The sequence below is a fragment of the Lysobacter spongiicola DSM 21749 genome, from assembly GCF_900167055.1.
Classification (GTDB): Bacteria; Pseudomonadota; Gammaproteobacteria; order Xanthomonadales; family Xanthomonadaceae; genus Novilysobacter; species Novilysobacter spongiicola.
In genome coordinates this window covers 625504-682021 of record NZ_FUXP01000001.1, presented here as the reverse complement: position 1 = coordinate 682021, position 56518 = coordinate 625504, and the positions used below count along the sequence as shown (strand labels likewise).

The 56518-nt window shown below is 68.2% G+C and carries 52 protein-coding genes, 2 tRNA genes and 1 pseudogene (1 of these 55 cut by a window edge); 21 read left to right on the top strand and 34 right to left on the bottom strand.

Going from position 1 to position 56518, the window contains the following annotated elements; all coding sequences use genetic code 11:
* Positions 1-111: 111 nt before the first annotated feature.
* From B5D37_RS03205 to rnk, 3 genes are all read right to left on the bottom strand, one after another.
* A complete protein-coding gene (locus tag B5D37_RS03205) occupies positions 112-513 on the bottom strand; it encodes a hypothetical protein (RefSeq protein WP_078757222.1) in 402 nt (133 codons plus the stop codon).
* A 257-nt stretch (positions 514-770) separates the two neighbouring features.
* Positions 771-3014: a DNA topoisomerase IV subunit A gene (gene parC, locus B5D37_RS03200; protein WP_078757221.1), complete on the bottom strand. Its 2244-nt coding sequence runs from the start codon at positions 3012-3014 to the stop codon at positions 771-773.
* Between the two features lie 48 nt (positions 3015-3062).
* A complete protein-coding gene (gene rnk, locus B5D37_RS03195) occupies positions 3063-3476 on the bottom strand; it encodes a nucleoside diphosphate kinase regulator (protein ID WP_078757220.1) in 414 nt (137 codons plus the stop codon).
* Positions 3477-3684: 208 nt separating this feature from the next.
* On the opposite strand from rnk, the gene B5D37_RS03190 reads away from it, so the two are divergent.
* Positions 3685-3771, top strand: a tRNA-Leu gene (locus B5D37_RS03190).
* A 74-nt stretch (positions 3772-3845) separates the two neighbouring features.
* Here the strand turns inward: B5D37_RS03190 and B5D37_RS03185 are convergent.
* Complete coding sequence (locus B5D37_RS03185) at positions 3846-4049, bottom strand: hypothetical protein (RefSeq protein ID WP_078757467.1); 204 nt, start codon at positions 4047-4049, stop codon at positions 3846-3848.
* 152 nt (positions 4050-4201) lie between these two features.
* Here B5D37_RS03185 and rnr point away from each other — a divergent pair, with 152 nt between their 5' ends.
* The 4 genes from rnr (at position 4202) to B5D37_RS03165 (ending at position 8778) form a co-directional block, all read left to right on the top strand.
* Positions 4202-6640: a ribonuclease R gene (gene rnr, locus B5D37_RS03180; RefSeq protein ID WP_078757219.1), complete on the top strand. Its 2439-nt coding sequence runs from the start codon at positions 4202-4204 to the stop codon at positions 6638-6640.
* A gap of 246 nt (positions 6641-6886) precedes the next feature.
* Entirely contained in the window at positions 6887-7642 is a 756-nt protein-coding gene (gene rlmB / locus B5D37_RS03175) for a 23S rRNA (guanosine(2251)-2'-O)-methyltransferase RlmB (RefSeq protein ID WP_078757218.1), read from the top strand.
* A complete protein-coding gene (locus B5D37_RS03170; protein ID WP_234987681.1) occupies positions 7639-7908 on the top strand; it encodes a CBU_0592 family membrane protein in 270 nt (89 codons plus the stop codon). The genes rlmB and B5D37_RS03170 overlap by 4 nt, the downstream gene beginning before the upstream one ends.
* Positions 7909-7956: 48 nt before the next feature.
* Positions 7957-8778 (top strand): OBAP family protein, encoded by an 822-nt coding sequence (locus B5D37_RS03165; RefSeq protein ID WP_078757465.1) that lies wholly within the window; start codon positions 7957-7959, stop codon positions 8776-8778.
* Positions 8779-8788: 10 nt separating this feature from the next.
* Here the strand turns inward: B5D37_RS03165 and rnt are convergent, their stop codons facing one another.
* The 23 genes from rnt to B5D37_RS03050 all read right to left on the bottom strand — a co-directional run bounded on the left by rnt (position 8789) and on the right by B5D37_RS03050 (position 32598).
* On the bottom strand, positions 8789-9463 hold the full coding sequence (gene rnt, locus B5D37_RS03160) for a ribonuclease T (RefSeq protein ID WP_078757217.1): 675 nt from the start codon (positions 9461-9463) through the stop codon (positions 8789-8791).
* Between the two features lie 185 nt (positions 9464-9648).
* A complete protein-coding gene (locus B5D37_RS03155) occupies positions 9649-10488 on the bottom strand; it encodes an HvfC family RiPP maturation protein (RefSeq protein WP_078757216.1) in 840 nt (279 codons plus the stop codon).
* Positions 10457-11314 (bottom strand): HvfB family MNIO-type RiPP peptide maturase, encoded by an 858-nt coding sequence (locus B5D37_RS03150; RefSeq protein WP_078757215.1) that lies wholly within the window; start codon positions 11312-11314, stop codon positions 10457-10459. Before B5D37_RS03150 ends, B5D37_RS03155 begins: the two co-directional genes overlap by 32 nt.
* Positions 11315-11340: 26 nt before the next feature.
* On the bottom strand, positions 11341-11745 hold the full coding sequence (locus B5D37_RS03145; protein ID WP_078757214.1) for an HvfA family oxazolone/thioamide-modified RiPP metallophore: 405 nt from the start codon (positions 11743-11745) through the stop codon (positions 11341-11343).
* A 243-nt stretch (positions 11746-11988) separates the two neighbouring features.
* Entirely contained in the window at positions 11989-12696 is a 708-nt protein-coding gene (gene phoU, locus B5D37_RS03140; RefSeq protein WP_078757213.1) for a phosphate signaling complex protein PhoU, read from the bottom strand.
* A gap of 10 nt (positions 12697-12706) precedes the next feature.
* Complete coding sequence (gene pstB, locus B5D37_RS03135; RefSeq protein WP_078757212.1) at positions 12707-13510, bottom strand: phosphate ABC transporter ATP-binding protein PstB; 804 nt, start codon at positions 13508-13510, stop codon at positions 12707-12709.
* A gap of 58 nt (positions 13511-13568) precedes the next feature.
* On the bottom strand, positions 13569-14456 hold the full coding sequence (pstA, locus tag B5D37_RS03130) for a phosphate ABC transporter permease PstA (RefSeq protein ID WP_078757211.1): 888 nt from the start codon (positions 14454-14456) through the stop codon (positions 13569-13571).
* Positions 14456-15415 carry a phosphate ABC transporter permease subunit PstC gene (gene pstC, locus B5D37_RS03125; protein ID WP_078757464.1) on the bottom strand — a complete coding sequence of 320 codons (960 nt, stop codon included), beginning with the start codon at positions 15413-15415 and terminating at the stop codon, positions 14456-14458. Before pstC ends, pstA begins: the two co-directional genes overlap by 1 nt.
* Before the next feature lie 73 nt (positions 15416-15488).
* Positions 15489-16604, bottom strand: coding sequence for a phosphate ABC transporter substrate-binding protein PstS (pstS, locus tag B5D37_RS03120; protein ID WP_078757210.1), 1116 nt, complete (start codon positions 16602-16604; stop codon positions 15489-15491).
* A 232-nt stretch (positions 16605-16836) separates the two neighbouring features.
* Entirely contained in the window at positions 16837-17976 is a 1140-nt protein-coding gene (locus tag B5D37_RS03115; RefSeq protein WP_078757209.1) for an OprO/OprP family phosphate-selective porin, read from the bottom strand.
* Between the two features lie 105 nt (positions 17977-18081).
* Positions 18082-18597, bottom strand: coding sequence for a type II secretion system protein GspM (gene gspM / locus B5D37_RS03110; protein WP_078757208.1), 516 nt, complete (start codon positions 18595-18597; stop codon positions 18082-18084).
* Positions 18594-19706, bottom strand: a complete 1113-nt coding sequence (gspL, locus tag B5D37_RS03105) for a type II secretion system protein GspL (RefSeq protein WP_078757207.1) — start codon at positions 19704-19706, stop codon at positions 18594-18596. Before gspL ends, gspM begins: the two co-directional genes overlap by 4 nt.
* A complete protein-coding gene (gene gspK, locus B5D37_RS03100) occupies positions 19703-20719 on the bottom strand; it encodes a type II secretion system minor pseudopilin GspK (protein WP_078757206.1) in 1017 nt (338 codons plus the stop codon). Before gspK ends, gspL begins: the two co-directional genes overlap by 4 nt.
* The gene (gene gspJ, locus B5D37_RS03095; protein WP_078757205.1) at positions 20689-21300 is read right to left on the bottom strand and encodes a type II secretion system minor pseudopilin GspJ; all 612 of its coding nucleotides are present in this window, start codon (positions 21298-21300) and stop codon (positions 20689-20691) included. The genes gspK and gspJ overlap by 31 nt, the downstream gene beginning before the upstream one ends.
* Positions 21297-21689 carry a type II secretion system minor pseudopilin GspI gene (gene gspI / locus B5D37_RS03090; protein WP_078757204.1) on the bottom strand — a complete coding sequence of 131 codons (393 nt, stop codon included), beginning with the start codon at positions 21687-21689 and terminating at the stop codon, positions 21297-21299. Before gspI ends, gspJ begins: the two co-directional genes overlap by 4 nt.
* A complete protein-coding gene (locus B5D37_RS03085; RefSeq protein ID WP_078757203.1) occupies positions 21676-22152 on the bottom strand; it encodes a GspH/FimT family pseudopilin in 477 nt (158 codons plus the stop codon). Before B5D37_RS03085 ends, gspI begins: the two co-directional genes overlap by 14 nt.
* Positions 22153-22161: 9 nt before the next feature.
* Positions 22162-22608 (bottom strand): type II secretion system major pseudopilin GspG, encoded by a 447-nt coding sequence (gene gspG / locus B5D37_RS03080; protein ID WP_078757202.1) that lies wholly within the window; start codon positions 22606-22608, stop codon positions 22162-22164.
* 10 nt (positions 22609-22618) lie between these two features.
* Positions 22619-23827 carry a type II secretion system inner membrane protein GspF gene (gene gspF, locus B5D37_RS03075; RefSeq protein WP_078757201.1) on the bottom strand — a complete coding sequence of 403 codons (1209 nt, stop codon included), beginning with the start codon at positions 23825-23827 and terminating at the stop codon, positions 22619-22621.
* On the bottom strand, positions 23814-25349 hold the full coding sequence (gene gspE / locus B5D37_RS03070) for a type II secretion system ATPase GspE (protein ID WP_078757200.1): 1536 nt from the start codon (positions 25347-25349) through the stop codon (positions 23814-23816). The genes gspF and gspE overlap by 14 nt, the downstream gene beginning before the upstream one ends.
* Positions 25346-27334 (bottom strand): type II secretion system secretin GspD, encoded by a 1989-nt coding sequence (gene gspD / locus B5D37_RS03065; protein WP_159447336.1) that lies wholly within the window; start codon positions 27332-27334, stop codon positions 25346-25348. Before gspD ends, gspE begins: the two co-directional genes overlap by 4 nt.
* A gap of 32 nt (positions 27335-27366) precedes the next feature.
* Positions 27367-28122, bottom strand: coding sequence for a type II secretion system protein N (locus B5D37_RS03060; RefSeq protein WP_078757198.1), 756 nt, complete (start codon positions 28120-28122; stop codon positions 27367-27369).
* Between the two features lie 179 nt (positions 28123-28301).
* Positions 28302-31010 (bottom strand): TonB-dependent receptor domain-containing protein, encoded by a 2709-nt coding sequence (locus tag B5D37_RS03055; RefSeq protein WP_078757197.1) that lies wholly within the window; start codon positions 31008-31010, stop codon positions 28302-28304.
* Positions 31011-31149: 139 nt separating this feature from the next.
* On the bottom strand, positions 31150-32598 hold the full coding sequence (locus B5D37_RS03050; protein WP_078757196.1) for a hypothetical protein: 1449 nt from the start codon (positions 32596-32598) through the stop codon (positions 31150-31152).
* Positions 32599-32798: 200 nt separating this feature from the next.
* On the opposite strand from B5D37_RS03050, the gene B5D37_RS03045 reads away from it, so the two are divergent.
* A complete protein-coding gene (locus B5D37_RS03045; RefSeq protein ID WP_078757195.1) occupies positions 32799-33647 on the top strand; it encodes a 2OG-Fe(II) oxygenase in 849 nt (282 codons plus the stop codon).
* A gap of 27 nt (positions 33648-33674) precedes the next feature.
* On the opposite strand, the gene nth is transcribed toward B5D37_RS03045, so the two are convergent.
* Entirely contained in the window at positions 33675-34379 is a 705-nt protein-coding gene (gene nth, locus B5D37_RS03040; protein WP_078757194.1) for an endonuclease III, read from the bottom strand.
* A 409-nt stretch (positions 34380-34788) separates the two neighbouring features.
* Positions 34789-35586, bottom strand: a complete 798-nt coding sequence (locus B5D37_RS03030) for an enoyl-CoA hydratase/isomerase family protein (RefSeq protein WP_078757193.1) — start codon at positions 35584-35586, stop codon at positions 34789-34791.
* 206 nt (positions 35587-35792) lie between these two features.
* Here B5D37_RS03030 and B5D37_RS03025 point away from each other — a divergent pair, with 206 nt between their 5' ends.
* The 3 genes and pseudogenes from B5D37_RS03025 to B5D37_RS03015 all read left to right on the top strand — a co-directional run bounded on the left by B5D37_RS03025 (position 35793) and on the right by B5D37_RS03015 (position 38269).
* The gene (locus B5D37_RS03025) at positions 35793-36476 is read left to right on the top strand and encodes an FKBP-type peptidyl-prolyl cis-trans isomerase N-terminal domain-containing protein (protein WP_078757192.1); all 684 of its coding nucleotides are present in this window, start codon (positions 35793-35795) and stop codon (positions 36474-36476) included.
* A 109-nt stretch (positions 36477-36585) separates the two neighbouring features.
* A pseudogene (locus tag B5D37_RS03020) lies at positions 36586-37406 on the top strand (CoA pyrophosphatase).
* Complete coding sequence (locus B5D37_RS03015; protein WP_078757191.1) at positions 37403-38269, top strand: sulfurtransferase; 867 nt, start codon at positions 37403-37405, stop codon at positions 38267-38269. Before B5D37_RS03020 ends, B5D37_RS03015 begins: the two are co-directional and overlap by 4 nt.
* Before the next feature lie 8 nt (positions 38270-38277).
* On the opposite strand, the gene B5D37_RS03010 is transcribed toward B5D37_RS03015, so the two are convergent.
* The gene (locus B5D37_RS03010; protein WP_078757190.1) at positions 38278-39036 is read right to left on the bottom strand and encodes an enoyl-CoA hydratase/isomerase family protein; all 759 of its coding nucleotides are present in this window, start codon (positions 39034-39036) and stop codon (positions 38278-38280) included.
* Complete coding sequence (locus B5D37_RS03005; RefSeq protein ID WP_159447326.1) at positions 39033-40598, bottom strand: DUF4139 domain-containing protein; 1566 nt, start codon at positions 40596-40598, stop codon at positions 39033-39035. Before B5D37_RS03005 ends, B5D37_RS03010 begins: the two co-directional genes overlap by 4 nt.
* A 72-nt stretch (positions 40599-40670) precedes the next feature.
* On the opposite strand from B5D37_RS03005, the gene B5D37_RS03000 reads away from it, so the two are divergent.
* Positions 40671-41084: a copper chaperone PCu(A)C gene (locus tag B5D37_RS03000; RefSeq protein WP_200809186.1), complete on the top strand. Its 414-nt coding sequence runs from the start codon at positions 40671-40673 to the stop codon at positions 41082-41084.
* On the opposite strand, the gene B5D37_RS02995 is transcribed toward B5D37_RS03000, so the two are convergent.
* Together B5D37_RS02995 and uvrA are read right to left on the bottom strand one after the other, a co-directional pair.
* Positions 41085-41465, bottom strand: a complete 381-nt coding sequence (locus B5D37_RS02995; protein WP_234987705.1) for an acyl-CoA thioesterase — start codon at positions 41463-41465, stop codon at positions 41085-41087.
* Between the two features lie 164 nt (positions 41466-41629).
* Positions 41630-44560, bottom strand: coding sequence for an excinuclease ABC subunit UvrA (gene uvrA / locus B5D37_RS02990; RefSeq protein WP_078757188.1), 2931 nt, complete (start codon positions 44558-44560; stop codon positions 41630-41632).
* Positions 44561-44764: 204 nt separating this feature from the next.
* On the opposite strand from uvrA, the gene rplU reads away from it, so the two are divergent.
* From rplU to cgtA, 3 genes are all read left to right on the top strand, one after another.
* Positions 44765-45085, top strand: coding sequence for a 50S ribosomal protein L21 (gene rplU, locus B5D37_RS02985; RefSeq protein WP_078757187.1), 321 nt, complete (start codon positions 44765-44767; stop codon positions 45083-45085).
* Positions 45086-45097: 12 nt separating this feature from the next.
* Positions 45098-45355, top strand: a complete 258-nt coding sequence (gene rpmA / locus B5D37_RS02980; protein ID WP_078757186.1) for a 50S ribosomal protein L27 — start codon at positions 45098-45100, stop codon at positions 45353-45355.
* A 100-nt stretch (positions 45356-45455) separates the two neighbouring features.
* Positions 45456-46538, top strand: coding sequence for an Obg family GTPase CgtA (cgtA, locus tag B5D37_RS02975; RefSeq protein WP_078757185.1), 1083 nt, complete (start codon positions 45456-45458; stop codon positions 46536-46538).
* Between the two features lie 355 nt (positions 46539-46893).
* Here the strand turns inward: cgtA and rpsT are convergent, their stop codons facing one another.
* On the bottom strand, positions 46894-47166 hold the full coding sequence (gene rpsT, locus B5D37_RS02970) for a 30S ribosomal protein S20 (protein ID WP_078757184.1): 273 nt from the start codon (positions 47164-47166) through the stop codon (positions 46894-46896).
* 215 nt (positions 47167-47381) lie between these two features.
* On the opposite strand from rpsT, the gene murJ reads away from it, so the two are divergent.
* The 8 genes from murJ to radA form a co-directional block, all read left to right on the top strand.
* The gene (gene murJ / locus B5D37_RS02965; protein WP_078757460.1) at positions 47382-48923 is read left to right on the top strand and encodes a murein biosynthesis integral membrane protein MurJ; all 1542 of its coding nucleotides are present in this window, start codon (positions 47382-47384) and stop codon (positions 48921-48923) included.
* A 22-nt stretch (positions 48924-48945) separates the two neighbouring features.
* A complete protein-coding gene (locus tag B5D37_RS02960; RefSeq protein WP_078757183.1) occupies positions 48946-49911 on the top strand; it encodes a bifunctional riboflavin kinase/FAD synthetase in 966 nt (321 codons plus the stop codon).
* A gap of 65 nt (positions 49912-49976) precedes the next feature.
* Positions 49977-52805, top strand: coding sequence for an isoleucine--tRNA ligase (ileS, locus tag B5D37_RS02955; RefSeq protein ID WP_234987704.1), 2829 nt, complete (start codon positions 49977-49979; stop codon positions 52803-52805).
* A 71-nt stretch (positions 52806-52876) separates the two neighbouring features.
* Complete coding sequence (lspA, locus tag B5D37_RS02950; protein WP_078757181.1) at positions 52877-53389, top strand: signal peptidase II; 513 nt, start codon at positions 52877-52879, stop codon at positions 53387-53389.
* 10 nt (positions 53390-53399) lie between these two features.
* A complete protein-coding gene (gene ispH, locus B5D37_RS02945) occupies positions 53400-54350 on the top strand; it encodes a 4-hydroxy-3-methylbut-2-enyl diphosphate reductase (RefSeq protein ID WP_078757180.1) in 951 nt (316 codons plus the stop codon).
* A gap of 52 nt (positions 54351-54402) precedes the next feature.
* Positions 54403-54478: transfer RNA gene (locus B5D37_RS02940), tRNA-Thr, on the top strand.
* 114 nt (positions 54479-54592) lie between these two features.
* Positions 54593-55870 (top strand): nucleotide sugar dehydrogenase, encoded by a 1278-nt coding sequence (locus B5D37_RS02935; RefSeq protein WP_078757179.1) that lies wholly within the window; start codon positions 54593-54595, stop codon positions 55868-55870.
* Between the two features lie 258 nt (positions 55871-56128).
* Positions 56129-56518 carry the 5' portion of a DNA repair protein RadA gene (radA, locus tag B5D37_RS02930; protein WP_078757178.1) on the top strand. 1029 nt of this gene lie beyond the right edge of the window, so 390 of the gene's 1419 nt are visible here — the first part of the coding sequence; the start codon lies at positions 56129-56131; the stop codon falls past the right edge of the window.

Genomic DNA, 56518 nt, shown 5'->3' with positions numbered 1-56518 from the left:
AATCAGAAATCCGGCGAGCATGCAGCCGGCTGCTGTCGACTTACCAATCCACATGCCAATGCCTTCCTCCGGCTGCGTGGGGTTCCCGAAGAACCGAAGCGCCCAATTGGGTCATGCGTGCCTCGATCGCATCCAGCTGTTGCCTGCTGCCGATCGGCCAGCTGATGTCCCGTGCGGTATTGGACAGATGGTTGGGAATACCAGTGCACCGCGCTGCCGCGCCTGCTGGATCAGAAATTCGAAGGCATCAACAGTCTGCAGCTCGGTCGCGGTCCGGTTCTGCAGGTACCACGCGTCCATTTCTCGGATGTGCTGCGTAGGTCGATAGGTGCGGAGGAACTCCAGCCGGTTCGCGCGGATGCGTTGCGCCATGAGCTCCGCCTGTCGCCGGATCGTCCGGGCCCGTCCGGTTATCCGGATCCCGGCACGCGGGAATTCATGCTGGATGATCAGGATGAGTTGGTCGATGTTGACCGGGCGCGGTGGCGCGGCTGCGTTGGCAAATACCTGCATGTCCCCTCCTTGGGTCGCGATAAAGGCCATCCTTCCTGGTGGCCCTGGCGTACAGCGGCGGGCTTCTCGCCGCCGAGCGGAAAATACCATGTGGGGTTGGGGCCGGATAGCGGGAGCGTGGCCAACCACGCTGTAGGAGCGACGTCAGTCGCGACTCGCCGACGTCGCATTTCCGCGGTCGCGACTGACGTCGCTCCTACAAGGGGACGGGTCGCGGCTGAAGCCGCTCCTACAGGGGCGGCTTTCGGGGGCGGAGGCTATTCGACTGCGAGGCCTTCGACCTTCTGCCAGCCGCGGGGCAGCAGGCCGCCCCGGGTGGCGCGGGTGCCGACGTAGCCGTCCAGGTCCTTGCACGACAGCGTCATGGTGCGGGCGCCGGAGTGCACCTGCAGGTTGCCGCCTTCGGGCACCACCGCCACTGCGACCACCCGTTCGGTGCCGAGCTTGGCCTTGGGAATGTCGATCAGCTTGTTCCCCTTGCCCTTGTCGAGCTCCGGGAGCTCGGCGACGGGGAAGGCCAGCAGGTGGCCGGCGCTGGTGGCGACCACCACGCGGTCCTGCGCGGTGTCGGTCACTGGCGCCGGTTGCAGTACCTTCGCATTCGGTGTCAGCGACAGCATCGCCTTGCCGGCCTTCTGGCGGCTGGTGAGGTTTTCGAAGCGCGTCACGAAGCCATAGCCATGCGAGCTGGCAAGCACGAAGCGGGCATCGTTGTCGCCGCTTGCCAGCGCCTGGAACGAGGCGCCGGCGGCGGGTGAGAAGCGACCCGTCAGCGGCTCTCCGTTGCCACGCGCCGAGGGCAGGCTGTGCACCACCGTCGAGTAGGCGCGGCCGGTGGAGTCCAGGAAAGCCACCTGCTGGTTGCTGCGCGAGCGCGTCGCCGCCAGCAGTTCATCGCCCTCCCGATAGTTCAGTCCGGCCGCATCGACGTCGTGTCCCTTGGCCGCGCGTACCCAGCCCTTCTGGCTGACCACGACGGTCATGGGTTCGCTGGGGGCGAGGTCGGTCTCGGACAGCGCTTGGGCCGCGCCGCGGACGACCAGTGGCGAGCGGCGGGCATCGCCGAACTTCTTCGCATCCGCCAGCAGTTCGTCCTTCACCAGCTTCTTCATCTTCGCCTTGCTGGCCAGCGTGGCGGTGATGCGGTCGCGCTCCTTGGCGAGCTCGTCCTGCTCGCCGCGGATCTTCATCTCCTCGAGCCGGGCCAGCTGGCGCAGCTTGGTGTCGAGAATGTAGTCGGCCTGTTCCTGGCTGAGGTCGAAGCGCTTGATCAGTACCGGGCGCGGCTCGTCCTCGCTGCGGATGATGCGGATCACCTCGTCCAGGTTGAGGAAGGCGACCAGCAGGCCTTCCAACAGGTGCAGGCGGCGTTCGACCTTGTCCAGACGGTGGGTGAGGCGGCGGGTGACCGTGTCGGTGCGGAACCGCAGCCATTCGGCGAGGAAGGCCTTGAGCCCCTTCAGCTGCGGCCGGCCGTCGAGCCCGATCACGTTGAAGTTGACCCGGTAGCTCTTCTCCAGGTCGGTGGTCGCGAACAGGTGGCCCATCAACTGGTCGATGTCGACCCGGTTGCTGCGCGGCACCAGCACGATGCGCGTCGGGTTGGCGTGGTCGGACTCGTCGCGCAGGTCTTCCAGCCACGGCAGCTTCTTGGCCCGCATCTGGGTCGCGATCTGCTCGATCACCTTCCCCGGTGAGGCTTGGTGCGGCAGCGCGGTGACCACGATGTTCTGGTGCTCGCGCTCGTAGATGGCCCGGGTGCGCACGCTGCCGTGGCCGGTCTCGTACATCTGCAGCAGGTCGGCGCGCGGCGTGATGATCTCCGCCTCGGTCGGGTAGTCCGGGCCCAGCACGTGCTCGCACAGGTCGGCGGTGGTGGCGTCGGGGTCGTCGAGCAGGCGGATGCAGGCGCTGACCACCTCATTGAGGTTGTGCGGCGGTACGTCCGTGGCCATGCCGACTGCGATGCCGGTGGTGCCGTTGAGCAGCAGGTGCGGCAGGCGCGCCGGCATCCACGAGGGCTCCTCCAGGGTGCCATCGAAATTCGGATCCCAGTCGACCGTGCCGTGCGCCAGCTCACCCAGCAGCACCTCGGCGATCGGCGTGAGCCTGGATTCGGTGTAGCGCATCGCCGCGAACGACTTGGGATCGTCCGAGGAGCCGAAGTTGCCCTGGCCTTCCACCAGCGGGTAGCGGTACGAGAAGGGCTGCGCCATCAGCACCATCGCCTCGTAGCAGGCGCTGTCGCCGTGCGGGTGGAACTTGCCGATCACGTCGCCGATGGTGCGCGCGGACTTCTTGGGCTTTGCCGTGGCGTTGAGCCCCAGCTCGCTCATCGAATAGATGATGCGGCGCTGCACCGGCTTGAGGCCGTCACCGATGAAGGGCAGGGCGCGGTCGAGCACGACATACATCGAATAGTCGAGGTAGGCGCGTTCGGCGTATTCGCGCAGCGGGATCTGCTCGAAGCCGTGGAAGGTCTGTCGTACGGGGTCGGTCATCGTGTTGCCGGTGCTGGTGCGTGTGGAAGAACGGCGTTCGGTGCGTGCCTAGCGGTGCAGCTCGCCGGAGGCCTCGGGCTGGTAGCGGATCGAGAGCACCTTCAGCTGCAGGGTGCGGCCCGGCATCGGCCACTGGATGGTGTCGCCCACCCGCAGGCCCAGCAGTGCGCTGCCGACCGGTGCGAGGATGGAGACGCGGTCGCTCTGGCCGTTGGCGTCGCGCGGGTACACCAGCGTCATCTCGTGCTCTTCCCCGGAAGCTTCGTCGAGGAAACGGGCGGTCGAATTCATGGTGATGACGTCGTCGGGCACGTCGCCGGGCTCGACGACATCGGCGCGGTCGAGTTCGCGGCGCAGGGCGCTGGTGTCGATGCCGGCGGCGATGGGCTGCTCCAGCAGGGATTCGATGCGCTCGCAGTCGAGACGCGAGATGGTCACCGATGGGGACTTGTCGTGGTTCATGGAAAGGCTCCGGGCAGGAAACGCATGTAGTGTGGGGGAACCAGCGGCCGCCCCATGGCAATGCGGGCGGCGCACGGCGTGCGTCGCCCGCAGGGACCGGTGGTATCCCGGCAAGTTAGCCCTGAAACCCGGGGGCTTCAACTGGTATTGACAAGCCTGTCGCCGCATCGCAACATACGCGGCCCGCACAGCAGATGCCGTGCGGTTTGCCCGGGTGGCGGAATTGGTAGACGCACTAGCTTCAGGTGCTAGCGGGGGCAACTCCGTGGAGGTTCGAGTCCTCTCCCGGGCACCAAACACGGTCTGACGACTACCGCGTCGGACATACAAAAAACCCCGCTTCGGCGGGGTTTTTTGTTGGGCTCGCCGTTACTCCGGCTTCTTGGCCGGAATGAACGGCGACACCGGGTCGGACGCCGGGAAAGTCTCTTCCAGCGCCTCGGTCTGGTTCTCGTCCTGGTGTTCCTTGCGCTCGCGACGCTCCTTGTCATCTGTGCGCTCGTTCGACGGAGCGTTCGAGGCGTGGCTCTGGTTCTGGGTGTTTTCGGGCGTGTTGTTCTGTGGCGTGGCCATGTGTACCTCGGTCTGTTGCGCGATTGCCGCGGAAGGCGGCATGGATCAGGTTTGCGAAGGGTGTGCTAACGGCCCGTGATGCTGGCGTAGTCACCGGCGGGTCGGCCCCCGCAGCCACGGGCCGTTGACGACCGGGGTGTACCATCGCGCCGATGAACAAGACCCCCAACAAGCGCGGCGGAGCCCGCAAGTCGTCCGGCAAGGCCGGTTCCCCAGGCAAGTCCGGTGCTCCCGGAAAGGGCGCCAAGCCAGGTGGCGGCAAACCAGGTGGCAAGAAGAAGCCTGGCTGGATGCCGGATCCGCCGCCGCGCGGCGCCCGCAAGCCGCCGCTGGCGCCCATCCACGGTGATGTCTCCAAGGGCGACCCCTACGCCGAGCGCGAGGCCGCCCGATATGAGCAGCCGATCGCCAGCAGGGAGATGATCCTGCAGTTGCTGGTGACCTCCGATGGCCCGCTGGATGGGGAGGCGCTGGCGGAGAAGCTGGAGCTGACCGAGCCGGAGCGCTTCGACGCCTTGACCGCCCGGTTGCGCGCCATGGTGCGCGACGGCCAGCTGCTGCAGAACCGCAAGGGCGGCTACGTGCCGGCCCAGCAGGTAGACCTGGTCGCCGGCAGCGTGATTGCGAATCCCGACGGTTTCGGCTTCCTGCGTCCCGATGCGGGGGGCGGCGACGACCTGTTCCTGCCGCCCTTCGAGATGCGCAAGGTGATGCACGGCGATCGCGTGCTCGCCAGTGTCACTGGCGTGGACCGCAGGGGCAGAAAGGAAGGCGCGATCGTCGAGGTGCTCGAGCGCCGCCTCAACCGCCTGATCGGCCGCTACATCCTCGAGGACGGCGTCAGCTACGTGGAGCCCGACGACCGTCGGATCCAGCGCAACGTGCTGATCCCGCCGGAAATGCGTGGCGAGGCCCAGGCCGGGCAGCTGGTGGTGTGCGAGCTCACGCGTGCCCCCGATCCGCGCCGGCCCGCCATGGGCAGGATCCTGACGGTGCTCGGCGAGCGATTGACTGCGTCGCTGGCCGTGCAGGCGGCCATCCACGGGCACGACATCCCCCACGAGTTCCCGCAGCAGGTGCTCGACCAGGCCGCCGCGGTGCCGTTGGAGGTGCCGGAAGAAGATGCGCGCCAGCGGGTCGACATCCGCGACCTGCCGCTGGTCACCATTGATGGCGAGGATGCCAAGGACTTCGACGACGCGGTGTGGTGCGAGCCCAACCGCGAGGGCTTCCGGCTGGTGGTCGCCATCGCCGACGTTTCCCACTACGTGCGCCCGTCCGCGCCGCTGGACGAGGAGGCGCAGAAGCGCGCGACCTCGGTGTACTTCCCCGGCTTCGTGGTGCCGATGCTGCCGGAGACGCTGTCCAACGGTATCTGTTCGCTGAAGCCGAAGGTCGACCGGCTGTGCTTCGTCTGCGACATGCAGATCGACCGCAAGGGCGAGGTGAGCCGCTCGAAGTTCTACGAGGCGGTCATGCATTCGCACGCGCGCCTGACCTATACCCAGGTCTGGAACGCGGTGGGCGACGGCGTCGAGGACGAGGCCCGCGAGGAAGCGCTGGGCAAGATCGGCTCGTTGCTGCCGCAGATCGAGCGCCTGCACGATCTCTACAACGTGCTCGCGCGGGCGCGGGCCAAGCGCGGCGCCATCGAATTCGAATCCAGCGAAGTGCGTTTCGTGCTCGGCCCCAAGGGTGAGGTCACCCAGGCCGGCATGATCGTGCGCAACGACGCGCACAAGTTGATCGAGGAATGCATGATCGCCGCCAACGTGGAGGCGGCGAAGTTCCTGCTGCAGGCCGAGGTACCGGCGCCGTACCGGGTGCACGACCGCCCGCCGGAGCAGAAATACGCCGACCTGCTGGAGTTCCTGAAGGAGTTCAAGCTGCGCATGCCGCCTTGGGCGCAGGTGCATCCACGTGACTACACCCAACTGCTGCGCAGCATCCGCGAGCGCAGCGACTCCACCCTGATCGAGTCGGTGATGCTGCGCAGCCAGAGCCTGGCGGTATACCAGCCGGAGAACCTGGGCCACTTCGGCTTGGCGCTGGAGGCGTATGCGCACTTCACCTCGCCGATCCGACGCTACGCCGACCTGCTGGTGCACCGCGCCATCAAGCACGCGCTGAGCGGCGCGCGGCCGGAGAAGTTCAAGTACTCGCCCAGTGACATGGCGCAGCTGTCGTTGCAGTGCTCCGAACGTGCCCGCCGTGCCGAGGAGGCCGAGCGCGAGGTCGACGAGCGCTACCGCGCGGCATGGATGGAGCAGCACGTCGGTGGCGAGTTCGATGGCGTCATCAGCGGCGTCACCAGCTTCGGCCTGTTCATCGAGCTGGACGATTCCAAGGTCAACGGCCTGGTCCACGTGACCCAGCTGCCGAACGACTTCTACCACTTCGATCCGATTCGCAAGACCCTGACCGGAGAGCGCACTGGCCGCGAGTTCCGCCTCGGCGACCGGGTCAGCATCATCGTGATGAAGGCCAGCGTCGAGGAGCGCAAGATCGACTTCAAGCTGGCCGGCGAGGGCGGTGATCGCCCGGCGCAGGCGGAGGCCCGCCCGGCCAGGAAGAAGAAGCAGAAGTACTGAGCCGGCAGGATTGCGGTTCAGCGCAGGGCCCGGCCATCCAGCCGGGCCCTGCTGCTGTCTGCGTGGGTGTGTGTGTAGGAGCGGCTTCAGCCGCGATCTGGAACCGGTGGCCAGCGCCAATTCCCGATCGCGGCTGAAGCCGCTCCTACAAACGGCCATGGGGCGGCGGATCCGTAGGCCGGGACCAGACAGCGGGTCCGGGGGCTGGGGCCTACAATGGGCGGCCCTTCTTCGCGCCCACGTCCCATGAGCCAGAAACAATGGATCGCCGGCATCAATGCCGTCACCGCCGCGATCGAGCATGACCCCCAGAACGTCCGCGAGGTCCTGCTGGAGGCGGGTGCCAAGAACCCGCGGCTGGCCGAGATCGAGAGCCAGGCGCGTCGCATGGACATCGACGTGCGCCGGGTGAACCAGCAGGCGCTGGCCGGTGTGGTGGGCAACCTGCGCCACCAGGGCGTCGTCGCGCGTTATGCCGCGGCCAAGGCCTGGGACGAGGCCGAGCTGAAGGAACTGGTGGAGGCGGCCGACGGGCGCGCCCTCGTATTGCTGCTGGACGGCGTGCAGGACCCCCACAACCTTGGCGCCTGCCTGCGCAGCGCCGCCGCCGCCGGCGCCACCGCGGTGGTGATCCCGAAGGACAAGTCGGTGCAGGTCAACGCGACCGTCCGCAAGACCTCCGCCGGTGCCGCCGACAGCGTGCCGGTGGTGCCGGTGACCAACCTGTCGCGCACCATGCGCGACCTGCAGCAGATGGGCGTGTGGCTGTATGGACTGGCAGGCGACGTCGACGCCTCCCTGTATGCGCTGGACCTGACCGGCAACGTGGGCCTGGTCCTGGGCGGCGAGGGCGATGGGCTGCGCCGCTTGACCCGTGAGAACTGCGACCAGCTGGTTCGCATTCCCATGCCGGGTGGCGAGGGCAGCGCGGTGGAGAGCCTCAACGTCTCCGTCGCCGCCGGCGTCACGCTGTTCGAAGCCGTCCGGCAGAGGGCGTCGTGAACCTTGCCTGGTACGACTGGGTCGGCATCGCCGGCACCATCATGATCCTGGCTGCGTTCTTCCTGCTGCAGGCCGGGCGCCAGAGGGGCGACAGCCTGCCGTACCAGTTGCTGAACCTGTTCGGTGCCGGTGGCGTGCTGGTTTCCCTGCTGGGGCAGTTCAACGTTTCGGTCTTCCTGCTCGAGCTTGCGTGGGTGGCCATCAGCGGCTACGGGATCGTCCGCTCGATCCGGGCACGCCGGCAACCGCGCTTGCCACCGTCCTAACACGCGCGGTCCTACGCTCGACTCCGGCCCATGTCGGAGGACGAGCAGATGCAGAATCGTTACCTGATGGCGCCCGCCCTTGCAGCGGGCTTGCTGGTGGCCTGTACCGGTGGCGACGAAGTCGGGCCCAACGTGGATCCGGCAGGGGCCGACGAAACTGGCACCACCAACCTCCTGGAGGCCGGGGCCGCCGCGCTGCAGGGCAACGGCCCGCTCGGGAAGATGGATGTCTACCTCGTCGGCTTCCATCCGATGAAAGAGGACCCGGAGCACCAGATGGAGGCGCACCACTTCTGCCGGCAGGTCAACGAGGACTTCGCCCAGTGCGCCCTGTTCGACGGCAACTCCGAGGACGCCAACCTCAACGGCATCGAGTACATCATCTCCGCCCGGGTGTTCGAGCAGTTGCCGGTCGAGGAGCGCGCGTACTGGCACCCGCACAACGGCGAGATCCTGTCCGGCCAGCTGGTGGCGCCCAACATCCCGCGTGCGGCCGAGGAAGCGCTGATGCGCAAGAAGATGAACAGCTACGGCAAGACCTGGCATACCTGGTCAACCGGCGGACACCAGGTGGAACCCGACAGCCTGCCGGTCGGGCCGGCCCGGCTCGCATGGTCGTTCAACCGGGACGGCGAAGCGAAACCCGGCCTCGTGGAGGCGCGCGACGAGGCGATGGACATCTCGACCATGGAGCGCCGGCGGGAGCGGCAGATCCTGCGCGACCTGGCAGAACCGCAGGAAGGCGTGGATGCCTTGAAGGGTGCCTTCCCGCGTGAGACGTCGCCGATCGGAGGCGTCGTGGACAAGGCGGCCGCTCCACCGGTTGATCCGGAACCCGGGGCCGAGCCGCTCGAAACCCCCGGCGGCTAGGCGGGCCGCGTCAGACCGGCGTGGTCGCCGCGGCGGAGATGCCGCGCGGCCACATGTTGACGATGCGGCAGAACAGTTCGGCGGTCCGCTCGGTGTCATAGACCGCCGAATGCGCCTCGGCGGCGTTCCACTCGAACCCCGCCGCCTGCACCGCCCGGGCCAGCACCGTTTGGCCATAGGCGACACCCGCGAGCGTCACCGTATCGAAGACGCTGAAGGGGTGGAACGGGTTGCGCTTGTGGCCGACCCGGGCGACGGCGGCGTTGAGGAAGTTCAGGTCGAAGTGCGCGTTGTGCCCGACCAGGATCGCGCGCTGGCAGCCGTGCTTCTTGCAGGCCGCCCGTACCGGTGCGAACACATGGTCCAGCGCCGCACGCTCGTTCTTGGCGAAGCGGAACGGATGGTCCAGCTTGATCCCGGTGATCTCCAGCGATTTCGGATCGATGTCCAGCCCCGCCGCCGGTTCGACATGGGCGTTGGCCGTCTCGCCGGGGACCAGCAGCCCGTCATCGTCCAGCTCGATTGGCAGCACCGCGATCTCGAGCAGGGCATGGCGGTTCCAGTCGAACCCCCCGGTCTCGACGTCGACCACCACCGGCAGGTAGCCGCGGAAACGGGTGGCCAGGGGCGAAACGGGGGTGGAAGCGGGCGTTGACTGTGGTGCAGGGGGCGTGGGGGCATCCATCGCGGGAAGCCTAGCAGACGCACCCCGTCGAAACCTCGTCGCCTCCGTCCCGTACTCGCCGCCTCCGTCCCGTAGGAGCGACGTGAGTCCCGACCCCGGAACCTCATGCACTTGTAGGAGCGGCTTCAGCCGCGATCGGATCGTCGTCCGCTCGCACCCGACATCAATCGCGGCTGAAGCCGCTCCTACAGAACAGCTGGATCCGCGGCAGCGCGGGTGCCGAGGATCACCCCGTCCGCACGCAACCGCTGCAACATCAGGGCGCCTTGCTCCAGGAACGCATCCACGTCCGGTGCAGTGGCCTCGACCGCAAGCGCCCGCAACTGCGCTTCGCCGTCCAGCGTCGGTGCTTCTTCCAGACGCTGCAGCAGCCGGAACGTCAGCGCGCTCAGCTGCTGGAAGTGCACCTTGCCGGCGGCGTCGCGCTGCAGCAGCAGGAAAGTGGGCTCAGTCGGCTCGGCGCCCGGCAGGAAATCCGGACCGAGCCGGTGGACCGGCCACGCGTACGCGAGCGGCCAGGCCAGCGGCGACGGCAGCGGTGCGCCACGCAGAAGGTCGCCATCCGCTTCGTGGCCGTGATCGGCGATGCGGACTTCGCTGATCTGCAGCGCGAGCTCCATCCACTCGTAGTGGGCCAGCTCGGCCAGCCAGGGCGGGTCATCGGCGACGACCCGTGCTTCCAGGTAGTCCACGAATTCCCGCGCGATCCGGGGAAACAGCGGCGTGCGCGCAGGGTGGTCACGATAGAAATCCCGGACCAGCGCCGCCCACTTGTCGCCTGCGGTATCGCCAGCCAGGATGCGCCGGATGACCGGGAAATTGCCCGCGAGCATCGATTCGATGTTCTTGAAGAACAGCTCCCGGTAGATCGCCAGGCGCCGCGCTTCGATACCGGCCGGGGCGGGGTTGCCGACGGGATCCCGGATGTGGGCGGCCAGGGCGCTTTGCGGGTCGGCAGGCGGAAGGCCGGGCGCCTCGGCTGCCCCGCCGCCCTCAGGCCACACGGCGCTGCTCGCCTTGCGCATGTCCCTGTCGGCTTCGGATCGTCCCGACTTCCGCAACCAGCTGGTCGAACGGCGGGAAGTTGAAGTCGCGCTCCAGCAGGGTCGGGCGCGGGCCGAACAGGCGGTAGGCTTCGCCAAGCAGGTCCCATACCGGGTCACTCACCGGCGCGCCGTGGGTGTCGATCTTGAGGTCGGCGGCCTCATCGAAATGGCCGGCCACGTGGATGCAGGCGATACGCTCGCCCGGCATGGACCGCAGGAAGTCGTAGGCGTCGTAGTCGTGGTTGGTGGCGTTCACCACGATGTTGTTGACGTCCAGCAACAGGTCGCAGCCTGCGCGATCGACCACCGCATTGATGAAATCCGCCTCCGTCATCCCGCGCGGTTCCAGGGTGGCGTAGTAGGAGACGTTCTCGACCGCGATGCGGCGGCCCAGCCGGTCCTGGACGTGCCGGATGCGGTCGGACACATGGACCACCGCCGCATCGGTGAACGGCAGCGGCATCAGGTCGTAGAGCTGCCCCTGCTCGTCGCTGCAGGCGCTGAGGTGCTCGCTGTAGACCGGGCACTGGAGGCGGTCCACGAACCCGCGCAACTGGTCGAGGAATTCCTCGTCGAGCGGAGCAGGGCCTCCCAGCGACAGCGAGAGGCCATGGCAGGTGACCGGATAGCGGCTGGCGAGGTCGGCGAAGGCCTCGCCGAGTGCGCCGCCGACACCGATCCAGTTCTCCGGCGCCGCTTCCAGGAAGTCGAACTGCCCGGGCGGGGCGCCCTGCAATTCGCCCAGAAGGCCGCGCCGCAGGCCGAGGCCCACGGCGTCGTCGGCAAGGTGATGCCCGGCTCGCATTGGTGCTGGTCCTCAGCGATGCCTGGTTACATGGAGCCGCACTTGCCCTCGCCACACTTGCCTTCCATGTCGCCCTTGGCTTCCTTCTTGGCGGCATGGCGTGCGTCCATCTCGGCGGTGCTGACAAAGCCGTCGCCATCGGCGTCGTAGCTGCCGAAGCGGCTGCCGTCACCATCGTGCGCTGCGGCGAACTCCGCCGGGGAGAGACGGCCATCGCCGTCGGTGTCGACGCGCTCGACGCCGCACTTGCCCTCGCCACATTTGCCTTCGTGGCCAGCCTTGTCGGTGGCGGCGGCATCGGCGGCGGCATCCTGGGCGCCCAGCATGTAGCCCTGCGACAGAGGCGTGGCCGCAAACGCGGAACCGGCGAGCAGGAGGGAGCCCGCGACGCTCGCGGCCATCAGGGCGGTCTTGTTCGGATTGCTGGACATCGGGTGTCTCCATCGATGCGGCGGGGGCCGCGGGTGGAGGCGATGCTAGCGCGGTTGGTGGCGGACGTCGTTAATGGGCCGGTGGGCGGCCCTGCCGTTGCCCGTCGCGACTCCGTGCAGTTGTCCGCCGCGACTCCGTGCTGTTGTAGGAGCGGCTTCAGCCGCGATCCGGAGCCCGGGCCGGCGGCGTGATATCCGATCGCGGCTGAAGCCGCTCCTACAAAGGCGTGCGAGCGGGGTTCCCTACGGGGCGACGGTGTTGCTTTCGTCGCGCTTCTCCCGCGGGGGCAACTCGTCGTTGCCGCGGACCAGGAACCAGACGTTCTCGGCGATGTTGGTGGCGTGGTCGCCGATGCGCTCGATGTTCTTGGCCATGAACAGCAGGTGCGTGCACGGGGTGATGCTCCGCGCATCCTCCATCATGTAGGTCAGCAGCTCCCGGAACAGGGCGGTGTAGGCCGCGTCCAGATCGGCGTCCCGATCGCGGACGGCCCTGGCCGCGTCGACGTCGTTGTCGCGGTAGGCCACGAGTACGTCGCGCAACTGTTGCACCGCGAGCTTGCCGATCGACTGCAACCCGCTGATCTGCGGCAGCGGCGGTGCCAGGTTCAGCGCCGTGGAGCGCTTGGCGACGTTGGCCGCGTAGTCACCGATACGCTCGATGTCGGAGGCGATCCGGATGGCCGCCAGGATCTCGCGCAGATCGCGCGCCATCGGGCCGCGCAGGGCCAGCTTCATGACGTCGTGGCTGATCTCCTGCTCAAGCGTGTCGATGGCTTCGTCGTTCTCGATGATGCGGGCGGCGGCGTTGTCGTCGCGGCGCTGGACCACGTCGAGCGCGGCTTCCAGTTGCGAGGCGGCCATTTCGCCCATGCGCAGGGTCTCGTCGAGCAGGCGGCGCTGCTCCTCGTCGTAGCTCTTGACGATGTGGTCGTGGGGCTGGTTGTGCATGGTGGTGCTCCTAGCCGAAGCGGCCGGTGATGTAGTCCTCGGTCTGCTGCTTCTCCGGTGCCGAGAAGATCCGGCTGGTCGGGCCGTGCTCGACCAGGTCGCCCAGGTACATGAAGGCGGTGAAGTCCGACACGCGCGCCGCCTGCTGCATGTTGTGGGTCACGATGGCGATGGTGTAGTCGCTCTTGAGTTCGGCGACCAGCTGTTCGATACGGCTGGTGGAGATGGGGTCGAGCGCCGAGGTCGGCTCGTCCAGCAGCAGCACGTCCGGCCGCAGGGCCACTGCGCGGGCGATGCACAGCCGCTGCTGCTGGCCACCCGAGAGGCCGAGTGCGCTCGCCCCGAGCTTGTCCTTGACCTCGTCCCACAGCGCACCCTGGCGCAGCGCCTGCTCGACCCGGTCGGCCATGTCGGCCTTGGATAGCTTCTCGTGGTGGCGGATTCCGTAGGCCACGTTCTCGAAGATCGTCATCGGGAACGGCACCGGCTTCTGGAAGACCATGCCGACCTTGCTTCGCAGCCGGTTCATCGGGTACTTCGGGTCGAGGATGTTCTCGCCGTCCAGCAGCACCTCGCCGGATGCGCGCATCTTCGGGTACAGCGCATAGATCCGGTTGAACACGCGCAGCAGCGTCGACTTGCCGCAGCCCGAAGGTCCGATCAGCGCGGTGACCTGCTTCTCGGGAATTTCCAGATTGATGCCCTTGAGCGCGCGGTACTTGTCGTAATAGAAGTCCAGGTGGCGGGCGGCGAGCTTGGCCGGACCCGGGGCGGTCTCCGCACTGGCGGTCTTGGGCGTGTGGGCGTCGTTCATGGCCGGGTTCCAGGGAGGAGTCGGGCGGGTGGAATCCGCGGGGAAGGCGGTATAGGCGTCAGTCATGGGCCACCCGTTTGCGCGAGATGATGGCGCGGGCGATGAGGCTGGTGAGCAGGACGAACGCGGTCAGCACCAGTGCGCCGGCCCAGGCGATGTCCTGCCAGGACTCGTACGGGCTGCCGGCGAACTGGTACATCACCACGGGTACGCTCGCCATGGGCCCGGTGATGTCGGCGCTCCAGTACTGGTTGCCGAAGGCGGTGAACAGCAGCGGTGCGGTCTCGCCGCTGATCCGCGCCAACGCCAGCAGGATGCCCGTGACGATGCCGGGCATCGCCGAGCGATACATCACCTGCACGATGACCTTCCACTGCGGCACGCCCAGCGAGAGCGCGGCCTCTCGCATCTGCGAAGGCACCAGGCGGAGCATCTCGTCGGTGGTACGCAACACCACCGGCAGCACGATGAACGCCAGCGAGACCGCGCCCGCGATCGCCGAGAAGTTGCCGCCGGCCTGCATCACCAGCAGCGTGTAGACGAACAGGCCGAGCACGATCGACGGCGCCGACAGGAGAATGTCGTTGACGAAGCGCACCACGGTGCCGATGCGGCTGGCGGCACCATATTCGGCCAGCCAGGTGCCGGCGGCGATGCCCAGCGGCGTGCCGATCAGGATCGCCATCAGGCACATCACGGCGCTGCCGAAGAAGGCGTTCCTGAGACCGCCCTCGGCCATCGGCGGCGGGGTGTTCTGCGAGAACAGCGCCCAGTCGATGCCACCCAGCCCGCGGGCGACCAGCGTCCACAGGATCCAGCCCAGGAAAAGCAGCCCGAGCACGGCGGCCAGGCACGACAGCACCAGGGCGACCACGTTGGTGACCCGGCGCCGGCGGTACAGGGAGTCGGCGGTGCGCAGCGCGCGGGTATCGGCGGAGGTGGCCATCAGTTGCCCTCCCGGCGCGACAGGTGGCCCAGCATCAGGCGCGCGATGGCGAGCACGATGAAGGTGACGATGAAGAGCACGAAGCCGAGCAGCAGCAATGCCGAACGATAGGTCTCGGTCGCCTCGCCGAAGTCATTGGCGATCAGCGCGGCGATGGTGGTGCCCGGCTCCAGCAGCGAAGCGGTGAAGCGGGTGGAGTTGCCGATCACGAAGGCGACGGCCATGGTCTCGCCCAGGGCACGGCCGAGGCCAAGGAAGATGCCGCCGATCACCGCCGAGCGGGTGTAGGGCAACACGATGTCCCAACTGACCTCCCAACGGGTCGAGCCCAGCGCGTAGGCCGATTCCTTGAGCCGGGTCGGCACGGTCAGGAACACCTCGCGCATGACAGATGAAATGAAGGGCACGACCATGATCGCCAGCACGATGCCGGCGGTGAGCATGCCGATGCCGATCGGTGGACCCTGGAACAGCGGCCCGATGACCGGCAGCGTGCCAAGGTGCTCGTTCGCCCATGGCGTCACGTAACGGGTCATCACCGGCACCAGCACGAACAGGCCCCACATGCCGTAGATGATGGAAGGAATGCCCGCGAGCAGTTCGATCGCGGTGCCGATGGGGCCGCGCAGCCAGCGCGGCGCGACCTCGGTCAGGAAGAAGGCGATGCCGAAGCTGACCGGTATCGCGATCACCATCGCGATCATCGCGGTCACGACAGTGCCGTAGATCGGGACCAGCGCGCCGTAGCGGTTCTCGACCGGATTCCAGTCGGCGGTGAAGAAGAAGTCGAGCCCGCTGGCTTCGAGCGCGTGGCGCCCGCCCCAGAGCATCGACAGTGCCGCGCCGGCCAGCGCCACCAGGACGAAGACCACGGTGGCGACCAGCGCGTAGCGGAACACCCGGTCGTTCCGGGCGTCCTTCTGGTCACGGGTGCTGGCGGGCAGGACGATGGTGTTCATGCGTTGCGTGGACTCCGTGGACGAGCGCACGCCCACCGGCACCATGCGGGCCGGTGGGCGCTGCGGCCCGGTCCTACTGTTGCGGCGCGCCCTTGAACTCGGCGGCCCAGTAGCTCTCGACCTGGCCCACCAGCTCCGGCGGCAGCGGCACGTAATCCAGCGTCGACGCCTGCTCCTGTCCGTTCTCCAGCGCCCAGGTGAAGAACTCGCGGGTGGCGGCACTGCGCTGCGGATCCTTGGGCTCGGCATACATCAGCGCGAACACGGTCGCGGCGATCGGCCATGCCTGCTCACCGGTCGCATTGGTGATCACCAGGTTGAAGTCCTCCGAACCGGCCCAGTCGGCGGTCGCGGCCGCGGCCTGGAAGGTTTCCGCGCTGGGGGCGACGAAGTTGCCGGCAGCGTTCTCGAGCATCGCGTAGGACATCTGGTTCTGCAGGGCGTACGCGAGTTCCACGTAGCCGATCGAACCTTCGATCTGCTGCACGTAGGAAGCCACGCCTTCGTTACCCTTGCCGCCGACGCCGTCGGGCCACTGGACCGACTTGCCTTCGCCGATCGTGTCGTTCCACTCCGGGCTGACCTTGGCCAGGTAGTTGGTGAAGTTGAAGGTGGTGCCGGAGCCGTCGGAGCGCTGTACCAGGTTGATCTTGCCGGACGGCAGTTCGAGGCCCGGGTTGACCGCGGCAATCGCCGGGTCGTTCCAGGTGGCGACCTTGCCCATGTAGATGTCGGCCAGCAGCGGCCCGGTCAGGCGCAGCTCCCCCGGCTCGATGCCGGGCACGTTCACCACCGGCACCACGCCGCCGATCACCACCGGGAACTGCAGCAGGCCGGCTTCGTCGAGTTCGGCGCTGGTCAGCGGTGCATCGGATGCGCCGAAGTCGACCGTTTCGGCCTTGATCTGGGCGATGCCTCCGCCGGAGCCGATGGACTGGTAGTTCACCTTGGCGCCGGTGGCGGCGTTGTAGTCGGCCGACCAGCGCGAGACCAGCGGATAGAAGAAGGTGGAGCCGGCGCCGGTGATCTGCGCGGCGACCTGGTCACCCGCTGCGGTGCTGCCGCCGGGCGCACTGGTGCCGCCATCGGCGGCCGGAGTGGAGTCGTTGCCGCCGCAGGCCGCCACGGCCAGTGCGATGGCGAGGGAGAGGGCGGCGGTGCGGATGCTGGCCGACGGGTTGGTGTTCATCTGGAACTCCGGACGGTGGATGCCGGCTCACGCCGGCGGGTGCGACCATGAAATGATGTTTTTGTTACCGCGATATGACACTTGCGCGGCTTTTGTTACAGGCGCTCAAAAAAAATGGGCGCGACCTTGGTCGCGCCCTGCAGGTGTCATCAGGAGAGAGAGTTGTTGAAGCCGCAAGGCTCCTGCAGCCATTGAATCGCGGGGACGTTACCGCCGTATGTCGGCTGGCGGGCTACCAGAAGAACTGCAAGCGCGCTTCCACGATGTCCGGATCGTCACTGGCGCCCTGCCGCTCGCTGTCGACCTGCACGTAGTTGACCGCGAGCTTGAAGTTCTTTTGCCAGTACCAGTTCACGCCGGCGGTCAGGGCGTCCATCTGGCCGCCCTCGACGCTGCCGTCGTCCAGGTCGATGGTGTCGTAGCGCAGCCCGAGCTGCCACATGCCGCGGGCGGGGTTTTCCGGCTTGGCCGTGCCCGGCGTGCCGCCTTTGTAGCTCCAGCCCTCGCCGGTGACGTTGTAGATCGCGCTCAGGTAGCCCCCCGTGGCGCTGTAGTCGGCGTTGTCGTGGCGGCTGACGTCCGCGAGCATGTACTCGCCCTGCAGCTTGAATGGCCCGCGGGCCCAGAAGCTCTCGATGCCGGTGGTGGCAATGCGGTCGGTGTCGAGCAGGGTGCCGGTGTCGACCAGCCGGACGCCGGCCAGGTCGGCCTGTGGCCGCGTGCGCAGGCGCAGGGTGTCGGCATCGGTGTCATGGTCGACATAGGAAAGGCCGAAGTGCAGGATGTTGCCGCCGTCGTTGATGGGGGCGAACGTGCCACGCACGCCGTAACCGCTGCCGTGGGCGCCGCCGCTGGTCAGTTCCCGCCCGAAGCTGCTGGCGGTGAGCGTCCAGTCGTCGGCCGTATACGCATAGGCGGCGCCGAGGCGACGCGAGACGGCGAAGGTGTTGGTGGTCATCGCCTTGGAGATGAAGTCGTTGTTCTTGGTCGACGACAGCTCCTCCATGCTGTTGGGCTGCTTGAACTGGCCCACCTGGAGGCTGTGCCCGCCGTCGAACCCGAATCCGACGTTGACGTCGAGCCACTTGTCGCTCTTGGCGTCGTAGCCGACGACCCAGTCGAAGTCGCCCGGACCCTTGCCCTTCAGCACCAGCTGCGCGCGGCGGAGCTCGTGGTCATGGTCGCTGCCGTCGCCGGGATCGCTGTCCAGGTCGAGCAGGTCGCTGTCGTACCAGTTGCTGTCGGCCTGGACGAGGCCTTCAAAGCTGATCTCCGAGCCACCGAAGGTGCCGACGGGTACCGCAGCCTGTGTAGCGGGTGCGACGAAGGCGACCAGCAGGGCCGCTGCAAGACGGTTTGGTTGAATTTTCATGACGATCCGGTGACACCACGGGGGAAGTGGACGCAGGGTAGGGCTGCAATCTTGCAGTAATGTGACAGCCCCTCGTGTACGTGACGTCCATGTGTCACCGGTGTTTCAGGATGTCCCCCTCGCCGCGAACGCGACTTCGACCCGCAGCGCGCCGTTGCGCTTGTCGACCTGCATGGAGACCGGGGCGATGCCGTGGTCGGCATACAGCCGGTCCAGCCAGGCGAACAATTCGGGAGCGCCGACGGCATCGATGCCGATGGACAGCCCACCGGCCTCATCGGTGCGTTGGCGGGTGACCTCCACCCGGGCGCTCGCCGCGGTAGCCAGGATGATGTCCTTGAACCCGTTATCAGCCTGGTCAGCCTGCGGTGCGGGTTGGCCGATTCCCCTTGCCTCGAGCTCCCGAACCGCCGACTGGACCCACGCCAGCCCGGCTGCCGCCCGGTCGTGTCGTGCGCGGGCTTCTTCCGCCCAGGCCTGCAACGGGCGCAGCAGGCCGAGCCACAGCACGAACGCCGCCACTGCGATGCCCATCACCACCAGCATCAGCCGTTCACGTGGTTCCCGGGAAAGCCACCAGTCGCTGGCGCGGAGGCGGATGCCGCTGTCGGTGCTGCTCATGGCGCCGGTCCCAGTTCAAAGGTGTGGTGGAGGCGCCCGTTGACGGTGCGCGAGCCGGTTCCGGTGAACGTCAGTCCCGCACCGGAGAGCTGCTCCCGGACCTGGTCGAGGTCGGCCGCGTCGCGGTGTGCCAGCGTGGCGACCAGTCGGTCGTCGGAGAACGACATGGCCTCGAGTTCGGCATCGTCCAGTTGGGCCACGGCATGCAGCAGGGCGCCGGTGGAGCGGATGAATGCATCGCCCTGGTGGGCTGCGTCCAGCGCCTGGCGCAGGGCCGGAAGCGGGTCGCCGTCCGCCGCCAGCATCGGCAGTGCCCGCGCCGCCTCGGCCTTCGCCTGTTCCTCCAGATCCGACGCGGCCCAGGTATCGCGCAGGATGTGCGCTGCCAGCAGTACCAGTGGCGAGATCGCCAACACCAGCGCCAGGGCCGCCGCGCGTCGCCAGCCGTTCCATCCCCCCGGATGGGCGGGCGCGCGGGCATATTCCTGCTGCAACAGATTGATGGGCGACTCCAGCGCCATGCGAGCCAGCGCTGGCTCCGGGTCCGGAACCAGGTGGCGTTGGCGCTCGCCGATGACATGCATGGCCAGCTCCGGCTCCGCGGTGAGCGCGACGCCGTGGCCGCGGACCCACCACTCGCCGTCCCGTTCGGTGACCGCCAGCGTGTCGGCATCGTCTGGAAGCGGAAGCAGTAACGGCGCCGGTACCACGTCATCCGGCACCAGGCCCATCGCGGTGGCCCGTGCCAGCCATTGCTGCATGGCGCCGTGCTCGACGCAGACCACCAGCCGCTCATTGGTGTCGGGCTCGCCAGGCGCGATCGCGATGTGCTGCGATTCCGCCGCGGCGGCCAGGTGGTCCGCGGCGAGCAGCCGTGCCGCGGCCTGGGCTTGCAGCGGATTGCGGGCGGGGAGGTCGAGCCACAGCACCCGGCACTGCGCGCCCGGCACGGCCAGTACCTGCCGAATATCGGGTCCCGGTGGCGCAACCGGGGAACCGGGGTCGAGGACGTCGCGGCCCAGCAGCCGGCCGCTGGCGTCGGCGCGCAGCCGGACCACGGGCGCGGTCTCGTCGGCCGGGAGCAGGATCAGGTGGAGGGTGGTGATCATTCGGAGAGGGTCCAGCGTCTGGCTACGAGGTGCACCCGGCCTGCGGCGTATTCCAGCAGCGCGCTGGAAACGAACTGCGCGTCGGCGTACTCGATCCGGGTGTCGAGCGAGAAGAAGCGGGGCCGTACATCGATCCGGCCCGTGCCTTCCCGCGGCGGAAGGCCGGCCAGCATCGGCTGCGCCCAGAAGGCGTCGGCGCTGCTCCAGCCGGACGGTGGGCGGGCGCGGATCAGCCGCCGCGCGGAGGCCGCGTCCAGCGCGCTGTCTGTCAGCATCACCAGCAAGGCAGCCTGGTCCTCCCGCAAGGCATTGACGTTGATCCGCGACGGGTCCGCAGTTGGATGCGTGCAGACATAAGGACGCAGGCGCGCATACAGCTCCGCATCGAAACCTTCGATGGAGCGCAGCTCGCTGGGTTCGGCCAGCAAGGCGCCGGCGGTGCGGTAGCCACCCCGGTGCCGGGCGTAGGTTTCATCCTCCGCGCCCTCGGGGCCGGGGGACTGGTCGCTGTCGATCCAGTCGACCAGCGCGTCGACCAGTGCCGCCGAGCGGTGGGCGGGAATGCCCAGTTCCCTGAGCAGGGTGTCGAACTCGCGGGCGCCACGCTCCCGGCGCTGCCAGAGGTCGCCGGCGCCTTCGGCCACGCTGTTGAGGTTGAAGCAGGTGGAGGCGTCGGCCAGCTGCGCCTGGATCAGGCCGTGCTCGATCGGAAACACCATCGGTCGCCCGCTCCACTCGCTTGCCGGCGCGGTGGCGGCCGGGGAGGCCATGAGCTGTTCGATCCTCGTTCTTGCGAGCGTTTCGGCGCCCATCGCATACCACCGCGCCTGCGCCATCGACTGGGCATTGGATGCACGACGCAGGCCGAACCGGATGTCGTCGAGCACGCTCATCACCAGCACTGCCATCACCGCCACCAGCAACAGCACGGTCAGCAGTGCGACTCCGTCCTGCCGGTGCGAGATGTTCGGCCGGTGCCGGTTCAAGGGCCGGCCCCCGGCAGCAGCAACCATTGCTCCACCCGGCCGAGGCCTTCCAGCTCCATCTCCAACCGCACCGCGTCGGGCAGGGCCTCCAAGCCGCCGGCCCAGCCCCGGTTCCATGCGCCCCGGTAGTGGTAGTCGACAGAAGCTGCCCGGATACCGGTCAGCAGCACCTGCGGGGTTCCGGTCATGGCGCCGTCGAGGGCACCGCGGACGGCGCGTTCCAGCTGTCCATCGACCAACCGGTATTCGACGTACTGCATCGATGCCCGCGGCTCTTCATCGGGGTTGGCGAAGCCGCGCCGGACCAGCGCCAGCAGGGGCGCCCCTCCGGAGGGGGTTCCGCCGGTGCTGCCGACGAACGCATCACGGGCCGCCATGCCATCGCGCCCGCGGACCCGCCGCACGGCTGCCTGCGCCAGGTCGGCCTGCAGCAGGGCACGCGCGCGCTGGAACTCGCCGAGGCGGTCCATGCGCGACTGGATCACGCCCTGGTTGTCGACCGCGTAGGCCATCACGCCGACCCCCACCGCCGACAGCAGGACGAAGACCAGCAACGCCACCAGCATCTCGACCAGGGTGAAGCCTGCGGCGCGGCGACGGCGCGTCATGGCGCCGCCTGGAACAGCGTGGCTTCGGCGACAACGCGCTCCTCGCCCTGCGGCATCACCGTCACGTCGATGCGCATGATCGAAGGCATGTCGGTGGCCGCGACCCTGCGGCTCCACCGCCAGGTGCGGTCGCCGACGGTGTCCTCACCGCTCGCGCTGGCGGAGAGTTCCGCAGGCGCCGCCAGCAGCGCTTCGGCGGCACGGTTGTCCGCGACCACGCCTGCGAGCACCTGTTCTTCGACGATCACCGCCGTACGGGTGTTCTCGCCCGCGAGGTTGAGCAGTGCGAGCACCGTGAGCGCGAGCACCGACACGGCGACCAACATCTCGATCAGCGAGAAACCGCCGCTTGGGCGGCACGTCGGCAGTGGCGCGTCAGGGCGCGGCATCGACGCCCACCCCGCCTGCGTCGTCGACCGACACTTCCACCGCGCCATCGTCCCCGCGGAGCTGTATCCGCGCGGCGCGGCCTCCACCGGTCGGGTCGAAGCGGAAGCTGACGCGCGCCTCTCTGGTCGGCAGGGTCGGTACGGTGCCGTCGCCCCAGGCAACAGGCTGGAACGGACCTTCAGGGAGCGGCACCCATTCACCGAGATCCTGTCGCGCAAACGCATAGCCGTCGGCATCGACGCTCACCTGCACGGCGCGGTTGGTCAGCACCGCCTCTTCCTGCGCCCGGACCAGGTGCGCGGCAAAGCCATCGGCGTCCAGCGCGAGTTGCCGCCCGCCGCCCGGCGCGGTCAGCACCACCGCCACCCCGACCAGGCCGAGGATCACCAGCACCACCATCAGTTCGACCAGCGTGAAGCCGGCCGGGCGGGCAAGGCATCGGTGGTGGCGTTGCGGGCGCATCGCGCAGGCTCAGTTCCAGTTGCCGATGTCGGCGTTGTCGCCTTCGCCACCCTCGGCGCCGTCGGCCCCGAGCGAGAAAATGTCGAAGGCGCCGTTACGGCCCGGCTGCCGGTACTGGTAGGGATTGCCCCACGGGTCGGCGGGCAGGCGGCGCACGTAGCCGCCCTTGCGGTAGCGCTCCGGGCGGGCCAGTCCGGCCGGCGCCTGGACAAGTGCATCCAGCCCCTGTTCGGTGCGCGGGTAGACCAGGTTTTCCAGCCGGAAGGTCTCGACCGCCTGCTCGAGCACCGACACGTCGGCTCGGGCCTTTTCGACCATCGCGCGGTCCTGGCTGGGCATGACGTTGATCATCACCACCGTCGCCAGCAGGCCGATGATGACGATGACCACCATCAGCTCGACCAGCGTGAAACCGGCGGCGCGGCGGGGCGTGCGGAATGGGGCACGGGTGCACATCGGGATTACCTCAACCAAGGACGAGGGAGTTGAACTGGAGGATCGGCAGCAGGATGGCCAGCACGATCACCGCCACCACGCCGCCGAGCACGACGATGATCAGCGGCTCGAGCAGGCTCATCGCCACCGACGTGAAGGTGTTGAACTCGCGCTCGAGGTAGTCGGCCGCGCGCTCGAGCATCTGCCCGAGGCGGCCGCTGTTCTCGCCGCTGGTGGTCATGTAGAGCAGGGTGGGCGGGAACACGGTGGCGCGACGCATCGCGCCCGACAGGCTGCCGCCTTCGCGGATGGATGCGACCATGCGGTCGGTGGCCTCGCGCAGCACGCGGTTGTGCACGGTGCGCGCGGTGATCACCAGCCCCTCCATCATCGGCAGTCCGCTGCCGACCATGATCGAAAGCGTGCGAGCCATGCGCGCGGCGTGGACGTCCCGCACCAGCCGGCCCAGCAGCGGCAACTGCAGCACGGTCGCGTCGAAGCGATGCCGGAACGCCGGCCGCCGCAGCAGTCGGGAGAACGCCACCGCGCCGACCGCCGCCAGCACCAGCACCGGCAGGCCCGTCGCGGCCATCAGGTCGGAGATTCCGATCACGACCCGGGTCAGCAGGGGCAGTTCACGACCCATCGAGTCGAACTGCTCGACCACTTTCGGGACCACGAACGCCATCAGCGCGACGACCACGGCCACTGCGGTCAGTGCGAGCGCAGCCGGGTACACCAGCGCGGTGATCAACTTGCCACGTACCTGCTGCTCACGCTCGAGCAGGTCGGCCAGCCGCTCCAGGATGTCCGGCAGCGCTCCGGAGCCTTCGCCGGCGGCGACCATGGCCCGGTACAGCGGCGGAAAGGCAGCCCCCTGCCGCGCCATCGCGTCCGAGAGCCGGAAACCTTCAAGGACGCGGGCATGGGTCGCCATCAGCACCCGCCGCACCGCGCGCTTGTCGGCCTGTGAGCCCACTGTCTGCAGTGCTTCCTCCAGCGTCATCGCCGCCGTCAGCGTCGACAACTGGCGGGTCACCAGAGCGAGGTCCTTGGCGGTGAAGCGGTCCAGGAGCGATCGCCGGCCGGCGTGGGCACCGGTCGTTGCAGCCTCGATGCCTACCGGCACCAGCCCGCGCCGCGCCAAGCGCTCGCGTGCGTCGCGCGCGCTGGGGGCGTCGATCACTCCGCTGCGGGTCTGTCCGCGCGTGTCGAGGGCGGCATAGTCAAACGCGGGCATCGCCTTCGTGCTCCTTCAGCGCGGGTGCCGGTGGTGCGTCCTCCTGGCGGGCCACGCGCAGGGCTTCCTCGGGCGTGGTGTCGCCGGCGGCCACCGCGGCGCGCGCCGATGCGGCCAGCGTGCCGGCGCGCGCGAAAGCGGCGCGGGCCAGGGCGTCCTCGTCGGCGTTCTCGCCGATCAGGCGGCGAAGGGTGTCATCGATCACCACCGCCTCGTAAATGCCCAGCCGGCCGGCGTAGCCGATGTGGTTGCAGCGCGGACATCCCACCGCGCGGTACATCGGCCCGGCGTAGCCGGCGCCCATCACCTGCCGCCCGAGGGCATCGGGTTCGCGCAATGCGCGGCAATGGGGACACAGCCGGCGCACCAGCCGTTGGGCCAGCACCAGCCGCACGGTCGAGGCGAGGAGGAAGGGTTCCATGCCCATGTCGCGCAACCGGGTGATCGCGCCCACCGCGTTGTTGGTGTGCACCGTGGACAGCACGAGGTGGCCGGTGAGGCTGGCCTGCACCGCGATCTGCGCGGTCTCCGGGTCGCGGATCTCGCCGACCATCACCACGTCGGGGTCCTGTCGCAGGATCGCGCGCAGGCCGGCGGCGAAAGTCATGCCGACCTTGGTGTTGACCTGGGTCTGGCCGACGCCGTCGATGGCGTATTCCACCGGGTCCTCGACGGTCAGGATGTTGCGGCTGCCGTCGTTCAACGAGGCCAGCCCGGCATAGAGGGTGGTGGTCTTGCCCGAGCCGGTGGGGCCGGTCACCAGCACGATCCCGTTGGGCACCTGCAGTGCCTTGCCGAACGCCGCGTTGACCGCGGGCGGCATGCCCAGCTGCTCCAGCGTCAGGGTGCCCTGGTCCTTGTCCAGGATGCGCAGCACCACCCGCTCGCCGCCGCGCGCGGGCAGGGTGGAGACGCGTACGTCCAGCGCCTTGGCGCCCATCGCGACCGAGATGCGCCCGTCCTGCGGGACGCGCTTCTCGGCGATGTCGAGCCGGGCCATGACCTTCACGCGCGACACCAGCAGCGGTGCGATGCGGCTTGGCAGGCTGGCCGCCTCGCGCATGACGCCGTCGACCCGCAGGCGCACGCGCAGGGCCGACTCGAACGGCTCGATGTGGATATCGGACGCGCCGGCGCGCGCGCCCTCGGCGATGATGCCGTTGATCAGCCGGATCACCGGGGCGTCGTCCTGGGCTTCGAGCAGGTCGGCTGTCGCCGGCAGGTCTTCGACCAGCGAATCGAGGCTGCCATGGGCGTCGAGCGCGTCGACGGTGCCGGCGCCATCCAGCCCGGCGTCCGCGTAGACCTCCGACAGGGTCCGGTCGAATACCTGCCTCGGCAGCGGCTGCACCTGGAGGGGCCGGCCCAGCACGCGCCGGACTTCCAGCAACGCGGTCGCCGAGGCGCCCTCGCGCAGGCCCACCCGTGCATCGTCGCCGGTGCCGGCAAGCAGCAGCACACCGTGCTGCTTGGCGAAGGCGTAGGGGAGGCGGGTCGCGCCGCGGGTGGCGTCGGTGGTCACGGGGTGCCGCTCCCTGCACCCGGCGCCGCCGGCGCCACCGGCGGTTGCGTGCGCAGGTAGTCGCGCACCAGTACGTCGAGCGCCGCTTCCCGCTGCTTGCCGTCGTCGAGCTGCAGCTGGGCATCGCGCATGTAGTCGTAGCGCGGCGCGGTGATGCGCTGGGCATCCGCCGGTCCACCCACGATGGTCGGTCGGATGAATACCATCAGGTTGGTCTTCTTCCGCGAGCGCGCGCTGGAGCGGAACAGGTTGCCCAGCAGCGGGATGTCGCCCAGCAGCGGCACCTTGTCGACCGAGTTGCGATCGGCCTGGTCGAGCAGACCACCGAGCACGACGATCGCGCCGTTGTCGACCAGCACGCGTGTTTCGACTTCGCGCTTGTTGAGCACCAGCTCGTCGGAATCGGCCGACACCGGCCCGGCGATCGACGACACCTCCTGGCGCAGCTGCAGCGTGATGCCGCCGCCAGCGTTGATCTGCGGGGTGACCTCGAGCTGGATGCCCACGTCCTGCCGCTCGACGGTGCGGAACGGATTGGCATTGTTGTCGCCGAGCACCTCGCCGGAGGTCACCGGCACCTCCTGGCCGACAAGAATGCGGGCCGGCTCGTTGTCGAGGGTCATGATCGACGGCGTCGACAGCAGGTTGGAGCCGGTGTCGCTTTTGGCGGCATTGATCACCAGCCCGAACAGGGTATCGCCCGCGCTGCCGGCGATGCCGGCCAGGCCACCGGTCAGCCCCAGCAGCGATTGCAGGGCCGCACGGCGCGCGGTTTCCGCCAGTTCGCTGTCCTCGTCCAGCAGTGCGCCGGCGGCAAGCTCCGTGATTCCCGGGACACCTTCGCGACGGAACTGCGTGGTCCCGAACGGCACCCCATCGCGATTTGCGGCGGCGATCTGCACGCCCAGCTCCCGGGCGGCGTCATCGGAGATCTCGACCACGATCGCCTCCACCAGCACCTGCTGGCGCCTGACGTCGAGTTGCTTGATCACGTCCACCAGCGTGCGCTGGGTTTCCGGGTCGGCATTGATGATCAGCGCGTTCTGCCCCGGTGCGCGGACAATCGTGGGGCGTTTGCCGGGGGTGGCGGCAATGACCTGCGCCTGTCCGTCGACCGGCACCGCAGTTGCGCCAGCCGTCGTCCCCGCCCCGCCGTCGGAAGGTTGTCCCACCAGTTGCTGCAACACCGGCAGCAGCTGCTCGGCGCTGGCGTGCTGAAGCATCATCACGTGGACGTCGCCGGTGCTCTCGGCACGGCGGTCCAGCTCCAGGATCATCTGCACCACGCGCTGGATCAGCGTCGGGTCGCCGCGCACCACGATCGAGTTGCTACTGGCCACGGGCAGGACCGACAGCGCGGCGTTGCCGCCTTCGCCACCGGTGCCGAACAATCCGTTGACCGTGGCGGCGATCTCGCTGGCCGAGCTGTTGCGCAGCGTGACGGTATCGATGGTGGCGCGGTCGGAGTCGATCGAGGCGATGAGTCCGCGGATGCGGCGCAGGTTGTCGGCGTAGTCCGCCACCAGCAGGCTGTTGCCCTGGGGGGTCGCGATCACGACGCCGCCGCGCCCCACCAGGGGCTTTACCGTTTCGGCCGCGATGCGCGCATCGACCTGGCGCAGCGGGATCACTTCGGTGGCGAACCCGAGTGCGTCGCCGCCTGCGGTCCGTGCCTGCTGCGCCGCGGTGTCGTCGGGTACCACGCGATACGTCGCCGGGCCCGCGGGAACGGCGACCAGGCCGTTCGCCCGCAGGATCGTCAGCAGGACCCCGATCAGGTCCGACTCGCTCAGCGGCGCATCGTTGGAATAGTTGACCGTGCCCTGTACCCGCGGATCGACGATGAAGGTGGTGCCGGTGGCGCGGGCGACATCCTCGATGAAGGCGCGCAGGTCGGCATCGCGCACGTTGAATGCCTGTGGCGGCGTGCTGGCGGCGCCGGTCGCCTGGGCGAGTGCTTCGTGCATGGGCTGCAAGGCCAGCATGACCACGAGCAGCAGGGTGGTGGTGCGACGGATCATTGCGGCGCCTTCAGGGTGGTGGTGCGGGTTTCGCCGTCGCGCCGGTACTGGAGCCGGACCTGTGGCCGGCCTGCGACCTGCTTGCGCAGGTCGGCCAGCGTTCCCGCCTCGATCGGCTCGCCGTCGATGGACAACAGCACGTCGCCCGGTGCCAGACCGGCGTATCGCAGGAGCGGGCTGTCGTCGCGCGGCTTGATGGTGTAGCCGCCCTGCGCGGTCGTGGCGGCGGGTGTCGCCGGAGACGGCGGGGCCGGCACGGCGGCGGGGACGGTCGCCTTGGCGGGGGCGGGCGTGGTGGCGGAACGGTCCGGAAGGTCGAGCCGGTGCCGGGTTCCGCTTGCCACCAGCACCACATGGTCGGCAGCCACCGATTCCAGCACCACGCCCGGTGCGACTTCGCCTCCGGCCCTGGTCGAGGACTGGGTGCCGTCCCTGCCGAGGATCGCGGAGTCGCCAGTGGCGCCGCGGCGGACACCGTAGAGCCGGTAGCCGGCCGCTTCATTGCGGCCTCCGCCCGTCGCCATCGAGTTGCGGAAGAACACATCGGCGGTGGGCAGCGAGGGGGGCGGGGTGGTCGCGGCCGTGGTCACGCCGGTGTCGACCCGGGCCGGGGCGGCCGGCACCAGGAGAATCCATGCGAGCCTGCCTACCTGGAGTGCCAGCAACGCAACTATCACGACCGCAACAGCGGCGGGCAGCCATGTGCGCCATTCCGTGGTGCGGGCGAAGGCGTGCGGATTCGGGATGGGCATGGATCCTGCAATGGCCGGGGCACTGACGTTTCAGGCGTGGGTCACAGGATGAGACGGTTTCGTGACCGTTTGATTTCAGCTGACCGCCGACTGCAACAATCAAAACGGCCCGGCAGGTTTCCCTGCCGGGCCGCGGCATCCGGGCACTTCCCCAAGCCCCGGACAAACCCTCCCGGTCGTCAGAACGAGGCGCTGATCTCGAACGAGTAGCTGGTTCCGAGGTCGTAGCGCATGACGTCGGCACGGCCACCGCCGAACGCCTGGTACTCGCTGTACTCCTCGCCCAGCAGGTTTCGGGCTTCGAAGCCGAGCGTCACGTCCGTGTCCCACAGGCGGAGCCCCTTCTTCAGCACCAGGTCGACCGTGGTTCCCGGGTCCTGCATGTAATCGGGCTGCACCACGACGATGCCATCCGGCGTATAGCCGTTGATGCCACGCGCGTTGATGCGTTCGCTGGCATAGCCCACCAGCAGCGTGGCCTGGCTGCGGGTGGCCGGGTTCTCGATGCCGAGCTGCAGGTTGGCGAGGTGCTCGGACTGGCCCTGCAGGCGGCTGCCGTCGAGCACCAGCTCCGATGCGGCCTGCGGCCGGCCATTGCCGGCCAAGGTGTAGGCGACGTCGCCTTCCTCGACCTGGACCTCCGAATCGGACCAGGTGTAGTTCGCACCCACGAACAGGCGGCTGTCACCCGTCCAGGCGAAGGGGCTGCCGAAGTACTTGCGGAAGTCCAGCTCCAGTCCATGCACCACTGCTGCGGGCGCGTTGATGAAGCTCTGCTGCCAGCTGGAACCGGAGCGACCGTTGAGCACCATCTCCACCGGCTTGTCGATGTCCTTGTAGAACAGGCCGGCACTGAAGTACTCGCCCGCATCGAAGTACCACTCGTAGCGCACATCCAGGTTGAGCAGCTCGCTGTCGACCAGGAACGGGTTGCCGATCACCAGCCGGTCGCTGTCGGTGTCCAGGTACTGCTGTGGCGCCAGCTCGCGGAACTGCGGCCGCGCAATGGTCTGCGAAGCACCGAAACGCAGCTGCTGGTTATCGGCGAAGTTCCAGGTCAGCGAGAGGGCGGGCAGGAAGTAGTCGTTCTCCAGCGGGGCCGCCGTCGGCAGCGGCTGGCCTTCGCCGAACAGGTCGATCGGCCGGACCTCCTGGGTGGCGTCTTCGTAGCGCACGCCGAGGGTGGCGCGAACGGTGCCGGTCAGCTGGGACTCGGCCTCCACGTACGCCGCCTGCGTTTCAAGTGAAGCGTCGTACGCTGCCGCACCGGTGCCGCCGGTGGTCTCGCGCAGGGTCAGGTAGCCCTGGCTGATGTTGTAGTCCGACAGCAGGTAGTCCGGGCGCTGGTAGCGCTCGTAGAAGGGCAGGTTGCCCAGCGACAGCAGGCGGAATTCGCGCGACACCGCGTCGCGTTCGGTGTCCGACCACGCGCCACCGAACTTCATGGTGACGTCGAGCTCGACCGGCAGCCGCCACGACACATCCACGCCGGCATTGTCGACGCGCTCGTTGACCTCGCTGAAGCGGGTGTAGTTCTGGGCCTGGGAGGCATCGTGCTGCCAGAAGCCTTCCGCGTCCTCGCGGTACCGGAACCCCTTCTCGTAGGGCGCATCGCGGCTTGCGCGGGAATGGCTGGCGCGCCAGTCGATCTCCAGGTCGCGGTACTCGCCGAAGGCGTGCTGGCCGGTCAGCTGGGTGTTGATCATTTCCCGCTCGAACCAGTGGGTGGTGTCGTCGCGCACGTTGTCTCCGGTCAGCAGGCTGTAACCCTCGCTGCTGCGGGTTTCCTTGTCGGTATCGTGCACGTACATGGTCATCAGGCCGACGCGGTGGCCGTCCCAGTCCACCGCGGCGCCGAACAGGCCGTTGACGGTGGCGTTGTTGGTCGTCGACATGAAGTCGTAGTCGCTCTGGACGGTCATCGTGCCGTCCTCGACCGCGCCGTCCTGCTGCACGCCGATCTGCGTGCGCCAGCTGTTCTTCATCGCCGCGGTGGCGACCAGCCCGAGGCGCGCGCCGCTGCCGACATCAAAGGCGTTGCCCATGCTGATCTCGGCATTGAAGTCCGGGTCGACGCTGTCGGTGGCCTGCAGCAGGTTGAGCGGCGCGTTGGTGAAGCTGCGCGCGATCTTCTTGACTTCGTCGCTGCTGAAGTCGCGGCCAGGGGTGATGCGGTTGCCCGTGGCCAGCGCCTGCTTCAGCTCGGCGGTGACCTTGCGGGTGCCGTCGTCATAGCCGAAGAAGTCCGAATCGCCGCCGCCGTAATGGGTCAGGCCGGCCTGGAAGGTGGTCTCGCTGTTGCCACCGGTGCCGAGCTTGATGTCGAGGAACGCTTCTTCGGGCACCACTGCACTGGACAGGTTGATGGTGCCGCCGCCGAACTCGCCGGGCATGGTCGCCGAGTAGGTCTTGCGGACCTCGATGGTCTCCAGCACGTTGGTCGGGAAAAGGTCCAGCGGTACCACGCGCTTGAGCGGCTCCGGGCTGGGCAGGGGCGAGTTGTTGAGCAGGGCAGAGGAGTAGCGCTCGTTGAGGCCGCGCACGTAGACGTAGCGGCCGTGGTTGAGGCTGATGCCGGCGACCCGGGTCAGGGCGTCGGCCGCGGTGCTGTCGCCCTGGCGGTCGAGGTCTTCCTTGGAGACGTGCGACATCACCGCCGAGCTGAGCAGCATGGGCTCGGGAATGTATTCGCCCTGCACCTTGACCGAGTCGAGGTCGGTGGCCTGCATGGGCGCGGCAGCGGCCGTGGCGGCCTGGACGGCGCCGGTCTGGGCAGGGGTGGACTGCGATTGCGGAGCGGCCGTGCCGGCCTGGCCCAGCGCAACGCCGGGCGAGAGCAGGGCCGAGATGGCCAGGAACAGGCCCGTGCGGGCAGGGGTGAGCTTCATGAGTGGCAGCCTTTCAGTGGGTTCGGTGCGTCGGAAAGATCGATGCCGCGGCCAGGCCGCGGCATCGATGGGGAGACGGTCTGGAGGTCCAGCCCGTGTCCCGTGGCGTGGTGGCCGCGGCGACCACGCCCGTCACTGCTCAGCAGGGGTCGGCGGCGGTCAGCCCGCAGGTCCAGCCCTGCCACCAGGTGTCGTTCGCATCCTTGACCGCACCGATGTAGTCCACGTCCTCGAATGCCGCGTTGATCGACGCGAGACCCGCGTAGGCCGGCACCGCCGCTTCGTTGGCGCCGTTGATGAAGCCGTTGGTCAGCGTGGAAGCACCGGTGTCGTTGTTGGTGCCCGCGGCGAACGCAGCGGCTTCGCGACCCTGGTCGCCACCCGCGAACGGCACGTCGCAGGAGAGGTAGGTCGAGTGGAAGACGCCGTCGGTGGTGTCGGACTGGAACTCGACGCAGGCCGGGTCGCCGCCGGTGACCACGGCGTTGTAGTAACCGACCAGCGTGCCCTGGTTCAGCACGATCGCGCTGTCGTGGCCGGCGCCGACGAAGGTGACGTTGGCCAGGTTCGGCATGGAGCGGTACGGCAGGTCCTGCGAGCTCATCTCGTTCATGCGGTCGCCGCCGCCCGCGCGCTGCATGATCAGGCCGAACTGGATGCCGCCGCGGTAGCCGGAGTCGGTGTCGAAGGTGTCGTCGTCGTTGCCGGTACCGACCAGGAACTTGGCGTTGACGGTGCCGCCGAACCACTCGAAGCCGTCATCGGAGCTGTTGTGCACCTGCACGTACTCCACCGTGGTGCCGTTGCCGAGACCGGCCAGGGTGATGCCGTTGAGCTCGACGTCCGGCAACACCTCGAAGCCCGAGTGCATCACGCGGACGTAGCGCAGCACGCCAGTGTTGTCGTCTTCGGCGTTGCCACCGTAGTAGCCGTTCGCACCCTCGACCTGCGCTTCGCAGGTGGCGGAGCCCGGCTGTGAAGTGCCCGGGCAGGTGCTGATGGGCGCGCGGCCGAGCAGGACGAGGCCACCCCATTGGCCGATGGAGTCGACGTCGGTCCCGCCTTCGACGCTCTGGCGGCTGGTGAGCACGACCGGATCGGTGGCGGTGCCTTCGGCGAAGATCTGCGAGCCACGGTTGACCATCAGGAAATCGGCACCGGCCGAGCCGAACACGGTGACGCCCGGCTCGATGGTGAGCTCACCCTTGCGCGCCTGCGGTGCCGGGTTCGCGGCGTCTCCACCCATGTCCTCGCCGACGTCGGTGCGGCCGTTGACCGAGTAGACGACACCATCGATCTTCGGCAATACCAGCTCGCCGATGATGCGCGAGGGCAGCTGGCAGTTGGTCATGCCAGCCACGTCACCGGCGTCGGTGGTGCCATCCGGGCATTCCGCGGCGGTCGGCGGGGGCGTGGTCGGCGGCGGGGTCGTCGGCGGGGGCGTGGTCGGCGGCGCGCCGGCGGGCGGCGGCGGGAACGCACCTTCGCCCGGCGAGGCCACGTTGTCGGATCCACCACCGCAGGCGCTGAGCGCGAATGCCGCGGTCAGGGTCATCAACAGGGTCTTGGAGTTGCTGGAAGCAGCCATTTGCACGATTTCTCCGATGATCGGGTTGGCTCGACGCCGGGCGGCGAAGATTCGGAAATCGTTATAGGCAGGCTTTGTGACACGCAGCTTTCAGCTTTAACGGTTTCTTGACCTCGACTGCCGAATGCCCGAAATCAGCCGCCGGAATGAAACCTGGCTGTCATAAGAAATCTGCAATCAACGGCGTGCACACTCGCGGCATGACCCGAGCACTCGAACCCCGCACCGAACAATGGATCGTCCAGCAGGCGCGCGAGGGGCAGCCTCCGGATGTGTTGCTCCAGCCTTTGCTGGAAGCCGGTTGGACGCAGGAGGACGCGACCGCGGCGGTGGAGGCGTCGGTGCGGCGCTGGATGGAGTCACATGCCCGCGATGCGGGACTGCCGCCGTCGGTGCCGGTGCCATCACCCATTGAGCTCAACGGTGCATCCGTCCTCCGCGCGCATGACCGCGACATCACGGTGCTGGCCAACATGCGGCTGCCGCGGGTGATCGTGTTCGGCGGCTTCCTCAGCGGAGGGGAGTGCGACGAGCTGGTCGCGCTGTCGCGGCCGAAGCTGAAACGTTCCACCGTGCTCGATCCCGCGTCCGGAGGCGACGAGGTGCATGTCGACCGCACCAGCGCCGGCACCCATTTCGCCCGTGGCGCCAACGCGCTATGTGCGCGAATCGAAGCGCGCATCGCCGCGCTGCTGGACTGGCCGATCGACCATGGCGAATCGATGCAGATCCTGCGTTACGGTCCGGGCGCGGAGTACAGGCCGCACCACGACTACTTCGATCCCGCCTGGCCGGGCAGCGTGAAGCAGATCGCCCGCGGTGGGCAGCGCGTCGCATCGCTGGTGATGTACCTCAACACACCGGAGCAGGGCGGGGCGACGACGTTCCCCGAGGTCGGCTTCGAAGTCGCGGCAGTCAAGGGCAACGCCGTCTTCTTCAGCTATGACCGCCCGCACCCGATGACGCGCACGCTGCATGCCGGGGCGCCGGTATTGGCAGGCGAGAAGTGGATCGCGACCAAGTGGTTGCGCGAGGGCCGCCACGACTGACGACGAGACACGCCGGCGGAGGCGTTCCTATGAGCCCGCCAAGGGCGCCGGTTCGCCCGCCGTCTTGTCCCTGTACCGGCAGATGTCGCGGATCGGACAATGCGGGCAGTCCGGCACGCGTGCCTTGCAGACGTAGCGGCCATGCAGGATCAGCCAGTGATGGGCATCCTGCAGGTACTCGCGCGGAATCACCCGGACCAGCAGGTCCTCGACTTCGCGCACGTTCTTTCCTGGCGCCAGTCCCGTGCGGTTGGACACGCGGAAGATGTGGGTATCGACCGCCATCGTCGGCTCGCCGAAGGCGGTGTTGAGCACGACGTTGGCGGTTTTGCGGCCGACGCCGGGCAGCGCTTCCAGCGACGCCCGGTCACGCGGGACTTCGCCGCGGTGGTGTTCGATCAATTGCCTGGCCATCTCGACCACGTTCGCGGCCTTGGTGTTGTACAGGCCGATGGTCGATATGTAGGGCTTGAGTCCCTCCACGCCCAGCGCGGCGATTGCCGCCGGTGTGTTCGCCACGGGAAAGAGTTTGCGGGTGGCCTTGTTGACGCCGACATCGGTGGACTGCGCCGACAGTGCCACCGCCACCAGGAGTTCATAGGGGGAGCTGAACTCCAGCTCGGTCGTGGGTGCCGGATTGAGCGCGCGCAGGCGCTCGAACATTTCACCAATCTCTTCGCGCTTCAGCCGCGAGCGGGCGCGACGCACTTTCGCGGCTCGTACGGACGGCATGGCTGTCAGGAGCTGCGCGCAGCGGCGCGGGCCTTGGCCCGGGCCAGGGCCGCGGCCGCCGCAGGGGGCAGGCCGGATTGTGGCTGCGTAGCCGTGTCCTGCCCTGGCACAGGCACGGCCACCGCGGCACGCCGCGCGGCCTTTGCCTCTGTCCGCTGTTGCAGGCGTGCCTGGCGGGCCCGGAAGCGATCACGCGCCGCGAGCGCAGTGCGCCGGGCGGTGCGTGCCGCCTCCAGCGAGGCCGAACAGGCAGGGGTACAGTCCAGGCACGACGGACACTCGAGCAGCCCCGCATCGATGGCCCGGTCGAGGTCGTCCACTGCCAGCGCCGCCGCGACGAGGTGGGTCGTGACGCTTGCCGGCGTACGGCAGCCGCATCGACAGACGGGATCAGCCCCCGGCATCGTCGTCAGCTGCCGCGGAACGAGGGCTTGCGACGCTCGAGGAAGGCGCTGGTGCCTTCACGCATGTCGTCCGTCGAGAACACCAGGCCGAACTGGGCCGACTCGTATTCCAGCCCCTCCTCGATGCCGCATTCTCCGCCGACGTTGATGCAGTCGATCATGCCGCGAACCGCCAATGGTGCCGACGCGGCCAACTGGTCGGCCAGCTTCATGGTCTCGGCTTCGAGCGTGCCGGCCTCGACCACCCGGTTGACGATGCCCAGCGCGCAGGCCCGGTCAGCGCCGATCGGCGCGCCCAGCAGGCAAAGCTCCAGGGTGGCCGCCCGCCCGGCCAGGCGCAGCAGGCGCTGGGTCCCGCCGAAGCCGGGGATCAGCCCCAGGTTGATCTCCGGCTGCCCCACCTTCGCGGTGTCGGCGGCGATCCGCAGGTGGCAGCACATCGCCAGCTCCAGTCCGCCACCCAGCGCGAAGCCGTTGATCATGGCGATCACCGGCTTGGGCATCTTCTCCACGAACCGCATCATCCGGGTGCCACGCAGGGAGAAATCCCGACCCTGCGATGGCGTCAGGGTGTTCATTTCGCTGATGTCGGCGCCTGCCACGAACGCCTTCGAACCGGCGCCGGTGAGGATCACGCAGCGCACGGACTCATCAGCGGCGGCCGCCTGGAAAGCCTCGTGGAGCGCATCGATGGTGGCCGCGTTGAGCGCGTTCAGCTTGTCCGGGCGATTGATGGTGACGGTACGTACCGCGTCCCGATCGGACACGGTGACGGGGGATTGGCTGGGGGCTGCTTCGGACATTCTGGCTTCCGGGTTGGAGTGGGGACCGGGCGTTGCGCAGACGGTCGGGAACTCATGCGGCAGCGCGCTGTCTGAGCCCGTGGCGTCAGTGGCGGTTAAGCCCTGCCGTCGTTATCCTAGCGCGTCCCGTTGTCGCCCTTCGACCTCGGGACCACCCATAACGGGGCGGTGCCGCCGCTTCGCGCCATCACCGGAGGTTTCACCGAATGAAGTTGCGTTTGATTGCGGTCGCAGTGGCGGCCCTGACCCTGACCGCGGGCTCTGCCTTCGCCCAGGACACTTCCACCGAAAAGGGCAAGCTCGGCTACGCGCTCGGCTATGACCTCGGTCGCAACGCAGCCGAAAGCGGCGAGGCACTGGACGTCAACACCATCGTCAAGGGCCTGCAGGACGGCTTCGCCAAGCGCGACCCCTCGGTGCCGGTCGACCAGCTGCGTACCGCGGTCGAGAACATGCAGAAGCGCCAGGCGGAGAAGGCCAAGCAGCAGTGGGACCAGGCTGCCGCCCAGAACAAGACCCGCAGCGATTCGTTCATTGCCCAGAACAAGGCCAAGGCCGGCGTGCAGTCGCTGCCCAGCGGCGTGCAATACCGCGTGATCGAGGCCGGCAACGGCGCCAAGCCGACCCAGTCGAGCACGGTGCAGCTCGAGGTCGCCGGTCCGTTCCCGTGGGGCGAGCGCGGCCAGAATGCCCAGGCCCGCCCGATGCCGGAGCTGAAGCTCAGCGAGGTCGAGATGCCGGCCATGCGTGAAGTGCTGATGCAGATGCCTGCCGGGTCGAAGTGGGAAGTGACCGTGCCCGCCGACCAGGCCTACGGCGCCGACCCGCGCACCGGGATCCCGCCGAACATGGCCGTCCAGTTCGAGATCAAGCTGGCCAGCGTCAAGTAATCCGACGCCACCAGCGCTACCCTGACTTGCGCCGGCTTGCCCGGCGCAAGTCTTTTCTGGCCCCGAATTCCACTCGGGCCCGATCCAGCGGAACCTGTCGACGCACATGATGTCTTCGCAACCACAACGCGCAGTGCTGACCCCGTGCACCGGGGTGTGCAGCCTGGACCTGCAGGGCTTCTGCGAAGGCTGCCAGCGCACCGGCACCGAGATCGCCGGCTGGCTGCAGATGAGCGACCAAGAGCGACTGCGGATGATGGAGGAAGTGTTGCCGGCGCGCGAGGCCGGGCAGGGGTGAGCTCCGACCGGTTGCTCGATGTCCTTGCAGAGGCTGCGCGGCTGCGACGGGCATTGCGACCGCTGGATGCGCCCGTTGTCGACCGCGGGTGGAACCATGAGGAAGTCGAGGACCTGTTGGCGCCGGCCGTGCGACTGGCTGACGCGTCCGTGCTGGTCGGGCTGGTCCCGAGGGCGGGGGAGACCCGTGTCCTGCTGACCCGGCGCACCGACGGACTGCGCCATCACGGCGGCCAGGTGAGCTTCCCCGGTGGCCGCGTGGAACCTTCCGACTCCGACGCCATCGCCGCGGCGCTGCGTGAAACCCATGAAGAGATCGGTGTGCTGCCGGCGCAGGTGGAGCCCATCGGCCTGCTTGATCCGCTGGTGACGATCACCGGCTTCCGGGTGCTACCGGTGGTGGCGGTGGTGGACCCGCGCCATGAGGTCCGCGCCGATCCCGGCGAAGTCGCGGAAGTGTTCGAGGTGCCACTGTCTTTCCTGCTTGATCCGGGAAACCTCGACAGCGTGATGCTGGAGTACCGGGGGCGGCAACGGCGCGTGCTGGAGTACCGTTACCCCGCGCAGCGGATCTGGGGCGCCACCGCCTCCATCCTGTTCAACCTGCGCCAGCGACTGGAGGACATGCGATGAGCACCGATGGGAGTCCTTGGGACAGCCTGGTGGAAGCCGAGGCCCTGGCGGCGGCACTGGGGCGAAGCGACCTGGTGGTACTGGACGCACGCTCGTCGTTGGCCGACCCCGCATCATGCGAGGCGGCCTACCGGGAGGCGCACATCCCGGGGGCACGGTTTGCCGACCTGGATCGCGACCTCTCCGACCATACTGCTCCCGGCGGTCGCCATCCGTGGCCGCGCTCGGATGCCTTCACCAGGCGTCTCGGCGCATGGGGGATCTCGCCCGAGACGCAGGTGGTGGCCTACGACGCCGGCAACGGCGCATTGGCGGCGGCTCGCGCGTGGTTCCTGCTGCGTGCCCTCGGCCACCGGCCGGTGGCGGTCCTCAACGGAGGATGGGTACGCTGGCTCGAGCTCGGGCTGCCGGTGGAGTCACGGCTGCCTGCGGTGGTGGAGACGACCTACCGTGGCGAGTTCGACCGCACCCGGGTGCTGGACGCATCCGACGTGCAGGCGCACCTCGCCAATGGCGGCATGCTGGTGGATGCCCGGGCGCGGGAACGCTTCGCCGGGGAAGTCGAACCGATCGATCCGCGGGCCGGGCACGTGCCGGGCGCGGTCAATCGTCCTTACACCGACAACCTCGATGGAGGGCTTTTCAAGTCCACTCCCATACTCGCGCAGGAGTTCGGGACGCTGCTGCAGGGCCATCCGCCGGCCGACGTGGCAGTCATGTGCGGGTCTGGCGTGACCGCGTGCCACCACCTGTTGGCGATGGCGCACGCCGGCATGCCGGGCGGCAAGCTCTACGCGGGTTCCTGGAGTGGCTGGCTGGAGGACCCGGCGCGACCGGTGGCGACCGGGTATGGCGACCCCTGACGGTGGCGTTACTTTCCGAGCCGCTCCACCAGCGCCCTGAGCGCGGCCTGGGTCCCGGGCTCGAACCATCCGTCGACGAACCTGTCGAGTTCGATGTGCTCGTTCTGCAGCGCTTCCACCACGTCCGCCCGCGCGATGCGACGGGTCTGTAGCACCGCATCGCGCGGCAAGGACAGCAGCTCGCGCATCCATGCGAGCGCCCGTACCGTGACCAGGTCGGCCTCGGCGAGCTCATCGACCAGCCCGATGTGCAATGCGCGGTCCGATGCCACCATTTCACCTGATACCAGAAGGCGCTCCGCGCAATTGTTCCCCACCGCGCGGCGCATCAGGCGCTGGATTCCTTCCGGTGCCACCAGGCCCACGCGCACCTCGTTGAGCCCGATGCGGAAGTCACCCTCGGCCATCACCCGGTAGTCGCAACACAGTGCGAGCACGCAGCCGCCGGCGGGAGAATGCCCGGTGATCGCTGCGGCGACGGGCACCGGGCAGGTGGCGATGGCCCGGGCCGCCGCGAAGAATGCCTGCCAGGCTTCCACCAGCGCATCGCGGTCGTCACCCAGGCCGAGCAGGTGCGGTACATCCAGGCCTGCCGAAAAGATCCCGGCACTGCCCGACAGGATGATGCCGCGTGCATCCGCCACGATCGCCGACTCGAGGGCGGCCCGCAGTTCGCGGCACAGCGCCGGATCCAGCGCGTTCACCGGCGGGCGCGCGAGCGCGATCTCGACAATGTCGCCGTGGGTGATTACCTGCACCCGGCTCATCGCATCACCCCCTGCGGCCAACGGTAGCGGACGGTGTACTCCAGCTCGCGCTCGCCCCCGGCCGGCACGGTGACATCGAAACCGACCCGCCGGTCCTCCTTCTTTTCGGGCTCTACGCTGCTGGAGATGATTTCCCATTCGCTCCAGCGCGGAAGCGGTTCCAGCACCTCGACCTGCACATCCTGCTGCCGGGCGTTGCGCAGGGTGATGCGGAAGGATTCGGTGAGGGAGCGCCCGTTGGCGTCGAGACGGAAATCGGTGGATTCGCGTTCGGCGCCCAGGTCGAACGCCGTCCCGACTTCCAGGTGGACTTCGCTCCCGGTGGCAGTGTGCTGCAGCGTGGATTCCCCGAGGAAATCGTCGCCGTCCTGGAGCCGCACCCGGCCCGCCGGCAGCGGCCGGCCCAAACCCGCGGCTTCGGTATTGGCGACGGTCACCGCCACCGTTACCGGTAAGGCACCGGTACGGCCATGCTGGCCCGGCTCGAGTAACGGGAAAGGCGGCTGCCACTGCGCATCGCCGGCATCGACGACGTAGCCGCGCTCGCAAGCCACCGATGCAGCCGCCGGGAACAGCGGTACGCGTTCGGTCGAACCACTGCCGATGCGGATGGTGCCCGGGACCTCGTAAGCGTGGTACTCGGCCGATTCGCGCTCGATCGGCATCTTCGCTGCCGGGGCAGCGCGTGCCATATCCTGGTACATCGCTTCCGGGGAGCCGCCGCTGCCGCGTGCCACGCGACGCGGCTCGCCCGCGACCAGCGTCAGTTGCGCATCCGAAAACGACACCCCGGCCCGGTTGGCGATCAGCGCGGCACCCTCCAGGGCGAGCTGGCAATCGTTGCCTTGCCCGGCTTCGGCACCTGCGTCTTCGATGGTGGCCAGGTACTCGGCGCGCCACGCCAGTCCGCCCATCGGATAGGCCAGGGTGAAGCGAGCATCACCGGGACTGGCGGCGGTGACGGTCCACTCGATCCGCGCCTGCTGCGGCAGCAGGCGCGCGCCGTCCACAACGGAGAACGAGTCGTATCCGCGGATGGTCTTGATCCGACCGTCATTCAGCGCGAGGGTGAGCCCGTCGCTTGCGTCGACGAGCACGCCCGAGTCGGTCTGCTTTGCGTTGCCGGAGGTGTGCTCGACGGTGATCCGGTGCCCGAGCAGGCGTGAGACCAGGTCCCCGGTGCCCGTCAGCGCGGCGACATGCCGCTGCGACTCGATCGTGACGCCCGGGGCCTTGCTGCGCAGGATGGCGGCCTCGACATCCGTGCTCGCCGGCATGCCCGTGGCCGAAATCTCGTTCGGGCCCGCCTGTAGCTGGTATTCCAGCGGACGTTCGACCAGAGCGTAGCCCGGCATCGAAGGGGATGGGCTGGCTGTCTGGGCGAGTGCTTCGTAGTCCCCGCTGTAGATGGTCAGCCGGGTGGTCCCGCGGGATCCCGGAGTGGCTTGGCCTTCCGTCGTGGGCGAGTCCCCACGGACGCTCGCGGCCGTCGTGTCCGGCGCGGGCTCCCCGGAACACGCCGCGAGGACGCAGGTGAGCACAAGCAACTGGGGACGGTGCATTCGCGAACTCCGATCTCGGCCTGCCGGTATCATAGGCCGATGAACCCGATCCGTGCCTCCCTGTTGTCCGCACTGGTGCTCGCCAGCATCACCTTCGCGGCCGTCCATGCCGGCGAATGCATCCCCCGCATCAGCGATGGCTGGGTGCGTTTGCCACCGGTGGAGATGCCGATGATGGCGGGGTTCGGCCGGATCGAGAACGACTGCGCGACGGCCGCGACGATCGTCGGGGTGCGCAGTGGCGCGTTCGGTGATGTATCGCTGCACGAGACCACCGTGGTGGATGGCGTCAGCAGGATGCGCGCGTTGCCGCGGCTCGATATTGCTGCCGGCGCCAGCGCCACCCTCCAGCCTGGCGGTTTGCACCTGATGCTGATGCAGCCCGTGCGGCCGTTGGCCGAAGGCGAAGCGGTGCCGGTGGAATTCCTGCTGGAAGGCGGGGGCGTGGTCTCCGGCAGCTTCGAGGTCCGCGGTCCCGGCGGCTGATCAGGCGCCGGGCGAGCAGGCCGTCCGCACCGCTTCCGGCAGCGTTGCGGCGGCGCCGCTGTCACGATCGATCCAGACCATGACGACGTTGCCGTCGCAGTAGAGCGTGGCCGGATCCGCGGCATCGACGATGCGATGCCCGACGGTCAGGCTGGTGTTGCCCAGCCGCTCGACGAACAGCTCGATGGCGATCTGCGCCGGCCACGTGATGGGGCGACGGTAGTTGAGGTGCGCCGCCGCCACGACCGGCGCGACGTGCTCGTCCAGTCCCTGGCCGGGCACCTCCATCATCCACTGCAACCGCGCCTCTTCAAGGAAGCTCAGGTACTTGGAATTGTTGACGTGGTTGAACGCGTCGAGGTCGCGCCAGCGCACCGGCATCGGTACCCGGATCAGCGTGGTCGGGTCCGCCGCCGCCGGCTTGCCTTCCCCGCCTTCGCGCTGGAGGCCGGCCGTCTGCATCGCGGCAGTCTTCCCGGGCGCCTTCTTGCGGGCAGCCGCCTTGCGCGGCTTGCGCTTGGGCTTGTCGGTGGGGATGGCGTCGCTCATGGGCTGGACTTCTTCTTGGTGGCCTTGCGGGCGCGGGGGGGCTTGGCGGCGGTGGCCGGTGTGGCGGTCTTGCCCGCCGATGCCTGCTGCAGCAGCGGGGCGAGGAACCGGCCGGTGTAGGAGTGGTCGAGCGAGGCGATGTGCTCCGGCGTGCCGGACGCGAGGATGGTACCCCCTCGATGGCCGCCCTCGGGGCCCAGGTCGACCACCCAGTCCGCCGTCTTGATCACGTCCAGGTTGTGTTCGATCACCACCACGGTGTTGCCGTCGTCGCGCAGGCGGTGCAGCACGGCCAGCAGGTGCTCGATGTCGTGGAAGTGCAGGCCGGTGGTGGGCTCGTCGAGGATGTACAGCGTGCGGCCGGTGTCGCGGCGCGACAGCTCCTTCGACAGTTTCACGCGCTGCGCCTCCCCACCCGACAAGGTGGTGGCCGACTGGCCGAGCCGGATGTAGCTCAGTCCGACATCGATCAGCGTTTCCAGCTTGCGCGAGATCGAGGGGATGTTCTCGAACAGCTCCAGCGCGTCCTCGACGGTCATCTCGAGCACGTCGTTGATGTTGTAGCCCTTGTAGAGAATCTCCAGCGTCTCGCGGTTGTAGCGTTTTCCACCGCAGACGTCGCAGGGCACGTACACGTCCGGGAGGAAGTGCATCTCCACCTTGATAAGGCCGTCGCCCTGGCAGGCCTCGCAGCGCCCGCCGCGCACGTTGAAGCTGAACCGTCCCGGCGCGTAGCCGCGGGCGCGGGACTCCGGCACCTGGGCGAACAGCTCGCGCAGCGGCGTGAACAGGCCGGTGTAGGTGGCCGGGTTGGAGCGCGGCGTGCGGCCGATCGGCGACTGGTCGATGTCCACGACCTTGTCGAACAGGTCCATGTTCTCCACCGACCGGTGCGGTGCGACCGGTCGCGATGCGCCATTGAGCTCATTGGCGGCCAAGGGATACAGCGTGTCGTTGATGAGCGTGGACTTGCCGGAGCCGGAGACGCCGGTGATGCAGGTCAACAGGCCGGCCGGGATCTCCAGGTCGACCTGCTTGAGGTTGTGGCCCGATGCGCCATGCAGGCGCAGCATCAGGTCCTCGCGTGGCGGGTGCCGCTTGGCCGGGATCTCGATTCGCCGGGCACCGCTCAGGTACTGGCCGGTCAGCGAACGCGGCGCGGCCAGCACGTCCTCGTAGCTGCCCTGGGCGATCACCTCGCCTCCGTGTACGCCGGCGCCCGGGCCGATGTCCACGATATGGTCCGCCAGGCGGATCGCATCCTCGTCGTGCTCCACGACGATCACCGTGTTGCCCAGGTCGCGCAGGCGGGTGAGGGTGCCCAGCAGGCGCTCGTTGTCGCGCTGGTGCAGGCCGATGGACGGCTCGTCGAGCACGTACATCACGCCGACCAGGCCGGCGCCGATCTGCGAGGCCAGCCGGATGCGCTGGGCTTCGCCGCCCGACAGCGAATCGGCCTTGCGTTCCAGCGTCAGGTAATCAAGGCCGACATCGACCAGGAACTTCAGCCGGTCGCCGATTTCCTTGACGATCTTGACTGCGATCTCGCCGCGCCAGCCGGGCAGCTCCAGGGTGCTGAAGAACTTCAGCGCCTCGTCGATCGGCATCACCACGATGTCGGGCAGCGGGCGTTCGGCCACGAACACGTTGCGCGCGGCAGCATTCAGGCGGGCGCCGCCGCACTCGGTGCAGGGGCGTTCGCTGATGTACTTGCTCAGTTCCTCGCGCACCGCCGAGGATTCGGTTTCGCGGTAGCGCCGCTCCAGGTTGGGCACGATGCCCTCGAAGCGATGTTTGCGCGGGTGTCGGCTGCCGCCTTCGCTGAGGTAGGTGAACGAGATCACCTCGTTGCCGCTGCCGAACAGCACTGCGTTTCGGATGTTCTCCGGCAACTGCTGCCACGGCGTGTCGACGTCGAACCGGTAATGCCTGGCGAGCGACTGGATCAGCTGGAAATAATAGGCATTGCGGCGGTCCCAGCCGCGTACCGCGCCGGCAGACAGCGCCAGTTCCGGGTGGACCACCACGCGCCCCGGATCGAAATACTGCGACACGCCCAGCCCGTCGCAGGTCGGGCAGGCGCCGGCGGGCGCGTTGAACGAGAACAGCCGCGGCTCGAGTTCCGGCAGCGAGTAGTCGCACACCGGGCAACTGTACTTGGACGAGAACAGCAAAGGCGCGGCTTCGGCGTCGTCCAGCGATACCACCTGCGCCATGCCGTCGCCGAGCTTGAGCGCGGTCTCGAACGACTCGGCCAGCCGCTGCTTCATGTCCTCGCGCGGCCGGAAGCGGTCGATCACGGCATCGATGGTGTGCTTCTGGCGCAGGGCGAGCGGAGGCACGGCGTCGATCTCGTGCAGGGTGCCGTCGACCCGCACGCGCACGAAGCCCTGCGCCCGCAGCTGCTCGAACACCTGCGCATGCTCGCCCTTGCGGTCGCGCACCACCGGGGCCAGCAGCATCCAGCGGCCGGCGCTGTCGGGATCGCCCCCGCCCAGCGCGACCACCTGGTCGACCATCTGGCTGACGGTCTGGGCTTCCAGCGGATAGCCATGGTCGGGGCAGCGGGGCGTGCCGACGCGGGCATACAGCAGGCGCAGGTAGTCGTAGATCTCGGTGATGGTGCCGACGGTGGAGCGCGGGTTGTGGGAGGTCGACTTCTGCTCGATCGAGATCGCCGGGCTCAGCCCTTCGATATGGTCGACATCGGGCTTCTCCATCACCGACAGGAACTGCCGGGCATAGGCCGAGAGAGACTCGACGTAGCGCCGCTGGCCTTCCGCGTAGATGGTGTCGAACGCCAGCGACGACTTGCCCGAGCCGGACAGGCCGGTGATCACGATCAGCTTGTCGCGGGGCAGGTCGAGATCGATGTTCTTGAGGTTGTGCGTCCGCGCGCCGCGGATGCTGATGAATTCCATCGCCATCGAGGGGCCTGCAAAGGGGGAGGGGTCGCCGGTGCGGCGGGCAACAGGGGAGCGTATCGAGTGGGGGAAGTGGGGGCAAACGGTGGAAACGGAAGAGGGCGTGCCCCGGCAGTTGCCGCAAGCCGCTGAACCCACTACAATTCCGCTTCTGTCTGCCCCTCGACGGGTACGTCAGCGACCAAAATAACTACAGAGGAACTGGTCATGTACGCAGTAGTTGTAACCGGCGGCAAGCAGTACCGCGTGATGCAGGGCGAGACCCTGCGCGTCGAGCTGCTCGAAGCCGAAGCCGGTAGCGAGATCAAGCTGGACAATGTCCTGATGCTGGGTGACGGCGATGGCGTGAAGCTCGGCGACGAGCTGAAGAACGCCAGCGTCACCGCCAAGGTGGTCGGCCACGGCCGTGCGGACAAGATCCGCATCGTCAAGTTCCGTCGCCGCAAGCACCACCGCAAGCAGATGGGCCACCGTCAGCACTACACCGAAATCGAGATCACCGGCATCGCCGGTGGCGACAAGAAGTAAGGAGAAGCAGTCATGGCACACAAAAAGGCCGGAGGCTCGACCCGCAATGGCCGCGACTCCAACCCGAAATACCTGGGCGTGAAGATGTTCGGCGGCCAGGCCATCGAGGCCGGCAACATCATCGTCCGCCAGCGCGGCACCCAGTTCCATGCGGGTTCCGGCGTCGGCCTGGGTCGCGACCACACCCTGTTCGCGCTCGTCGACGGCAAGGTCGAGTTCACGACCAAGGGCCCCAAGCGCCGCCGCACCGTCAGCGTCGTCAACGGCTGATCGTCGCGCCGCGCAGCTGTACCGGGAGGCCCCGCTTCGGCGGGGTTTTTCGTTTCCGCCATGTTTGTCATCCTGTCACCGTCCCACTGAGGTCCCCCGCATGAAGCTCGTTGACGAAGCCGAAATCCAGGTAAGCGCAGGCAACGGCGGCAACGGCTGCGTCGGTTTCCGCCGCGAGAAATTCATCCCGCTGGGCGGCCCGGACGGCGGCGACGGCGGCAATGGCGGCAGTGTCTGGCTGCTGGCGGACGAGAACCTCAACACCCTGGTCGACTTCCGCCACCAGCGCCAGTTCCGCGCCCAGCGCGGGCAGAACGGCATGGGCCGGCAGATGTACGGCAAGGCCGGCGACGATCTGGTCATCACCGTGCCGGTCGGGACCGTGGTCACCAATGTCGAGACCGACGAAGTGATCGGCGACCTGGCCCAGCATGGCGACCGCCTGCTGGTCGCGCAGGGTGGCAAGGGCGGCCTGGGCAACATGCACTTCAAGAGCTCGACCAATCGTACGCCGCGCAAGGCCCTGCCGGGCCTGCCGGGCGAGGAGCGCGAGCTCAAGCTGGAGCTCAAGCTGCTGGCGGACGTGGGCCTGCTGGGCTTCCCCAATGCCGGCAAGAGCACCCTGATCCGCGCCGTCTCCGCCGCGACCCCGAAGGTGGCCGACTATCCGTTCACCACCCTCTACCCGAACCTGGGCGTGGTCAGTGTCGAGCAGTACCGCAGCTTCGTCATCGCCGACATTCCCGGCCTGATCGAAGGGGCTGCGGAAGGGGCGGGGCTGGGTGCCCAGTTCCTGCGCCACCTGCAGCGCACCAGCCTGCTGCTCCACCTGGTGGACGTGGCCCCGATGGAGGGTGGGGTCGAGGACATCAGCCCGGCGGAGCAGGTGCGTGCGATCGAGCGCGAGCTGGAGAAGCACGACCCCGAGCTGCTCGCCAAACCACGCTGGCTGGTGTTCAACAAGGTCGACCTGCTGCCGGAGGACGAGCGCAAGTCCACCGTGGAGGCGATCATCGCAGACCTGGGCTGGAAGGACCGCTGGTACATGGTCTCGGCCATCGGCCGCGAGGGCACCTGGCCGATCATGCTCGACATCATGGCCTTCTTCGACCGCCAGAAAGAGGATGCCGCCGAAGCCGCCGCGGAAGCCGCTGCAGCCGGCACCCCCGGCGATGCACCCTGACCGCGGCAGCGGGGCCGGCAATCGCTCGCGCCCCTGTTCCACGGTGACTTCCCCCGACCGTAGGAGCGGCTTCAGCCGCGATCCAAACCCGGTCCGCCATCCAGCACCCCGATCGCCGGCGGCACCCCCCTCAACACCCCCCTGTAGGAGCGACGTAAGTCGCGACCGCTCGAGCAATCAACCGATGTACAGGTCGCGACTTACGTCGCTCCTACGGCGTCAGGAAGCTCCGGTGGTACAACCGCCGGGTGAGTACCTCGTATTCCGCGACGGATTCCCTTCGCCCACGAAAAAACCCGGCCGGGGCCGGGCTTTTCCGATGCACACCCGCCAGGGGCGGGCGGCGACCACTCGATCAGGCGGCGGTCTTCAGCGCCTTGATGCGTGCGGTCAGGCGGCTCTTGTGGCGGGCTGCCTTGTTCTTGTGGATCAGGCCGCGGGCGCTGAACCGGTCGAGGATCGGCTGCGCGGTCTTGAAAGCAGCCTCGGCGCCGGCGGCGTCGTTCTCGCCCAGGGCCTTCAGCACCTTCTTGACGGACGTGCGCAGCATCGAACGCTGGCTGGCGTTACGGGCATTGCGCACGACTGCCTGCTTGGCGCGCTTCTTGGCGGACTTGATGTTTGCCACGGCTTATTCCTGAAATATGTAGTTGAAGCAGAAAGAGTTGAACCCGCCACGCGGTACTTGCGGGCAAGTAGACAGGAAATTATGGGGGATTCAATGGTTTGCGTCAACAACCCGCTTGGGGTGCGTCCATGAGCGACTCGAACCCCGGCGCGGAGCCCTCGACCGCCGCCCGACAGCCCGGCAAAACCGGACCGGGCCCCTCCAGGCAGGGCGGCATGCTCCGCTCCACGGCCGTGTTCAGCGCGATGACCTTCCTGTCCCGGATCGCCGGATATGCCAGGGACGCGTTGACGGCGGTGCTCTTCGGTGCCGGCCCCGCGGTCAGCGCCTTCGTGGTGGCCTATCGCATCCCCAATTACCTGCGCCGCATCTTCGCCGAGGGTTCATTCGCCTCGGCCTTCGTGCCGGTGCTGTCGGAGTTGAAGCAGAAGGGCGACCAGGAGGCCCTGCAGGAATTCCTCGACCACGTCGCCGGGGCACTACTGGCGGTGGTGGTGCTGGTCAGCGGGCTGGGCATGCTGCTGGCGCCGTACATTGCGCGGCTGTTCCTGGCGTTCGCCCCGGACGACGCCGAGCGCATCCCGCTGGCGGCGGACATGCTCCGCATCACCTTCCCGTACCTCACCTTCATTTCGATGACCGCGCTGGCCGGGGCGGTGCTCAACAGCTTCCGGCAGTTCGGCCTGCCCGCGTTGACCCCGGTGCTGCACAACCTGGCGATGATCGCGGCGATGCTGCTCCTGGGGGGCTATCTCGACGTGCCGGAGAAGTCCATGGCCTGGGGGGTGCTCGCCGCGGGCGTGCTGCAGGTCCTGGTGCTGTGGCCGGCGATGGGTCGGCTGGGCATCCGCCCCAGGTTCCGGTTCAATCTGCGCCACCCCAGCGTGCAGCGGGTCACGAAACTGATGCTGCCGACCATCTTTTCCTCATCGGTCGCGCAGGTGAACGTGCTGGTGGGTACCGCCTTCGCCTCGGCCCTGGTGCCGGCGGCGCAGTCCTGGCTGTACTACTCCGACCGGCTGATCGAACTGCCGCTCGGGCTGTTCGGCGTCGCCATCGGCACCGTGATCCTGCCGCAACTGTCGCGCCACCACGCCGACGAGGACGCCGGCGGCTACTCAGGCTCGCTCGACTGGGGCCTGCGCATGGTCGTGCTGATCGGGTTGCCGGCCGGCCTGGGGCTGGTGCTGCTGTCCGAGGCGTTGACCGCATCGCTGTTCAACTACGGCGCGTTCAGCGCCCTGGACACCCGCATGGTCGGTTACGCCCTGACCGCGATGAGCATCGGCATCCCCGGCTTCATGCTCAGCAAGGTCCTGTTGCCGGCGTTCTACGCCCGTCAGGACACCAAGACGCCGATGCGGGCCGCTGTGATCACCGTGGTGGCCAACGTGGTGCTGACCATCGTGCTGGTGACGCCGATGTGGTTGATGGACAACCCGTACGCGCACACCGGCATCGCCGCGGCCACCGCGCTGGCAGGGATCCTCAATGCCGCGCTGCTGTGGCGCTACCTGCGCCGCGCCGGGGTCTACCAGCCGCTGCCCGGCTGGCTGCGCTGGAACCTGCGCATCCTTGCCGCCCTTGTGGCGATGGCGGCGGTGGTGGTCGGACTGCGCGAATGGATCGGAGACTGGACCGCCATGACCGTGCTGTGGCGCTGGGTCTGGCTGCTGGCCGTCGTCGCCGCCGGAGCCGGTGCCTATGGCGTCGTGCTGCTGGCCCTCGGGCTGCGCCCCCGCCACCTGCGCCATTGAGGCCCGGCTATACTCCGCCGCGATGAGCAGGCTGTTCAGAGACGTCGACGGCGGGCCCCGATGCCCGCACGGCAGTGTGGTCTGCATCGGCGCCTTTGATGGCCTCCATGTGGGGCATCGGGCGCTGGTGCGCCACGCCGTGGCCCGGGCGCGGGCGCTTGGCCTGCCCGCGGTAGCCCTCAGCTTCGAACCCCTGCCGCGCGAGTTCTTCGCCCCGGGCGATCCGCCGCCGCGCCTGCTCTCGCCCCGGGCCAAAGTCGAGGGGCTGCTTTCGCTGGGCATCGACCAGGTCGGCCTGCTGCGATTCAACTCGGCCATGGCTGCGTTGACGCCGGAAGCATTCGTGATCGAAGTGCTGGTCCGGCATCTGTCGGTACGTGAAGTGTGGGTCGGTCCTGATTTCCGTTTCGGCAAGCGCCGTGGCGGCGACCTCGCGCTGCTGCAATCGATGGGCCTTGCGCTGCAGGCGGAGGGGCAGGGTTTCGCGGCCGGCGCCATCGAGCCGGTGCTGCTCGATGGCGAGCGTGTCTCCAGCACGCTGATCCGGGCAGCCCTGCAGGCGGGTGACTTCAAGGCAGCCGCGCGCATGCTCGGCCGGCCCTATGCGATCAGCGGGCGCGTGGTCCCGGGAGAACGACTGGGCCGTACCCTCGGCTACCCCACTGCCAACGTGCGTCTCGGCGGCAAGGTCCCGCCCCTCACCGGCATCCACGCCACGCGCGTACATGGCGTGGCAGGCCAGCCTTTGCCGGCCGTATCCAGCCTGGGCACCCGGCCCACCGTCGATGGCAGTGAGCCACTGCTCGAGGCCCACCTGTTCGATTTCGACGGCGACCTGTACGGTCGCAGGATCGAAGTCGAGTTCGTCGCGCGCCTGCGTGACGAGGAAAAGTTCGAAGACCTGCCGGCCCTGGTCGCGCAGATGCACCGCGACGCCATCCAGGCCCGCGCCATCCTTTCGCAAGATTCAACACGAGCACCCGCGTGAGCGCCAAGAACAACGACGCCAACCCGTACCGGCACACCCTGCACCTGCCGGCCACCGACTTCCCGATGCGCGGGGACCTGCCCAAGCGCGAGCCGGCCACGCTGGCGCGCTGGGAGGCCGATGGCCTCTACCGGCAGATCCGCGAGAAGGTGAAGGGCCGCGAGCGCAGCTTCGTGCTGCATGACGGGCCGCCGTACGCCAACGGCGTGATCCACATCGGCCATGCGGTCAACAAGGTGCTCAAGGACGTGGTGGTGAAGTCGAAGCTGCTGTCGGGCTTCGATGCGCCGTATGTCCCGGGTTGGGACTGCCATGGCCTGCCGATCGAGATCGCGATCGAGAAGAAGTACGGCAAGGTCGGTACCAAGCTGGATGCCGCCGCCTTCCGCCAGAAGTGCCGCGAGTACGCCGCCGAGCAGATCGACCTGCAGCGGGCGGACTTCAAGCGCCTGGGCGTGCTGGGCGACTGGGAGCACCCGTACCGCTCGATGGACTTCCGCTTCGAGGCGGACATGCTGCGCTCGCTGGGCAGGATCATCGACCGCGGCCACCTGGTGCGCGGCGCCAAGCCCGTGCACTGGTGCTTCGACTGCGGATCGGCGCTGGCCGAGGCGGAGATCGAGTACGCCGACAAGGTGTCCCCGGCGGTCGATGTCGCCTATCCGGCGAAGGATGCCAAGCCGATCGCGACCGCCTTCGAGGTGGTGGCCGAAGAGGGCGTGGAGATCGCGGTACCGATCTGGACCACCACGCCGTGGACGCTGCCGGCCAGCCTCGCCATCAGCATCGGTCCGGAGCTTGATTACGTGCTGGTCGAGGGGCCCGCGCGTGCCGATGGCGGCCGCCGCTGGCTGGTGATTGCCGAAGCGCTCGCCGCGAAGGCGCTCGCGCGCTATGGCGTCGAGGAGGTGGCCGTGCACGGACGCGCCAGGGGCGTCGAGCTGCAGGACCTCGTCGTCGGCCATCCGTTCTATGCCGACCGGGAGATCCCGCTGCTGCTGGGCGACCACGTCTCGGACGAGGACGGCACCGGCGCCGTGCATACCGCTCCCGGCCACGGCCAGGAGGACTTCGCCGTTGCACGCCAGTACGGCCTGGTGCAGAAGTACAGCGCGGCCCAGCTCAACCCGGTCGACGCCCGTGGTGTGTACCTGCCGGGGACACCGCCACTGGGCGATACGGAAGTGGCGGGGCTGCACATCTGGAAGGCCAACGACGCCATCGTCGAGGCCCTGCGCGGCAACGGCACGCTGTTGGCGCTCGCCCAGCTCAACCACAGCTACCCGCACTGCTGGCGGCACAAGACGCCGGTTGCCTTCCGCGCCACGCCGCAGTGGTTCATCTCGATGGAACAGGCGGACCTGCGCGAGGACGCCCTCGCGGCCATCGGCAAGGTCGAGTGGTTCCCGGACTGGGGCGAGGCGCGCATCGCCGGCATGGTCGACGGCCGCCCGGACTGGTGCATCAGCCGCCAGCGCACCTGGGGTGTGCCGATTGCGCTGTTCGTACACAAGGCAACCCAGGAGCCGCATCCGCGCTCGGTCGAGCTGCTGTCGGAGGTCGCCACCGTGGTCGAGCGCGACGGCATCGACGCGTGGTATTCGCTTGACGCAAGCACACTGCTGGGTGAGGAGGCCGATCAGTACGAGAAGGTCACCGACATCCTCGATGTCTGGTTCGATTCCGGCGTCACCCACGAATGCGTATTGGCCCAGCGCCCGGACGACGGCCTGCGCAAGCCGGCTGACCTGTACCTGGAAGGTTCCGACCAGCATCGCGGCTGGTTCCAGTCCTCGCTGCTGACCGGTGTCGCGATGGATGGCGCCGCGCCCTACCGGCAGGTGCTGACCCACGGATTCGCGGTCGACGCTGACGGGCGCAAGATGTCCAAGTCGCTCGGCAACGTGGTCGCACCTCAGAAGGTGGTCGACGCACTTGGCGCCGATGTGCTGCGGTTGTGGATCGCCTCGGTGGACTACCGCAACGAGATGACCGTCTCCGACGAGATCCTCAAGCGCAGCGCCGACGGCTACCGCCGCATTCGCAACACGGCGCGTTTCCTGCTGGGCAACCTTCACGGCTTCGATCCCGCCTCGCACCTGCTTCCGCTGGACGGTACCGGTGATGCGGGCATGGTTGCCCTGGACCGCTGGATCGTGCATCGCGCCCACGGCCTGCAGCAGCGCATCATCGATGCGTACGGCCGCTACGACTTCGCCGAGGTGGTGCAGATCCTCGCCAACTTCTGCAGCGTCGACCTGGGTTCGCTGTACCTCGATGTGACCAAGGACCGCCTGTACACCATGCAGGAGGGCTCGCGCGGGCGCCGCTCGGCGCAGAGCGCGATGTACCGGATCGCCGAGGCCTTCGTGCGCTGGATCGCGCCGATCCTGGGCTTCACCGCGGAGGAGATGTGGGGCCACCTGCCGTCGGAGACGGGGCAGGGGACCCGCGAGGACAACGTGTTGTTCACCACCTGGTACGACGGCCTGGCGCCGCTGCCGGAGGACGCGCCGATTTCCGCCGAGGACTTCACCCGCCTGCTGGCCCTGCGCGAGCAGGTGGCCCGGGTGCTGGAGCCGATGCGGGCGGCGGGCACGATCGGTGCCGCGCTGGAAGCCGAGATCGGTCTGCGCTGCGGCGTATCGGACCAGAACTGGCTGTCGCCACTGGCGGAGGAGCTGCGGTTCCTGTTCATCAGCGGAGACGTCAGCGTCGTCGCCGATGACGACGCCAAGGACGTGGTGGTGGAAGCGGTGCGCACCGGGAAGGACAAGTGCGGCCGCTGCTGGCAGCACCGTGCCGACGTGGGTGTGCACGACAGCCACCCGAGCCTGTGCGGCCGCTGTATCGACAACGTCGACGGCGACGGCGAAGACCGCCACTGGTTCTGACCCACTCGTTCCACAGCAGCACGCCCTCCCTGCCGCGGCGGGGATCCACGTACGCATGACCCCGGACCCACATGTCTCCTGCCAAGCCCACCCGCAACGCCCTGACCTGGCTCATCCTTTCGGCGCTCGTCATCGCGCTGGACCAGCTGACCAAGTACTGGGTCCTGACCTCATTGCCCGAGTACACCGCGATCCCGGTGATCGAGGGCTTCTGGAACTGGTACCGCACCTACAACACGGGCGCCGCCTTCAGTTTCCTCAGTGATGCCGGCGGCTGGCAGCAGTATTTCTTCATCATCCTGGCCATCGCCATCTGCGCGCTGCTGGGCTATTGGCTGTCGCGGACGCCGCGGCGGGACTGGAAGACGGCGCTGCCCTACGCGCTGGTGATCGGCGGTGCGCTGGGCAACGTCATCGACCGCTTCGTCCACGGCCACGTGGTGGATTTCATCCAGTGGCACTGGCAGGACTGGTACTGGCCGGCGTTCAACATCGCCGATGCGGCCATCGTCGGCGGTGCGGCCGGCATCATGCTGTTCGGGCTGTTCAGCGGAGAGCGCAAGCCGGACCCGGCGCGGGAGTAAAATACGCAGCATGGACCTGATCCTCGCCAATCCCCGTGGTTTCTGTGCCGGTGTCGACCGCGCCATCGAGATCGTCAACCGGGCGCTCGACGCCCTCGGCGCGCCGATCTACGTGCGCCACGAGGTGGTCCACAACAAGTTCGTGGTGGATGACCTCAAGCAGCGCGGCGCGATCTTCGTCGAGGAGCTGGACGAGGTGCCGGACGGCAATACCGTCATCTTCAGCGCCCACGGCGTGTCCCGTGCCGTGCGTGCCGAAGCGGAACGCCGCGGGTTGAAGGTGTTCGATGCGACCTGCCCATTGGTGACGAAGGTGCACCTGGAGGTCTCCCGCCAGTGCCGCGCCGGCCGCGACATGGTGTTGATCGGCCACGAAGGTCATCCCGAGGTCGAGGGGACGATGGGCCAGTGGCAGCGTGAGGCCGGCAGCGGCAGCATCTATCTGGTCGAGGACCTGGCGGACGTCGAAACCCTGGAAGTCGGGCAGCCGGACCATGTCTCCTTCACCACCCAGACCACGCTCTCGGTCGACGACACCCGCGGCATCATCGAAGCGCTCAAGGCGCGGTTCCCCGCCATCCAGGGGCCGAAGAACGACGACATCTGCTACGCCACCCAGAACCGGCAGGACGCCGTGCGGCAGCTGGCGGCGCGATGCGACCTGATCCTGGTGGTGGGCTCAGTAAACAGCTCCAATTCGAACAGGCTGCGTGAGCTCGCCGAGCGGGAGGGGGTTGAAGCCCATCTCATCGACGGTGCCAATGAAATCGATCCCGCCTGGGTCAAGGATCGGCGCAACGTGGGCGTCACCGCCGGCGCTTCCGCGCCGGACGTGCTGGTCCAGGGCGTCATCTCGCGATTGCGCGAACTGGGCGCGGCCGGCATGGTCGAACTGGAAGGCAAACCCGAGAACATGGTCTTTGCACTGCCCAAGGAGCTACGGGTCCAGCTGGTCGATTGATCGACCATCCGATTGACCCGGGTAACCCGCAGCCCTAGAATTCCGCCTCTTGGCCGGAGTAGCTCAGTTGGTAGAGCACGTCATTCGTAATGATGGGGTCGTAGGTTCGATTCCTATCTCCGGCACCAAGTTTCCAGACCCGCTCCGGCGGGTCTTTTTTTGCCCGGCAATTTTTTTGCGGCAGTCCGCCGCGGTGCAGCGATTGCTACAGTTGCACGGTCCGCCTTCGCCTCCGGAAAACCATGCTCTCACTGGACAACGTCCGAATCGGCGTCATCGGCCTGGGCTATGTCGGCCTGCCGTTGGCGATGGCATTCGGTTCGCGATTCCCGACGGTAGGCTTCGATATCGACCAGGATCGGGTGGAGGCGCTGCTTGGCGGCCACGACCGCACGGGCGAGGTGTCGGGCGCGGAACTGGAGTCAGCAATCAAGTTGACGCTGTCCGCCGACGCCGCCGCGCTCGAAGCCTGCAACGTCTACATCGTCACCGTCCCTACGCCGGTCGATGATGCCACCCGCCCGGACCTTCGCCCGCTCGAGGCGGCCAGCTCGCTGGTCGGCGGGTTTCTCAAGCAGGGTGACGTGGTGGTGTTCGAGTCCACGGTCTACCCGGGCACGACCGAGGAAGTCTGCGTGCCGTTGCTGGAGCAGGCGTCCGGACTGGTCTTCAACCGCGACTTCTTCTGCGGTTACAGCCCCGAGCGCATCAACCCGGGCGACCGCCAGCGACGGCTCGCGAACATCACCAAGGTGACGTCCGGCTCGACCCCGGCGGCCGCCGTTTTCATCGACAACCTGTACCGGCAGATCATCAACGCCGGTACGCACGCGGCGCCCAGCATCAAGGTGGCCGAGGCGGCCAAGGTCATCGAGAACACCCAGCGCGACGTCAACATCGCCCTCATCAACGAGCTGGCGATGATCTTCGACACCATGGGTATCGATACCGCCGACGTGCTCGCCGCAGCCGGTACCAAGTGGAACTTCCTGCCTTTCACCCCGGGTCTGGTGGGCGGGCACTGCATCGGCGTGGATCCCTACTACCTGACCCACAAGGCGACGGTGCTGGGATACCACCCCGAGCTGATCCTCACCGCGCGCCGGATCAACAGCAGGATGGGGCTGCACGTCGCCCACCAGGTGCTGCGGCTGATGGCCGGCAAGCGCATCAACGTGGTCGACTCCCGCGTGCTGGTGCTGGGCCTGACCTTCAAGGAGGACTGTCCGGACCTGCGCAACACGCGAGTGATCGACATCGTGCGCGAGCTGCAGGCCTCGCATGCGCAGGTGGACGTGCATGATCCCTGGGCGGATGCGACCGAGGCAAAGGCGGCCTTCGGACTGGACCTGGTCGAGACGCCGGAACAGGGCAGGTACGACGCCATCGTGCTGGCGGTGCCCCACGAAGCCTTCCACGATCTCGGCGCCGATGCTATCCGCGCCTTCGGTCAGGAGGCCTGCATCATTTACGACGTCAAGTCGGTGTTACCCGCGGGCGCCGCCGACGGCCGGTTGTAGTTGCGCCTACCGGACTACTCACGCATCCCTTCTGCGACCCGCTGTCCCGCGGGGACTTCCTTCGGGCGTAGGAGCGGCTTCAGCCGCGACCCGGAAACCGTTCGCCCGTCCCGCCTGCACATCGCGGCTGAAGCCGCTCCTACAAGTTAGAACTGGGCCATCGTAGGAGCGACGCAAGTCGCGACCCCGGACCCCACCAATCTCGCCTCCCGCGACGCGCCCCCGCTACATTGCCCCATCCGCCCTCCAACGACCCACATGTCCATCGCCAGCAAACCATCGAAATCAGCCCCCAAGGCAAAGATCGCCTACGTCTGCTCCGAATGCGGCGCCGACCACAACAAGTGGCAGGGCCAATGCGCCGAATGCGCAGCGTGGAACACGTTGAGCGAGTTCGTGATCGAGTCGGCCGCCGCAGGCAAGGCGGCCGCAAGCGCAGGCGCGGCGCGACGCGGAGGCTGGGCCGGGAAGGTGGACCCGCCCAAGGTCACCGCCCTCAAGGATGTCACCCACAGCGAGGAGTCGCGGGTATCCACCGGCATCGGCGAACTCGACCGGGTGCTCGGCGGGGGGCTGGTGCAGGGTGCGGTGGTGCTGGTGGGCGGCGACCCTGGCATCGGCAAGTCCACGTTGCTGCTGCAGGCGGTG

Coding starts and splice junctions, on each gene's coding strand:
- B5D37_RS03205 (WP_078757222.1), bottom strand. CDS start 513: ATGCAGGTATTTGCCAACGCAGCCGCGCCACCGCGCCCGGTCAACATC.
- parC (WP_078757221.1), bottom strand. CDS start 3,014: ATGACCGACCCCGTACGACAGACCTTCCACGGCTTCGAGCAGATCCCG.
- rnk (WP_078757220.1), bottom strand. CDS start 3,476: ATGAACCACGACAAGTCCCCATCGGTGACCATCTCGCGTCTCGACTGC.
- B5D37_RS03185 (WP_078757467.1), bottom strand. CDS start 4,049: ATGGCCACGCCACAGAACAACACGCCCGAAAACACCCAGAACCAGAGC.
- rnr (WP_078757219.1), top strand. CDS start 4,202: ATGAACAAGACCCCCAACAAGCGCGGCGGAGCCCGCAAGTCGTCCGGC.
- rlmB (WP_078757218.1), top strand. CDS start 6,887: ATGAGCCAGAAACAATGGATCGCCGGCATCAATGCCGTCACCGCCGCG.
- B5D37_RS03165 (WP_078757465.1), top strand. CDS start 7,957: ATGCAGAATCGTTACCTGATGGCGCCCGCCCTTGCAGCGGGCTTGCTG.
- rnt (WP_078757217.1), bottom strand. CDS start 9,463: ATGGATGCCCCCACGCCCCCTGCACCACAGTCAACGCCCGCTTCCACC.
- B5D37_RS03155 (WP_078757216.1), bottom strand. CDS start 10,488: ATGCGCAAGGCGAGCAGCGCCGTGTGGCCTGAGGGCGGCGGGGCAGCC.
- B5D37_RS03150 (WP_078757215.1), bottom strand. CDS start 11,314: ATGCGAGCCGGGCATCACCTTGCCGACGACGCCGTGGGCCTCGGCCTG.
- B5D37_RS03145 (WP_078757214.1), bottom strand. CDS start 11,745: ATGTCCAGCAATCCGAACAAGACCGCCCTGATGGCCGCGAGCGTCGCG.
- phoU (WP_078757213.1), bottom strand. CDS start 12,696: ATGCACAACCAGCCCCACGACCACATCGTCAAGAGCTACGACGAGGAG.
- pstB (WP_078757212.1), bottom strand. CDS start 13,510: ATGAACGACGCCCACACGCCCAAGACCGCCAGTGCGGAGACCGCCCCG.
- pstA (WP_078757211.1), bottom strand. CDS start 14,456: ATGGCCACCTCCGCCGATACCCGCGCGCTGCGCACCGCCGACTCCCTG.
- pstC (WP_078757464.1), bottom strand. CDS start 15,415: ATGAACACCATCGTCCTGCCCGCCAGCACCCGTGACCAGAAGGACGCC.
- pstS (WP_078757210.1), bottom strand. CDS start 16,604: ATGAACACCAACCCGTCGGCCAGCATCCGCACCGCCGCCCTCTCCCTC.
- B5D37_RS03115 (WP_078757209.1), bottom strand. CDS start 17,976: ATGAAAATTCAACCAAACCGTCTTGCAGCGGCCCTGCTGGTCGCCTTC.
- gspM (WP_078757208.1), bottom strand. CDS start 18,597: ATGAGCAGCACCGACAGCGGCATCCGCCTCCGCGCCAGCGACTGGTGG.
- gspL (WP_078757207.1), bottom strand. CDS start 19,706: ATGATCACCACCCTCCACCTGATCCTGCTCCCGGCCGACGAGACCGCG.
- gspK (WP_078757206.1), bottom strand. CDS start 20,719: ATGGTTGCTGCTGCCGGGGGCCGGCCCTTGAACCGGCACCGGCCGAAC.
- gspJ (WP_078757205.1), bottom strand. CDS start 21,300: ATGACGCGCCGTCGCCGCGCCGCAGGCTTCACCCTGGTCGAGATGCTG.
- gspI (WP_078757204.1), bottom strand. CDS start 21,689: ATGCCGCGCCCTGACGCGCCACTGCCGACGTGCCGCCCAAGCGGCGGT.
- B5D37_RS03085 (WP_078757203.1), bottom strand. CDS start 22,152: ATGCGCCCGCAACGCCACCACCGATGCCTTGCCCGCCCGGCCGGCTTC.
- gspG (WP_078757202.1), bottom strand. CDS start 22,608: ATGTGCACCCGTGCCCCATTCCGCACGCCCCGCCGCGCCGCCGGTTTC.
- gspF (WP_078757201.1), bottom strand. CDS start 23,827: ATGCCCGCGTTTGACTATGCCGCCCTCGACACGCGCGGACAGACCCGC.
- gspD (WP_159447336.1), bottom strand. CDS start 27,334: ATGCTGGCCTTGCAGCCCATGCACGAAGCACTCGCCCAGGCGACCGGC.
- B5D37_RS03060 (WP_078757198.1), bottom strand. CDS start 28,122: ATGCCCATCCCGAATCCGCACGCCTTCGCCCGCACCACGGAATGGCGC.
- B5D37_RS03055 (WP_078757197.1), bottom strand. CDS start 31,010: ATGAAGCTCACCCCTGCCCGCACGGGCCTGTTCCTGGCCATCTCGGCC.
- B5D37_RS03050 (WP_078757196.1), bottom strand. CDS start 32,598: ATGGCTGCTTCCAGCAACTCCAAGACCCTGTTGATGACCCTGACCGCG.
- B5D37_RS03045 (WP_078757195.1), top strand. CDS start 32,799: ATGACCCGAGCACTCGAACCCCGCACCGAACAATGGATCGTCCAGCAG.
- nth (WP_078757194.1), bottom strand. CDS start 34,379: ATGCCGTCCGTACGAGCCGCGAAAGTGCGTCGCGCCCGCTCGCGGCTG.
- B5D37_RS03030 (WP_078757193.1), bottom strand. CDS start 35,586: ATGTCCGAAGCAGCCCCCAGCCAATCCCCCGTCACCGTGTCCGATCGG.
- B5D37_RS03025 (WP_078757192.1), top strand. CDS start 35,793: ATGAAGTTGCGTTTGATTGCGGTCGCAGTGGCGGCCCTGACCCTGACC.
- B5D37_RS03015 (WP_078757191.1), top strand. CDS start 37,403: ATGAGCACCGATGGGAGTCCTTGGGACAGCCTGGTGGAAGCCGAGGCC.
- B5D37_RS03010 (WP_078757190.1), bottom strand. CDS start 39,036: ATGAGCCGGGTGCAGGTAATCACCCACGGCGACATTGTCGAGATCGCG.
- B5D37_RS03005 (WP_159447326.1), bottom strand. CDS start 40,598: ATGCACCGTCCCCAGTTGCTTGTGCTCACCTGCGTCCTCGCGGCGTGT.
- B5D37_RS02995 (WP_234987705.1), bottom strand. CDS start 41,465: ATGCCGGTGCGCTGGCGCGACCTCGACGCGTTCAACCACGTCAACAAT.
- uvrA (WP_078757188.1), bottom strand. CDS start 44,560: ATGGCGATGGAATTCATCAGCATCCGCGGCGCGCGGACGCACAACCTC.
- rplU (WP_078757187.1), top strand. CDS start 44,765: ATGTACGCAGTAGTTGTAACCGGCGGCAAGCAGTACCGCGTGATGCAG.
- rpmA (WP_078757186.1), top strand. CDS start 45,098: ATGGCACACAAAAAGGCCGGAGGCTCGACCCGCAATGGCCGCGACTCC.
- cgtA (WP_078757185.1), top strand. CDS start 45,456: ATGAAGCTCGTTGACGAAGCCGAAATCCAGGTAAGCGCAGGCAACGGC.
- murJ (WP_078757460.1), top strand. CDS start 47,382: ATGCTCCGCTCCACGGCCGTGTTCAGCGCGATGACCTTCCTGTCCCGG.
- B5D37_RS02960 (WP_078757183.1), top strand. CDS start 48,946: ATGAGCAGGCTGTTCAGAGACGTCGACGGCGGGCCCCGATGCCCGCAC.
- ileS (WP_234987704.1), top strand. CDS start 49,977: ATGCGCGGGGACCTGCCCAAGCGCGAGCCGGCCACGCTGGCGCGCTGG.
- lspA (WP_078757181.1), top strand. CDS start 52,877: ATGTCTCCTGCCAAGCCCACCCGCAACGCCCTGACCTGGCTCATCCTT.
- ispH (WP_078757180.1), top strand. CDS start 53,400: ATGGACCTGATCCTCGCCAATCCCCGTGGTTTCTGTGCCGGTGTCGAC.
- B5D37_RS02935 (WP_078757179.1), top strand. CDS start 54,593: ATGCTCTCACTGGACAACGTCCGAATCGGCGTCATCGGCCTGGGCTAT.